We start from the raw sequence: 57,100 nt of genomic DNA, 5'->3' as shown, positions 1-57,100 counted from the left end.
TGTGGGCGCGGGGGCCGCGGTCACTGGTGGAGTGCACCGAGCGGGCGGTGGCGGTCGTGGGGGCGCGGTGCAGCACCGGGTACGGGAATCACGTGACGGCGGAGATCGCGGGAGATCTGGCGGGGCGGGGGTGGACGGTGGTGTCGGGAGCCGCGTTCGGGATCGACGGGATGGCGCACCGGGCGGCGCTGGCGGTCGGCGGGAGCACCGTGGCGGTCCTGGCGTGCGGGGTGGATCGGCCGTACCCGGTGCAGCATGATCGGCTGCTGGCCGAGATCGCCGATACCGGGTTGGTGGTCAGCGAGTATCCGCCGGGGACGACCGCCCGCAAGCATCATTTCCTGGCCCGGAACCGGATAATCGCGGCGCTCGCCGACGGGGTGGTCGTGGTCGAGGCCGGCGCCCGCAGCGGCGCACGCAACACGGTGAAATGGTCACGCCGCCTGGGCCGCCCGGCCCTCGCGGTCCCCGGCCCGATCACCTCCGCGGCCTCGGTCGGCTGTCACCGCATGATCCGCGCGGGCGAGGCCTTCCTGGTGACCGGCGCCGACGACATCCTCGACGAGGCCGGCCCCCTGCGCCTCACCCTGGCGGGCATCAACACTCAACCGCTGACGCCCCATCCCGCCGAAGACCCCCTCCGGCCCACCGCACCGCCCGGAGACCAAGCGCCGTCCGCAACCGCCCCTCCCCCCGGTGGCGAAACAGCCTCCGCGACTACCACTCTCACCACCGACGAGACCCTGCTGCTAGCGGCCCTCCCGACCATCGGCTCCCGCCTGCCCCGGGCACTGGCCACCGCGACCGGCCTGCCTCTTCCCGTGGTGCGAGCCACCCTCGCCGCACTCGAGCTCTCCGGACGTGCGGCCTGCGGCGACCAGGGCTGGCGGCGCGTCGATTCCGCGCTCGCCGGTCCGCGAGCGGGCGGGTCGAGAGAACCGCGTTCTGGATGAACGACGCAGGGAGGTCGGGGGTCGCGGCGCGGGAACTTGCGCCGGGGGCGGGAGGCGGTGACGGTGGGGGGATGAGCGAACTGCCGGAGGACCTCGAGGCGCTGCTGGTCGAGTACGGGCGGCATCTGCGGCTGGGGCGGAACCGGTCCGAGCACACCGTGCGGGCGTACGTGGGGGACGCGCGGGGGCTGCTCGGGCATCTGCTCGAGCGGGGAGCGGATTGCGGTGTGGGGGAGGTGGATCTGGCACTGCTGCGGTCGTGGCTCGCGGGGCTGGCGGCGGGCGGAGCGGCGCGTACCACCATGGCGCGGCGCACGTCCTCGGCGCGGACGTTCACGGCGTGGCTCACCTATACCGGGCGGCTCACCCTCGATCCGGGACCGCGCCTGCGGACCGCCCGTGCGCACCGCGTACTGCCCGCCGTGCTGGGCAAGGAACAGGCATCGGCGGTCATGGACGCCGCGGAATCGGGTGCGGCACAGCATGATCCCATGGCGCTGCGGGATCGGCTGATCGTGGAGATGCTGTACGCGACCGGGATTCGGGTCAGCGAACTGTGCGGGCTCGACATCGAGGACGTGGATCGGGAACGTCGCGTGGTGCGGGTCCTGGGCAAGGGCAACAGGGAACGATCGGTGCCGTTCGGCGGCCCCGCCGAGCAGGCCCTGGACACCTGGCTGCGGCACGGCCGCGCCGCCTTCGCCACCGAGGCGTCCGGTCGCGCCCTGCTGCTCGGCCGCCGCGGCCGGCGGCTGGATCAGCGACAGGCGAGAACCGTTGTGCACGAGGTCATCTCCGCCATCCCCGGCGCACCCGACATGGGCCCGCACGGCTTCCGCCACACCGCCGCCACCCACCTCCTCGAAGGCGGCGCCGACCTGCGCGTGGTGCAGGAAATCCTCGGCCACGCGAGCATGGCCACCACCCAGCTCTACACCCACGTCTCGATCGAGCGCCTCAAGAAGGTGCACGACCAAGCCCACCCCCGCGCCTGATCGCCGTGGCGATCCCACCCGATTCGGAACCGCGCCCGCCGCGGATCCCCGGCAACGTCTCGCTGTTTCCCGGCGCCCCGGAATCGCCTGTCATCCTGCATGTTCCGCATTCCGCGCGACACATCCCGCCGTCGGTGCGCGCCGGCATCGTGCTGGACGACCCCGCCCTCGAACTGGAACTCGACCACATCACCGACGCGCACACCGCCGAGTTGTCGGCGGCCGCGGCCGACCGCGCCCGGCTGCGGCCGTGGCGGTTCGTCAACGCGCTCTCGCGCCTGGTCGTCGACCCCGAACGCTTCCCGGACGAGCGCGAGCAGATGCGCGCGGTCGGTATGGGCGCGGTCTACACCCGCACCACCGACCGCGACGTGCTGCGCCCGGACTCCTTCGATCCCACCGGTCTGCTGGACCGCTACTTCCACCCCTACGCCCGCGCCATGACCGAACTGGTCGCCGATCGCCTGCGCGCGACCGGCCGCGCGATCATCGTCGACGTGCACTCGTATCCGACGAAACCGCTGGCCTACGAGCTATTTGCGGCCGAGAGCCGTCCGCCGATCTGTCTGGGAACGAATGACTTCCACACGCCGCCGGAGCTGACGGCGCTCGCTACCGCGCTGTTCGCGGGTTTCGGCGGCGTCGCGGTGGATACCCCGTTCGCGGGAACCTATGTACCCCTGGATCACTACCGCTCCGAACCGCGCGTCACCGCACTCATGGTGGAGATTCGCAGGGACGGCTATATGACCGAGCCGGGTGGTCCGGCCGGTCCCGGCCTCCCGCGACTGGCCACCGCGCTGGCGGCGCTGATCGACGCGGCGGGGTAACCGGCGCCATATCGAGACCATATCGACGAGCTATCGGGCGTCGTGTACGTTGACTTAGGTAACCCTAATTGTGGAGGTGTTCCGCTTGGCACGCAGCCGTACGACCCTGATTGTTCAGAACACCATCTGGCTTTCGGACCACCTGATCCGCGTACATCTGGGTGGCCCCGGATTCGCGGACTTCGAGGCCAACGATTTCACCGACGCCTACGTCAAGCTGGTGTTCCCGAACCCGGACGGGGAGATCATGCGCACCTACACCGTGCGCGCGATCGATCGTGCGACGCAGGAGATCGCCATCGACTTCGTGCACCACGGCACCGAGGGTGTGGCCGGGCCGTGGGCCGCGGCCGCCGAACCCGGCGACAGTATCGATCTGCTCGGCCCGGGCGGCGCGTACGCGCCCCGCGCCGACGCCGACTGGCATCTGCTCGCCGGTGACGAGTCGGCGCTGCCCGCCATCGCCGCCGCCTGCGCGGCGCTGCCGATCGACGCGACCGGCCGGGTGTTCATCGAGGTCGGAGGTCCGGCCGACGAACTCTCCTTCCCACTCCCCGAGGACGTCGAGCTCACCTGGGTGCACCGCGGCGACGCGGCCCCCGGCGAGCGTCTGGCCGCCGCCGTGCGCGCCGAACCGTGGCGAGACGGGCAGGCGCACGTGTTCATTCACGGCGAGGCCCAGGCCGTCATGCACGATCTGCGCCCGTACGTGCGCAAGGAGCGCGGCGTCACCGCCGAATGGGCGTCCATCTCCGGCTACTGGCGGCGCGGGCGCACCGAAGAGGGCTTCCGCACCTGGAAGTCCGAACTCGCCGAGAGCGAGAAGGCCGCACCGGCCGGGGTCTGACCTACGGTCGATCCATGCCCGCCGATTCGGACACAGTTCTGCCACCCCTGCGTGACCGGCTGCGGGCGGCTCTGCCCGCGGCTCTGAAGGCCCGCGATCGCACCGCGGTCGCGGCCCTGCGCTCGGCCCTGGCCGCCATCGACAATGCCGAGGCGGTCGACGCCTCCGACGTACGCGCGGGCGCGATCGAGGCCGCCGCGGGTCCGGGCGGCGCCGAACGCCCTCGCCGCGAACTCACCGAGTCCGACATCGACGACATCGTTCGAACCGAGATCGACGAACGTGACAGCGCCGCAACCGATTACGCCGCGGCCGCCGGTGGAGCCGCTCGCGCCGCCGCCCTGCGTGCCGAAGCCGCCGTCCTCACCCGTCACCTGTACGGGCGGTAGCGCGCCACCTTACGAGCGGCGGCCACCCGGATGGGAAGTCGCCCTCGACCTGCACAACGGTCTCCTGTCTCGTCACGGCGGTAGCCCACCTGCTTCCGGCGGGCGGATATCCGGCTGATCGGGATTCGCGTCACCGCGGCCCATCGCTGACCGCCTGTGCCGCAGCTCGATCAGGTCAGCGTGGCGATATAGCGCCCGGCGAACCAGTGCTGAATGACCCGCACGACCGGTCCGCCCATGCGGGTGTACCAGGTGCCGGGCCGCGCGAACGCCTCCACGATGCCGTACACCGCATCGTCGGCCGGGTCGTATTCGACGGCGAAGAGCTCCTCGCCGATCTCGGGGTGGTCGGGCAGCGTGCCGTAGGCGAAGCCGCGGCGATCCGGTTCGTCCAGCACGTAGACCACGCGGCAGTGGGCCCGGAACCCGAGCCTGCCGATGCCGAGGCGCATGGTCATTTCCGTGCCGGGCGCGGCCGTCGGCGTCGTGGCCGCCACGAGAATTCCGGTACCGCGCTGCATGCGGTACGCCAGGATCTGCGCCCCGGCCGCCTCGAACAGCGCACGCCCCGAACCGATTCGGCGGCGCAACCGGAAATGGTGGTAGCCGGGCGGGAATTCGCCGCGGGTCGCGCCGACCTCGGCGTAGGTGAATTCGACCGTGGCGGGCTCGTGCGTCATACCCCCATTCTGGTCTCGCGACGGTGATGCCTTCGAGGGTTCGCGAGTGGTTTCAGTCGCACCTGGACCGCGCGCAGCAGCCCGAGCGGATTCAGATACACGCGGTCCCGGCGCAGCCCCCAGTGCAGGCAGGCGGCCACCGGGCATCCGGGGTGACCGGCCTCCAGGGCTCCGATGGTCGATCCGCGAAAAACCCTGCGCCCCAAGGGAACACCCGGCTGAACCGGCTCGTAGGTGGTCCGCAGCCCGCCCGCGTGATCGATGGAGAGCACGGGTTTGCCCGCCACCGTCCCGGCGAAGGCGACCGTGCCGTCGCCGGCGGCGAGCACCGCCTGCCCGGCGCGGCCCGCCAGATCCACCCCGCGATGCCCGGGTAGCCAATCGCGCTCCGGCGCGTCGAAGGCCCGGACCACGGCGGGCCGCGGGCGCAGCGGCCAATCGAACTCGCCCGCGGGCGCCGCGCTGCCCGCCGGTGCGAACATCACCTGCCCGAGCAGCAGCCCCGGCAACCACCCGAGAGTTATCGACACGATCGCTCGCATACCACTCAGGGTGCGCTCCCGTTCGCTGCCCGGGACTACCGTGAACCTGGAATGTGGATAGTCCGCACGCGTGTGAACACCGTGCTGTTCAATCCCGAAAAATGCCGCCGACCAGCAGGAGAACGTCATGGGCTCCGTCGAGCCGCGCCCCGAGACACCGGTCGAGGCCGAGGCGCAGGAGAACGATCGCGAACTCGCCGCGGAACCCGCCGACATCGACTACCGCTTCACCCTCGCCAACGAGCGCACCTTCCTGGCCTGGATGCGCACCGGCTTGGGCCTGCTCGCGGGCGGTGTGGCCGTGCACGAACTGGTCCGGCCGTTCACGCACCACGGCGTGCGCAGCGCGGTGGCCCTGAGCTGCATCGTGCTGGCCACGGTCATCGCGGTCGGCGCCTACGGGCGCTGGAAGCACGTGCAGACCGCCATGGAACGCGGCGACCGGCTGCCGCGCACGATCATGGTCCCGATCCTGGCCTTCGGCATCGCCGTCATCGCGGTGCTCGCGGGGTACGGGTTGCTGCTGTCGTGAGCAGTCCCGAGGCCGGGCTGGCCGCCGAGCGCACCGCCCTGGCGTGGCGGCGCACGGCCATCGCGGCCATGGCCAACGCGGTGTTGTTCCTCAAGGTCACCTACAGCAGCGACTGGCCGCCGATGGCGGTGCTCGCGCTACTGGCGGCGATCGGCCTGGTCGTGGTGAGTGTCGTGTGCGTGGCCCGCAGCCGAATCCTGCACTCGCACAATCGGGGTAATTGGGACAGCGGCCGGCGCGGCATCACGGCGGTCGCCGTCGCGGTGACCGGCGTCGCGGGCGTGGCCGTCGTGTACGCGCTCTACTACGCTGTCGAACTGAGCTGAGCCCGCCGTCCCCGGCCTGGTCCGGCGCGTGCGGCCGCTCCGGCGAGGGGGCGATTTCATCTCTGCGGACCCGGCCCGTAAACTGATCCAGCGGTTTGCTTCAGCGCAGACCGACTTCGCGCGCCCAGATCGAGGCCGCCGGCTGGTCCCCTGATTTCGCATCACGGGTTCCGGTGGCCGTGGGCGCCAGGGCAGAGATCGCCGATTTCTGCGACAACCAGCAATGAAAGGGTTACGAGGCCATGCCCGTCGTAACAATGCGGCAGCTGCTCGACAGCGGCGCCCACTTCGGTCACCAGACCCGCCGGTGGAACCCGAAGATGAAGCGTTTCATCTTCACCGACCGCAACGGCATCTACATCATCGATCTTCAGCAGACGCTGACCTACATCGACAAGGCCTACGAGTTCGTCAAGGAGACCGTCGCCCACGGTGGCACCGTTCTCTTCGTCGGCACGAAGAAGCAGGCCCAGGAGTCGATCGCGGCCGAGGCCACTCGCGTCGGCATGCCCTACGTCAACCAGCGTTGGCTCGGCGGCATGCTCACCAACTTCGGCACCGTGCACAAGCGCCTTCAGCGTATGAAGGAGCTCGAGGCCATGGAGCAGACCGGTGGCTTCGAGGGTCGCACCAAGAAGGAAATCCTCATGCTCACGCGTGAGAAGAACAAGCTCGAGCGCACCCTCGGCGGCATCCGGGACATGGCCAAGGTTCCCTCGGCCATCTGGGTCGTCGACACCAACAAGGAGCACATCGCCGTCGGCGAGGCTCGCAAGCTGAACATCCCGGTCATCGCGATCCTGGACACCAACTGCGATCCCGACCTGGTCGACTACCCGATCCCGGGTAACGACGACGCGATCCGTTCGGCCGCGCTGCTGACCCGCGTGGTCGCGTCCGCCGTCGCCGAGGGCGTGCAGGCTCGTGCCTCGCGTGCCGCCGGCGATTCGAAGCCGGAAGCCGGCGCGGGCGAGCCCCTCGCCGAGTGGGAGCAGGAACTGCTGGCTTCGGCTGCCCCGGCCGCCGAGCCCGCCGCTGCCGAGCCGGCCGCCGAGGCCGAACCGGCCACCCCGGCCGACGTCTAAGCAGCCGTACCGGCATCTGTTCACCCTGCCGCCCCTTCCGGTTCGGAAGCGGGCGGCAAGGTGTGAACACCCCACAGACCACACAGAGGAGGCTCGCCCGACATGGCGAACTACACCGCCGCTGACGTGAAGAAGCTTCGCGACCTCACCGGCTCCGGCATGATGGACTGCAAGAAGGCGCTCGAAGAGAACGCCGGCGACTTCGACAAGGCCGTCGAGACCCTGCGTATCAAGGGCGCCAAGGACGTCGGCAAGCGCGCTGAGCGCGCCACCGCCGAGGGCCTGGTCGCCGCGCAGGACGGCGTCCTGATCGAGATCAACTCCGAGACCGACTTCGTCGCCAAGAACGCGGAGTTCCAGGAGCTGGCCAACAGCATCGTCGCCGCCGCGGCGAAGGCTCGCCCGGCTGACCTGGACGCGCTCAAGGCCGTCGACCTGGGCGGCAAGACCGCCGACCAGGCCGTGCAGGAGCTGGCCGCCCGTATCGGCGAGAAGCTCGAGCTGCGTCGCGTCGTGTCCTACGACGGCAACGTCGCGACCTACCTGCACAAGCGCGCCACCGACCTGCCCCCCGCCGTCGGCGTGCTGGTGCAGTTCACCGGTGAGGGCGACGCCGCCGCCGAGGCCGCTCGCGCAGCCGGCATGCAGGTCGCCGCGCTCAAGGCCAAGTACGTCACCCGCGACCAGGTCCCCGCCGACCTCGTCGAGAAGGAGCGTGCCATCGCCGAGGCGACCGCGCGCGAAGAGGGCAAGCCCGAGGCCGCCCTCCCGAAGATCGTCGAAGGCCGCGTCAACGGCTTCTACAAGGACGTCGTCCTGCTGGAGCAGTCGTCGGTGACCGACAGCAAGAAGACCGTCAAGGCGCTGCTGGACGAGGCCGGTGCCACCATCACCGCCTTCTCCCGCTTCGAGGTCGGCCAGGCGTAATCGCCCGCCAAGCCTGAAAAGGCCCTTCCCCCATCGTGATTCGATGGGAGAAGGGCCTTTTCGCTATGCATCGCAGGGCGACTACCCGACGGGGCCGTTGATGACGTCGCAGAAGAGTTCGGGGCCGATGGTGCAGACGAACACTTCGTAGGCGGACTGCAGCAGGTCTTTCGATCCGGTGCTGCTGCCCGAGCCGGGCGGGGATGCCGCCGTGGCGGGACCGGCGGCGGCGATCAGTCCCGCGGTGATGGCGACGACGGCGGCGCCGGTGCGCAAAGTCCGGCTGGTGAGAGTCATGGCGGAAGGGTACGGGGGTGCTGCTGAATCCGAATGCCCCCGAATCCTGGGGCGCGAGTGAGTGTTTCGGTACGCGGTCCGAGCCTGCCGCGCTATTTCGGGATGACGATCGGTCCGCAGTTGTTCGCGCCGACATAGCAGCCGATTGCGGTGAGCACGGACTGCACCAGGCCCGCGGATCCGGTGCCGAGGGAGCCGCTGCCCGAACCTGCCGGGGCTTCCGCCGTCGCGGGGCCGGCGGCGGCGATCAGTCCGGTGGTGATGGCCAGGGCGGCGATGCCGGTGCGGAGCGTCGTTCGGTGGGTGAGCATGGACCGGATCCTATGTGGGACATTTGCATTTCACTTTGGATCCGGTGCCCCCGGATTAGGGGGCATCGGGCGCGCCGGTGGGGTGCGCCGGCGATCGTCTACAGGGTCCAGCCGGTGGCGCGTACCCAGGTTTCCAGGCTCTGCAGGCCCGGGTGCGCGGCACGGAGGGTGGTGACGTCCGGGGCGGGGGAGGAGTCGACGTCGAAGAACTCGAACATCTTGGCCACCTGCTCGTCGAAGGCGCGCAGCCCGGCGATCGGGATGCGGACGGTTCGATAGGGCAAACCGGCTGTGCGGGAGAGGGTTTCGGCGATCTCGGTGGGGGTCAGGACGTCGCCGGCGATCTCCAGGGTGCGCCCCAGGAACTCCTCCGGGCGGTCGAAGGCCAGGGCGGCGAATTCGCCGATATCGCGGATGGAGATCAGGGCCATGGGCTTGCCGGGCGCCACGGCCAGGGACAGGATCAGCTCGTTCTCGACCAGCGCGGGCTTGTTGTAGGTGGCGAAGTTGTCCATGAACAGCACCGGCCGCAGTACGGTCGCGGGCAGCCCGAGCTCCCGGATGTGGTCCTCGATCTGCTCTTTCGCCGCGTAGTACTCCACGCCGGAGCCCTTGTGCGCCCCGCTCAGCGAGCTGTACACCAGGTGCGCGATCCCGGTTTTGGCGGCGAGGTCGGCCACCATCTTCCCGTGCACGATCTCCGCGGCCACCGCGTCCAGGCTGATGTTGACCCCGGACATCATGGTCAGCATCAGGAACACCCCGTGCGCGCCATCCATGGCCGCGCGCACCGACTCTTCGTCGTCCAGGTCGCCGGTCACCAGCCGCGCACCGGCCGCGGCGAGTGCCAGCGCCCGCTCCGACTCCGGGTCGCGGACGAAAGCCCGTGATTCCCAGCCTTTTTCGAGCAGTGCGTGGGTGGTCGCGGTGCCCTGCCGTCCGGTCGCTCCGATCACCAGGACCGGTCCGTTGTGGTTCGTCATGTCGTCCTCCGTGTGTTGTTCGCTGTGTTCCACGGTAGGAATTCGCGCATGATCCTGTCCTGATAGCGATACTGCTACCCGGGCGCTCTGTACGGGGGGATCGGCGAAATGGTAAGCGGCGAAGGTCATTCGGATATCCCGGCGTCCAGGTACGCGCAGCTGGGGGAGTTTCTGCGAGCGGCCCGGGCCCGATTGCGACCGGCCGACGTCGGACTGCTGCCGTACGGCGATCCGGCCCGCCGCCGCACGCCCGGCCTGCGCCGCGAGGAGGTCGCGGAACTGTCCGGGGTAAGCCTGACCTGGTACACCTGGCTCGAGCAGGGCCGTGCGGTGGAGACCAGCCGTCAGGTCGTCGACGCGCTGGCCCGGACCCTGCGCCTGGACCCCGATCAGCACCGTCACCTGCGCGCACTGGCCGGCCTCACCGATCCGGACGACGGCCGGATCGCCGCCGACAACGCCCGCCTGCAACGCCTGGTCGACGCCGTCCTGCCGAATCCGGCGTCGATCTTCGACCGCAACTTCGACTACGTCGTCTGGAACACCGCCTACGCGCGCGTCCGCCACGACCCGTTGGATCTGCCCTCGCGTCGTCGCAATCTGCTGTGGATGATGTTCACCGACAAGGAGAATCGCGCTCGCATGCCCCGCTGGGAGTTCGCTGCCCGCGCGGTGCTGAGCCAGTTGCGCGATGCCACCGGCAGCCGCCCCGGCGATCCGGAACTGTCCACCCTGGTGTCCGAGCTGAGCCGCGAGAGCCCGGAGTTCCGGCGCTGGTGGTCCGAGTACCCGGTGGGTCGTTTCCGCCCCGCCACGATCGTCGTGGCGCACCCGGACGCCGGGGACATCGAGCTGGAGCTGTTCCAGTTGCGCCCGGCCGAGGATCCCGGCCTGTTGCTGGTCGTGCAGGTCCCGGCCACGCCGCTGTCCGCCGCGCGGATGGCCACCGTGGCGGGCCCCGTCGCGCCGCCGCGCAATGTCACGAATTCGGGCACGGTATAGAGGGTCGCCTCACCCCCGTGACCGTCGGTGAGGCAGGATGGACGAAAGCTTGTTGCCGTCCCGTGCATTTCCGTGCGCCGGGATGGTCTTTTCATGTGCGTGGCTGTGTTCGAGAGCCCCCGAGAACAGGAGACCGATGACGGACCCGGATACGGCGCCCGACCGCAAGGGCTATCGCCGAGTGCTCCTCAAGCTCGGCGGCGAGATGTTCGGCGGCGGGCGGGTCGGCCTGGACCCCGATGTGGTGCAGACCGTGGCCGAGCAGATCGCGGAGGTCGTCGAGGACGGTGTCCAGGTCGCGGTCGTCATCGGCGGCGGCAACTTCTTCCGCGGCGCGGAACTCGAGGAGCGCGGTATGGAACGCGCCCGCTCGGATTACATGGGCATGCTCGGCACCGTGATGAACAGCCTTGCGCTGCAGGACTTCCTGCAGAAGCAGGGCATCGACACCCGCGTGCAGACCGCCATCACCATGGGGCAGGTCGCCGAGCCGTACCTGCCGCTACGCGCCAAGCGGCACCTGGAGAAGGGCCGCGTGGTCATCTTCGGCGCGGGCATGGGCATGCCGTACTTCTCGACCGACACCACCGCCGCCCAGCGCGCGCTGGAGATCGGCGCCGAGGTGGTGCTGATGGCCAAGGCCGTCGAGGGTGTCTACTCGGACGATCCGCGCGAGAACCCGGACGCGACCATGTTCGCCGAGATCACCCACAAAGAGGTGATCGAGCGCGGTCTCAAGGTCGCCGACGCCACCGCGTTCAGCCTGTGTATGGACAACCAGATGCCCATGCTGGTGTTCAATCTCTTGACTAAGGGCAATATTGCTCGCGCGGTCGCCGGTGAGAACATCGGCACGCTGGTTCGGTCGTGACCGACGAGAAGAACGATGACGCTGTGGAGGAAACGCCGTGATTGAAGAAGCGCTCTTCGAGGCCGAGGAAAAGATGGAGAAGGCCGTCTCGGTGGCGAAGGACGACCTGGGTTCCATTCGGACCGGTCGCGCGAACCCGGGTATGTTCTCCCGGATCGTGGTGGACTACTACGGGTCGCCCACTCCGATCACTCAGGTCTCCAGCATCACGGTGCCCGAGCCGCGCATGGTGGTCATCAAGCCGTACGAGCAGGCGCTGATGCAGGAGATCGAGAAGGCGATCCGCAATTCGGATCTGGGCGTGAACCCGACCAACAACGGCGACATCATCCGCGTGTCGATCCCGCAGCTGACCGAGGAACGGCGCCGCGAGATGGTCAAGCAGGCCAAGGCCAAGGGCGAGGACGCCAAGATCACCATCCGCAACGTGCGCCGCAAGGCCATGGACGAGCTGGGCCGGATCCAGAAGGACGGCGAGGCGGGCGAGGACGAGGTCGGCCGCGCGGAGAAGGATCTGGACAAGACGACCAGCCGCTATGTCGGACAGATCGACGAGCTGGTGAAGCACAAGGAAGCCGAGCTGCTCGAGGTGTGATCACCGCTGCTCGAGGTTCATCGGGACGGCCGGGTCGCGGCCGGGGGTAGGGACGAAACGACAAGTGAGCGACAGGACAATCGTGGCCGAAGAATCCACCGGTGCGATGACGCCGCCGGCCGAGGGCACCGCTCAGGCGCTGCCGCCGGCCGCGCCCGTCTCGGAGACCCCGGCGCCCGCGGCGGATGCCGCGGTGTCCGCCGGTAAGCCTCCCGCGTCCAAGGCCGGGCGTAATCTGCCCGCGGCGCTGGGGGTGGGGTTCGGGCTGGGTCTGTCGCTCATCGCGATTCTGCTGTTCGCGCCCGAGGTGCTGATCGGCGTGATCGCGGCGGCCATGGCGGTGGCGACCTGGGAGGTGGCCAAGCGCCTGCGCGAGGCCGATGTGCTGGTGCCGCGGGTGCCGTTGCTGCTGGGCGGGCAGGCGATCATCTGGCTGGCCTGGCCGTTCGGCACCGCCGGTGTGCTCGGCGCGTTCGGCGCGAGCGCGCTGACGCTCATGGTGTGGCGGCTGTTCGATCACGGGCTGCGCGCCACGCCGCGAAACTATCTGCGCGACACCGCGATCAGTGTGTTCACCCTGGCGTGGGTGCCGCTGCTCGCCTCGTTCGCGGTCCTCATGCTGCTCGAGGACGACGGCAATCTGCGCGTGCTGACCTTCATGATCCTCGTGGTCTGCTCGGACGTCGGCGGGTATGTCGCGGGTGTCCTGTTCGGCAAGCACCCCATGGTTCCGGCCATCAGCCCGAAGAAGTCGTGGGAGGGGTTCGGCGGCTCGCTGGTGTTCAGCGTGATCGGCGGTCTGCTCACGGTGACGCTGCTGCTGCAGGCCAACTCCATGATCGGCGTGCTGCTGGGCGTGGGCCTGGTGCTGATCGCGACCACCGGCGATCTGATCGAATCCCAGATCAAGCGTGAACTGGGCATCAAGGACATGGGGACCCTGCTGCCCGGACACGGCGGGATCATGGATCGCCTGGACTCGATGCTGCCGTCCGCTTTCGTCTCCTGGCTGGTGCTGACCGCACTGCTGTGACGGGCGGCCCCCGAACACCTCGCGACGTCCGGTTCCCGCTCGGGGACCGGACGTCGGCGTTCCGGCCTAGTGCGCCTTCTTCGCCGCGCGGCGCAGCTGCAGGATGCGGTAGCCGCCGACCAGCGCGGTGACCAGCGCGCCGACGATCACCGACAGCAGCACGAGCACGCCGATGGGCAGGTTCCAGTTCCAGGTGAACAGCTGTACGTGGGCCTGTTCGAGGTTCTGCAGGATGAAGATCAGCAGCACGATGCCGAGAATCGCGGCGATGACGAGGCCGATCCAGGCGTAACCCGCGCGGGTCTTGAGGACGCCCTGGCCTTTGTCGTCGCTCGTGGTCGGAGTCGGTTCCGGTCCAGGGTTGGGTACGGCGTCGGTGGTCATGATTCGATCATTGCCGATCGCTATGACCGGTGCACGTATTTCGTCCGGTATCTCGGATATGTCGCTTCAACTCGGGGTTTGCCGCGCGAGCTTTGCCGGATTCCGGTCGACTGTGATGAGCGCATCGCACCCCGACGGCCCGCGATGCGGTTTCGGATGGAACACTGGAGGGGTTATGACTGCCGCCCCCTTGCCCCTCGTGTTCGACGCCCCCCGCCGTGGCCTGCCGCCGCGGCACCTCGCCGATCTGGATTCGGCCGAACGCAAGGCGGCCGTGGAGGAGCTCGGGCTGCCCAAGTTCCGCGCCGATCAGATCGCGCGGCAGTACTACGGCCGGCTGGTCGCCGACCCGGCGCTGATGACGGATCTGCCCGAGGCGGTGCGCGCCAAGATCGGTGATGCGCTGTTCCCGCAGCTGCTGACCACCGTCCGGCACATCTCGTGCGACGACGGCACCACCCGCAAGACGCTGTGGAAGGCCGGTGACGGCACGCTGCTCGAGTCGGTGCTCATGCGCTATCCCGACCGCGCCACGCTGTGCATCTCCAGCCAGGCCGGCTGCGGTATGGCCTGCCCGTTCTGCGCGACCGGCCAGGCGGGCCTGACCCGCAACCTGTCCACGGCCGAGATCGTCGACCAGGTGCGCTCCGCGGCCGCCGCCCTGCGTGACGGCGAGGTCGCCGGTGGTCCCGGCCGCCTCTCGAACATCGTCTTCATGGGCATGGGCGAGCCCCTGGCCAACTACAAGCGCGTGGTGAACGCGGTCCGCCGGATCACCTCGCCCGCCCCTGACGGCCTGGGCATCTCCCAGCGCAACGTGGTGGTCTCGACGGTCGGCCTGGCCCCCGCGATCCGCAAACTCGCCGACGAGGATCTCTCGGTGACTCTGGCTGTGTCCCTGCACACTCCGGACGACGAGTTGCGAGACACGCTGGTGCCGGTCAACAATCGCTGGCCGGTCGCCGAAGTCCTCGACGCCGCACGGTATTACGCCGACAAGTCCGGCCGCCGGGTTTCGATCGAGTACGCCCTGATCCGCGACGTGAACGACCAGCCCTGGCGCGCGGACATGCTGGGCAAGAAGCTCCACAAGGCCCTCGGCTCCCGGGTCCACGTGAACGTGATCCCCCTGAACCCCACCCCCGGCTCGAAATGGGATGCCGCCCCCAAGCCGGTGGAACGCGAGTTCGTCCGCCGCGTGAACGAACAGGGCGTCCCCTGCACGGTCCGCGACACCCGCGGCCAGGAGATCGCCGCCGCCTGCGGCCAACTCGCCGCCGAAGGCTGAGTTCGGTTCGTTCACCGTTGGATTCGTGACCCGAGCGGTCCGAATCCAACGGCGATGCGTGCGAACGAATTACACCGGGACGATGGTGGCGACTATCTCGTGGATCGTGCCGTCGGGGATCCGGAACGTTTCGGTGATGTCGACCGTGGTCAGGGTTATGCCGGCTATGCCGGAATCCAGGAGGTAGCGGGCCGTTACCACGTCGCCGGACTCGGTCATGTGCAGGTCGCGGATCGTTTGGATGATTTTGTACTGGATGCCGTGTTCCAGGTCGTAGGCCAGTTGGGGGCCGGAGTAGCCGGTTTGCAGGCCCGCCTCTACGCGGGTTGCGTTGGGGGCGAAGGGGACATCGCGGGCGTCGTGGGAGACGAGGGCGTCGATGTAGGCGCGGCTGACCGCCTGGCGGGAAGTGTCGCCGGGGGTCGGGGCCGCGGTGGCGAGTCCCGGACCGAGGGCGAGGGTGGCTGCGGCCGTCACCGACATAACTGCAACCTGTTGTAATTTCATGCGCTGAATGCTGTCTCGAGACGCGCCCTCGTGCAATCGAAACGCGCGAAAAACCAAGCGGGTGGGTCGCCTTCGGCATCTGGCTGGGGAGGCTCGCTTCCGGCGTCGTGCGAAAACACCGGGCCGCCTTCGGCATCCAGCTCGGAAGACACTCCGCTTCGGCCCAGGGCTCGGCCGACCCCCGGCCCCGGCCATGGGCTCTGCGCCGGGCGCGGGGCGAGGTGCCGTACGCCCTGGAGCGCGCACGCACGGCACCCAGGTCACCGGCGGGCGCGTTCCAGGACCTCGTCTTCGGTCAGGGCGCTGGCGGGGTGGTGGCTCAGGCACATGGGGACCGTCAGTTTCGCGAAGCCCAGACCTTCGGTCGAGCCGTAGAAGCGGCCCGCGGACAGGCGTGAGATGTCCTCCACGTGACCGCCTTTGGCGCGGGCGAGCTCCTTGGCGGTCTGGATCTGGACCGAGGCGTTGAGGAGGCCGAAGAACTGGGTGGCCGCGTTGCCGGTGATCAGGTTGTGCAGGGCCTTGGGCGCCTGGGTCGCGAAGACCAGGCCGAGACCGTATTTGCGCGCCTGGGTGGCGAGCTTCAGGGTGCTCTCGGTGGAGGCCTTCGTCGCGTTCGAGGGCGCAAAGGTCTGGGCCTCGTCCAGTACGAGCAGGCCGCCGAGCGGGCGATCACCGGCGGGGTGGCGTTTGATCCAGGCGAACAGCGCCAATTCGAGTTGATTGACGAAGGTTTGGCGCTGTTCCTCGGTGGCCAGCCCGACACAGCTGATCACCGAGATCCGGGCTCGTTTCCCGGCGCTCGGGGTCAGCAGCACGCCCGGATCCAGGCGCTCCCCGGCCCCGCCGAAGACCGGATCGTTGACCATGGCCGCGTGCAGCTCATCGGCCATGCCCTCGGCCAGCTTCACCGCGTTGCGGATCGTGCTGATCCCCTCGGGCAGATTCGCGAGCAGAGCCACGAACTCGCTCAGATCGGATCCACCGCGCCGGGCGAAATAGGTGAGCGCCTCGGTCAGCACGGCCGTACCGGTGCGCAGCTTCTGCGCGGTGAGTCCGGCCCGGGTGAGCAGGCCCGCCACCGAAGCGTCTATGGCCGTGCGGAATTCGTCGGGATCGTCGAGCACGTCGCCGAACTCGGGCAGCGGATTCAGCGCGAGCGGCCGCCCGGCTTCCCGCCGCGGCGTCCACACGATCACCTCGGTGCCGTCGAAATAGTCCGCGGCGCGTTCGGGATCGCGCGCACCCCAGGTCGCGGGCGGCGTCGGCCACCGGTCGCCGAGCCGGGCCAGATCGTTGTTGGTGTCGACCAGAATCGAGGAAACACCGTGCAGCGCGGCCTCTTCGACGAGTCGGCGCAGCAGCACGGTCTTGCCGGACCCGCTGCCCGCGAAGACCGCCGTGTGTTTGCGCAATTGAACGAGCGGCACCCGGAACGCGGCCCCGGTGTCGACCCCGTGCCCGAGCAGAATCGACGGCGCGGCGTCCGCGTCCGTGGCCGCTCGCGCGCCTGCCGCAGCCGGCATTCGGGAATCACGCTCCGGCGCGAGGATTTCGATTCCCACCGCGCCGATTCCCACCGGCTCGCGAACCGTTGTACCGATACCGTTCACCGTGCCGGCCTCGGCGGCGCCCGCACCCCAACCGGCCCCGCCCGCACGTTCGCCCGCCATCACACCCGCGTCGCCCCCACCCGACGCCATTCGCGAGTCGGCGATCCCCGCCGACACCGCACCCAGCACCCGCCCCAGCAGCTGCGACCCGCTCGCGGGCCGCCGCGCCGCCAGCCACGCGAGAAATCCGGGCGTCGCGGCGGTGAGCATGGTCTCCAGCGCCGTGAACACGCGCAGGTCATCCTGCGACACCGGCAGCGCGAGCCCCTGCGCCGCTTCGAATTCCGCGACCGCGGCCCTGGTGGCCGGCCCCGGCGAGAACAAGGTGTTTCGCAGAATCACCAGGTGCCGCTTGGTGACCCCGGCCCCGATCCCGGCCTCCAGGCTCGCCGAGCGCAGGCGCGTCAGCACCGCGCGCGGATTGCTGTGCGCGATGGCCCGGAAGCTCCAGTGCTCCTCGTCCTCGGTGGCCTCGTCCAGGGTGCGCCGTAGTCGTGCGTGCAGCGCCTGCTGCACGATCGCGGGCGGGTCGACGGTGAACTGCTGCGCGGCGGCCCCCTGCTCGAGCACGAAGCAGCGCAGCGCGACGTTCAGCAGCGAGAACATCTGGCTGTCCTCGTATTTCGAGTCCAGCGGGCTGATCACGTCCGCTTCCGCGCGCAGTACGTCGAACCGCCGGTCCAGCGCGGCCAGATCCGCCGGATCCGCGACGATCGGCCCGGGTGGAGGCGGGCCGCCGTCCCCGAAATGTCGCAGCTCCCGGACCTCGTTCGCGGCCAGGCACTGTCGCACATGCTCCTCGACCTGCTGCAGCAGTCGCCGCGGGGTGTAGTCGGCGACCCCGCGGTCGTCGAACGCGCCCGGCAGCACCGGCCAGGTCGGATACGGCGGCTCGAAACCCGCTTCACCGTAGAGACTTCCGAGGTGCCGCTCCACGATCGCCGCCGCGACCCCGGCCGAGGGCATGGCGGTGGACAGTTCGAGCACGGTGAACCGATCGGCCGCCGAGTTCACGGCCCGGCCGGTGACGAGCTCCCACGACTTGGGAATGCAGGCGACCACGATGAGGGTGCGCGTGGTCTCCTCGCGCAGCTGCATGAGCCCGTCCGCGAGCCGGTTCGCGAGCGTATCGCCGGCGGCGGAGCCGGATTGCGCTATGACGCTGTCGATCTGGTCGACGGCGAGCACCACCGGACCGGCGAGCGCGAAGAGCCGGGACACGTCCCCGAATATCAACTGCGGCAGCCGGTTCGGCCGCCGGAACCCCCACTCGAGCCGATCTGCCTCCTCGATGCCGTCCTCCAGCGTCAGGAAGCTGAGCCCGATTTCCCGCGGGCTCCCTTTGGCTTTGAACAGCACCAGCGCCCGCAGGGTGTCCTGGCAGTGCAGCGCCACCTCCGGATGCGAGTCCGCCAGCCGCTCGACCAGTTCGTCGATATCGGCCCGGCTCACCTGCAGCATGCCGCGTAGCCGCATACTCGATTCCGGCCCGCATCCGGTGAGTTCGGCGAGCGCGCCCAGCATCCGTCCCAGCTGCCCGCCGTCCGAGCCCAGCAGCTGCGCGACGATCCCGTGCACGGCTCCCGTCCAGAACGATTGCCCGTCTATCAGTTTCGGCATGAAGAACGCACCCCCCGCAGCCTGCACGTGCTGGCGCAGCCAGCCGAGCATGTGCGTCTTGCCGACCCCGCGTTCGCCGCTGAGCACCAGCCCGACCGGGGTGCTGTTGGGCCGGTTCCGGGCGGCGTCCACGCGGCGCGCGATCTCCCGCACCGCGTGCGGATGCAACCCGTCCACGTGGTAGTTGAGCGGACTCCACACTTCGTCGGGGCCCAGCACGCTGCCGAACTGGACAGAGGCGAGCGCGTGCTGCTGTTCCTCGTTCAACGGGCGGCCTCGATGGCGAGCAGATGTCGTGGCGTCCCGCCGAGCACGATCGCGTCGAGGCGGTCCTGCTCGGTCAGCGTCTTCTGATCCGCCTCGGCGCGCACGTGCACGCCGTCCCGGCGGGCCAGGGTCTCGAGCGCCCGGTCGACCTCGCCGCGCGTGAGCGTCCCGAGCCGGCTGCGCAGGACCGTCAACCGGACCGGGGTGCCCTTACCCCGGCTGATGTCGGCGTACGCCGTGGCGACCTGCCCCGCCAGATCCGGGACGAAGATATCGGCGAGTGCCTGCCCGGTCTCGTCGAGATGCCTGCGCAGACCGGCCAGTACGGCGTACAGCGTGCCGCCCGCCGTGCCCGATCGCGCGGGCCGGACGGCGGAGAGTTCGCGCGCGCACCACACCGCGCCGGCGTCGGTGAGTTCATGACTGAACGCCCGATTCACCTTTGTACTGGTCACCAGGCCGAGTTCATTGAGCCGCACCCGGTTTCGGCCGTCCAGTTTGATTCCCGCGACAGCGAGGAGTTCGGCGTTGGTCAGCTCGCGCGCCTCGGCCAGCAATACGAGCAGGACGCATCGTTCGTTCAGCGTCAATCGCTCTTCGGACATATCAATCCCTGTCTGTGTCAACTTCTTCCGAGCCGCGTCGCGGGCGCTCACGCTGAATCCTCCTGCGCGCATCGCGATTCCGCGTCCGCATCCACGATATTTCCCGGCGCGGCACGCGGGCGGGCGGCATCGCCGTGCGCGGAATCGACCGCCCCAGGCAGCCCGGGGGCCACTCGCGCCCGCCGGCTGCCCGAACCGGGACCGACCGGCCGCTACGATCACACGAAGCGTTGACAGCAATCTCATGGCAACTCGAAGTGTTCGCGAATGACGACCGCCGACTCCGAAGGGAATCCGACGTGATGCTCGACGAGAACACCGCACCCGAGGTCCGCACCGCGAACGGGCGAGTGCGCGGCCGGGTGCGTGATCACGTCGCGACGTTCCGCGGCATTCCCTACGCCCAGCCACCCACGGGCAGGTTGCGTTTCGCCGCGCCCGCGCCCGCGTCGCCCTGGGACGGCGTGCGCGAGGCCGCCGAATTCGGTTCCCCCGCACCGCAGGCCCAGATCATGAGCCCGGGTCCGGCGGGCAACCCGGAGACCACCGGCGACGACTGGCTCACCGTGAATGTATGGACTCCGCAACCGGATTCGGCGGCCCGGCTGCCGGTCATGGTCTGGATTCACGGCGGCGGCTGGATGTTCGGGCACGGCGGTGATCCCGCCTACGACGGCACGCTGCTCGCCCGGGAGGGCGGGGTGGTGCTGGTGACATGCAACTACCGCCTCGGCATGGAGGGCTGGGCGCTGCTCGAGGGTGCTCCGGCCAATCGCGGGCTACTCGATCAGATCGCGGCCCTGGAATGGGTGCGCGAGAACATCTCCGGGTTCGGCGGCGACCCGCACAAGGTCACCGTCTTCGGGCAGTCGGCGGGTGCGGGGTCGGTCGCCGCCCTGCTGGCCGCCCCGCGTGCCCGCGGCCTGTTCCGCCGGGCGATCGCGGAAAGTGTGACGGGCAGCCTGCTGTCGCCGGAACTGGCCGCCGACATCAGCGGCGCCGTCGCCGCGGAACTGGGGCTGCGGCCCATCGTCACCGATCTCGCCGCGGTCGATCCGGAGTTTCTGGCCCGCACCGGCGACCTGGTCGCGGCGAGCCTGCCCGAGCGCGCCGAGCGCTGGGGCGCGTTCGCCTACAGTCCGTCGCCGTACTCGCCGGTCGTGGACGGTGCGGTGCTGCCGCGCTCGCCCTGGGAGGCCCTGGCCGCGGGCGCGGGCCGCGACATCGAACTGCTGACCGGCCACACCCGCGACGAGTTCCGCACCTTCGCCGCCGCCCGCCTGGGCAGCATCGGTGACGGCGAGGCGGACGCCGCGCTGTCCGCGCTGGCCCCGGAACCCGGTGGCGCACCGGCCTTTCGCGCCGCCTATCCCGGCGCGACCGCCGAGGAGCTCTATCTGACCGTCACCTCCGACTGGCTCTTCCGCATGCCGAGCCTGCACCTGGCCGAATGTCAGAGCGCCGGCGGCGGCGCGGCCTACGTTTACGAGTTGACCTGGCGATCCCCGGGTATGGGCGGGGCGCTCGGGGCGCCCCATATTCTCGACACCCCGCTGGTCTTCGGCACGTTCACCGCGGACCCGGCCCCCTTCCTGTTCGGTGACCCCCCGTCCCCGCGGGCTCGGGCGCTGTCCGAGCTGGTCCGGGCGCGGTGGGCGGCGTTCGCCCGGGGCGGCGATCCGGGCTGGCCCGAATACGTGCCCCCGCGGCGGGTCACCCAGATCCTGGACAACGACCCGGTGGTGGTGGCCTACCCGGAGGACGCCTCGCGGCGCCTGTGGGAGCGGCATCGCTTCGATCAACTACCGCTGGCTTCCATCTGGCAACAGGTGAGTGACTGAGAGCGGTCGAATCTCACTGTTGCTCGTGTGACTCGTGAGGCTGGGGTTCTCACATCGACGCGGAGTCGAGCCGTAAAGGAAGCGTAAGGGTGACCTCGGATGATGTTGATTTCGCTGTTTTATGACGCAAGTCACACGGCTGATTCGGAGAGAAAAAGAGACTGAAAGTTTGCTTTGGCGTGCGGGTTTCGGAACGAGTTACGTAGATCACTGTCCGTTTTGTACTCTTACGCAACTTTAAGTTACCTCTCAGCAACAAACGGTTGGAGACTTGTCCGTGGGTGCTCGAACGAGGACCTGCGCCCCACCGAGACGGGGGCGGCACCCGCGGGAGAAAGCACGAAGTCATATGAAGTTCAGCAAAGTCGCCGCCACGTCGGCCCTGGTCATCGCGGCCCTGGGTATTGCGAGTGGCACCTCTTACGCCGATACGGCTCCTGCCCCCTCGCCGGTCATCAACTCGCTGCTGGACGGCGTGAACCAGGGCATCAACCAGTCCGTCCCGGCCATCGGCTGGAACGTCGCCCGTGAAGGCGATTCCATCGTGGTCACCACCACCGCCGGTTCGCTCAGCACCGCCGACGGCCAGTTCCAGGTGCTGGACAACCAGGGCAACCTGGTCACCGCCCTGCCGCTGAGCTACACCCTCGCCGACGCCGAGTACCCGATCGACGCCGCCGTCGACGGCCTCCGCGCCACCCTGACCCCGCGCACCGACGCCGCCCGCCCGGTGGCCGACGGCGGCCTGCGTCACGAGGTCGCCAACCAGGAAGCGTTCGACGACGCCATCTCCGCCGCCGCCACCCAGTTCGGCCTGGCCACCGCGGTCGGCACCCTGGTCGGCACCATCGTCGGCGCGGCCGCCGGTTGCGTCCTCGGCGGCGTCAGCGGCGCCGTGCTGGGCATCCCGATCCTGGATGCCGGCGGCCTGGCCCCGCTCGGCGGCTGCCTCGCCGGCGCCATCATCGGCATCCCGCTGGGCGCTGCCGCCGGCCTGGTCCTGACCGGCGTGCCGGCCGCGATCATCATCGGCATCGGCCTGGTGAACCGCCTGAACGATCCCGCGAACCAGTAGTCGCGGGTAGTACAACCCACAATCGGGCCGGGTCGCAGACAGCGACCCGGCCCGAAGTGCGTGTGGGTCCCGCGCGGTGAAACCGCCTGCGGGACCTGTGAATTCGTACTACCTAGCGCGGCTTGCGCTGCAGGAACGAGTCGCGGATCATGATGCCGGCCAGCAGCGCGGCGAACCCGACGAGGTAGATGTCCTCGACCTTGCCCTTGTGGTTGCCGATGATCATCGCGAGCAGGATGAACACGACGACCCACCCGGCGACGCGGAAGGTACGGCGCGATTCGCCGCTCCAGCCCCACGCGGCGGACGGAACCTCGGCGGTGTCGACCTTGGTGACGACTCCTGCGCTGTGGGTGGGTTCCAGTTCCGTGGCGGCCACTTTCGCTCCTAAGGGCTCGAATCCGATGCTGGCCCATATCGTGGCATACGACCCTGCGTCGTAGCCAGCAGGGTGGCGGCACGGCACGCCGTCTCCGGGGTGCGCGCCGAGCCGGGGTGGGGGACAGCGCCGATCGGGACAGGGGACAATGGGCGCGTGTCCGACGTTGTGAAGGTTCTGCTGCTGGGCAGCACGGGTTCGATCGGTACCCAGGCGCTGGAGGTGATCGCCGCCAACCCCGACCGTTTCGAGGTGGTCGGCCTGGCCGCGCGCGGGGGCAATGCCGAACTGCTGGCGCAGCAGATAGCCGCCACGGGCACCACCAATGTGGCGGTCGCGGACGAAGCCGCCGCCGCGAAGCTCGGTGTGCCGCTGGCCGGTCCGGACGCCGCCACCGAACTGGTCCGCCGCACCGACGCCGACGTGGTGCTCAACGCGCTGGTCGGCTCGCTCGGGCTCGAACCCACCCTGGCCACCCTGGAATCCGGGCGGCGACTGGCGCTGGCCAACAAGGAATCCCTGGTCGCGGGCGGCTCGCTGGTGACCCGTGCGGCGCGGCCCGGTCAGATCGTGCCGGTCGACTCCGAGCATTCGGCGCTCGCGCAGTGCCTGCGCGGCGGCCGCGCCGACGAGGTCGCCAAACTGGTGCTCACCGCCTCGGGCGGCCCGTTCCGGGGCTGGACCGCCGAGATGCTGGAATCGGTGAATCCCGATGAGGCCAAGGCGCATCCGACCTGGTCGATGGGGTTGATGAACACCCTGAACTCGGCGTCCCTGGTGAACAAGGGCCTCGAACTCATCGAGACCCACCTGCTGTTCGGCGTCGCCTACGACGACATCGACGTGACCGTGCACCCGCAGTCGATCGTGCACTCCATGGTCACCTTCCGCGACGGCTCGACCCTGGCCCAGGCCAGCCCGCCGGATATGAAGCTGCCCATCGCGCTTGCGCTGGGCTGGCCGGACCGGGTGCCCGGCGCGGCCGCCGCCTGCGATTTCTCCACCGCGTCGACCTGGACCTTCGAACCGGTCGACAACGAGGTGTTCCCCGCCGTCGAGCTGGCCCGGCAGGCCGGCAAGGCCGGCGGCTGCGTGACCGCGGTCTACAACGCCGCCAACGAGATCGCGGTGCAGGCCTTCCTCGACGGGCTCATCCGCTTCCCGGACATCGTGCGAACCGTACAGCGGGTCGTGGAGTCCGCCGACCGCTGGAGCTCGGAACCCAGTACTTTGGACGAGGTGCTCGCGGCTGACTCGTGGGCGCGAGAGACCGCGCGCACGCTCGTGCGCGGCTGACTGCAGAAGGGTTCGACTACCGCATGGTCTACGCGATCGGCTTCGCACTGTTCGCCCTCGGTATCACCGTGTCGGTCGCGCTGCACGAATGCGGCCACATGTGGGCGGCACAGGCCACCGGTATGAAGGTGCGCCGCTACTTCATCGGCTTCGGCCCGAAGGTGTTCTCGTTTCAGCGCGGTGAGACCGAATACGGCCTGAAAGCGCTGCCGCTGGGCGGTTTCTGCGATATCGCGGGCATGACCGCCCTGGACGAGCTCGAACCCGAGGAACTCGACCGGGCCATGTACCGGCAGAAGACGTGGAAGCGGCTGCTCGTGATGTTCGGCGGCATCCTGATGAACTTCCTGCTCGGCTTCCTGCTGATCATGCTGCTGGCCGTGGTGTGGGGGCTGCCGCGTTTCGATCAGCCCCCGGCCACCCAGCTCGGCGCGCTCAGCTGCGTCTCGAGTCAGGGCCCGGACCAGAAGGTCATCCCGTGCAGCGGCGAGGGCCCGGCGCAGAAGGCCGGACTCCAGCGCGGCGACATCGTGACCGCGGTCAACGGCACCTCGATCAAGACCTGGCAGGAGTTCCGCGACCAGACCGAGAAGCAGACCGGCCCCTTCACCTACACCGTCGAACGCGACGACGAAAAGCTCACCGTCACCGTCACCCCGGAACAGGCCGCGACCTATCCGGTCAAGGACGGGCCGGTCAAGATGGTCTCCAAAGTCGGTGTCGGCCAGGACTTCTACGGCCCGGTGAAGTACAACTTCTTCGCCGCCATCCCGGCCTCGGCCGCCTTCACCGGCGAGATCGGGCTGCGTACGCTGCAGTCACTGGCGCAGATGCCCGCCAAGGTCGCCGACCTCTGGGAGGCCGTCACCGGCGGTGAGCGCGACCCCGAGACCCCGGTCTCGGTGTACGGCGCCTCCAAGATCGGCGGCGAGACCGCCGAACGCGGTATCTGGAGCCTGTTCGTGCTGACCCTGGCCAGCCTGAACTTCTTCCTGGGCGTGTTCAACCTGCTGCCGCTGCTGCCGCTGGACGGCGGGCACATCGCGGTCGTGATCTACGAGAAGCTGCGCAACCTGTTCCGCAATCGCAAGGGTCTGCCCGACGGCCCGCCGGTCGACTACATGAAGCTGTTGCCGGCGACCTACGTGGTCGTCGTGCTCGGCGGCGCGTACATGATCCTGACCCTGGCCGCGGACATCATGAACCCCATCAAGCTCTTCCCCTGACCCCGCCCGGCCGCCGACATTTCGATCTTGTCGGCGGCTGTCGGTAGATTCGAACCGGGGCTGCCATGGCCCGGGTACGGGGCGGGCTGGCCCGAAGTTCCTGGCGCGATGCGTGTCTCGACCGATATCGCGCGATGAAGGAACGGGTGTTGCGTCGTGGAGTTGACGCGTGGGGCGAATGCGGCCGTCGCCGCGCCCGCGGTATCGCTGGTGCTGGAATGGAATTCGGATCGGGGACTCGATCCGCAGGCGCTGCTGCTGGCCGATACCGGCAAGATCAGGTCCAATGCCGACTTCGTCTTCTTCAACGCCCCCGCGCACCCCTCGGGAACCGTTGCGCTGTCCGAGGTTACGGCGCGCCGGGCCACCCTGCGCCTGACGCTGGCGGACATCGAGGCGACGGTGGATCGGGTTGTCATCGCGGGCTCGGTCGACGAGGGTTCGTTCGGTGACATCGAGGGCTTGACCCTCACCGTGCGCCATCCCGGCGGCCGGCTGCTGCGCTACGCGGTGCGCGGCACCGGCCGGGAGACCGCCATGGTGCTCGGAGAGTTCTACCGCCGCAACGGCGAATGGAAGTTCCGGGCCGTGGGGCAGGGCTGGGACAGCGGATTGCGCGGACTGGCGGAACAATTCGGTGTCGAGGTCGACGACGAACCGGAGTCGACGCCCGAGCCCGAGCCCACCCCGCCCCTGCTCACCCGCTCGGCGCCACCCGCCGCATCCGCCCGATCTGCGTCGCCCACACCCGCGCCCACCCCGCAGGCGTCGCCCACACCCGCGCCCACACCCGCGCCCACACCCGCGCCCACACGGTCGGCCGCATCGGCACCCGCCGCGCCGGAGCCCGCCCCGACACAACCCGCCCCGGTCCCGGCATCCGAGCCCGCCGCCGCACGGCGCCTGGCTCCCACGCTCCCCGCGCAACCGCGCGTCCCCGTGCCCGACATGCCGGCCGCCTGGTACGCCGTCCCCGCCGATCCGAGCCGCCTGCGCTGGTGGAACGGCAGCGGCTGGACCGGGGAGTACCGCCCCGCCCACCCCGCGAACGATCCCGCGACCTGCCCGCGCTGCGGCCGCCCCCGGCACGTGCAGCGCTTCGGCCCGCCGAGCGCGTGCCGCTGGTGCGAGAGCGAGGTCGGCAGGATCCTGGAGTCCTGGCGCGAACGGGTCTGGCAGGTGCTGGCCACCACCGGCCCGAGCGGACCGGCGTGGGACGAACTCTGGATCCTGTTGCGCCACGATCTGATCAGCGAGGGCACCGGCCGCGAAGCCCTGCGCCCGCTCGCCCTCGCGCACCTGGAGCGGGTGGTGGCCTTCGCCTTCGCCGACGGGGAGATCGAACAGGACGAGCTCGCCGATTTCGAGCGCACGATCGAGATCCTGCGCGCGAGCACCGATCTGAGCGCCGCGCACCGCCACATCGAGGGCCTGCGCCGGCGCATGCTGCGCGGTCGCGGGCTGACCCAGGTGAAAGTCGGCGACCTGCCCCACATCGAGCGCCCCGACCTGCATCTGGAATCGGACGAGCTGCTCTATCTCGACGTCAACGGCACCCGCATCAAGTATCTGGCCAACGGCCCCAAGCACTTTCCGGGCCGTCTGATCGGCAGCAGCAAGAAGCTGCGCTTCGTCGGCCAGGGCGCGGGCGCCGAATTGTCCTGGGCCAAAATCGTTTCCGTCCGCCACGAGTACGACACCGTCGTCATCGAGGCCACCACCACGCGCGGCGGCGGCACCTACCACGTGCCCGACGCCGAGTACGTCGCCGCGGTCCTGGAGGGCGCGTTGCGGGTGGCCAAGCGCCTGGTCCTGGCTCCCGGCCGGCGCGATACGCGCGCCGTCCCGCAGGACGTGAAATCCCGGGTCTGGCAGCGCGACGGCGGCAAGTGCGTCCAGTGCGGCGACAAGCAGTACCTCGAGTTCGACCACATCATCCCGTGGAGCCAGGGCGGGGCCACCAGCGTCGACAACCTTCAGATCCTGTGCCGCGGGTGCAACGGGCGCAAGGGCGCCCGCATCTGAGTTCGGCCGCGACTCGGCCGGGCGGTGCTTCGGTGCGCGGCCCTAGCGTTGTTCGGCCGACGCCGCGTTCAGCAGTTGTCTGCACAGCCGGTCGGCCTGCCGGGTGGTCTCGGGCTGGCGGAACTCGGGGGTCAGGGCGAGAACCTGGTCACACGCGGTGTCCAGGTCCACCAGGTGCCCGATCGAGACGAACACCGGTTTGACCCCCGTCCGGGTGCGCAGCGCGCGGCCCACGGGGTCGCCGTCGATGGTGATCTCGGAGTACGACCCGCGCTCGGCCCCCGGTTCCGCGTACTCGCCCCACGCGTTCTTGGCCACCCCCAGCGTGGGTATGCCGGTGAGCAGTCCGATGTGGCAGGCGAAGCCGAAGCGCCGGGGGTGGGCCAGCCCCTGGCTATCGCAGACGATGAGATCCGGTGCGGCGGAGAGGTTCTCGAACGCGGCCAGGGTGGTCGGCAGCTCCCGGAAGGCCAGCAGGCCCGGTACGTAGGGGAAATCGGTGGTCCCCCGGGCGGTGGCGGTCTCGAGCGTCGTCAGCGATCCGGCCGCGAGCACCACGATGGCGGCGGCGACGTTGCCCGCGTCGTCGTACGCCGAGTCAAGCCCCGCTATCGTCTCGAATTTCGGCGGTCGCGGGTTCTCGGCGATCACCAGCGTGCGCAGCCGATCTTGAAGGGCGATGGCCTCGGCCGGTGTCGCAGGCCAGGGATCAATGTTCGCTACCTTCACATTTCGCACCGTATACCTTCGCGCCATCTGCAACGAATAAGAAGGGTAGGCCCCGGGCCGACTCCGAGCGGGCCGTCCGGCGCAGGTAGCCTTGTCGCCGCCGTCACAGGGCGACCGGTATCCGCGCGTCGGTAAGCTCGGGATCGGAACGGGTGAGCACAAGACGAAAGTAGGCAGCTGATCGTGAGCAGTGCCATCACACTGGGGATGCCGTCCGCACCGGCGGCCGTCCTCGCCCCCCGGCGCAAGACCCGCCAGTTGATGGTGGGCAAGGTCGGCGTCGGCAGTGATTCCCCGATCTCGGTGCAGTCGATGACCACCACCAAGACCCATGACATCAACGCGACGCTGCAGCAGATCGCCGAGCTGACCGCCTCGGGCTGTGACATCGTGCGCGTGGCCTGCCCGCGTCAGGAGGACGCGGACGCCCTGCCGATGATCGCCAAGAAGTCCGGCATCCCGGTCATCGCCGACATCCACTTCCAGCCCAAGTACATCTTCGCCGCCATCGACGCAGGCTGCGCCGCGGTGCGCGTGAACCCGGGCAACATCAAGGAGTTCGACGGCCGCGTCAAGGAGGTCGCCAAGGCCGCCGGCGCCGCGGGCATCCCCATTCGCATCGGTGTGAACGCCGGATCGCTCGACAAGCGCATGCTCGAGAAGTACGGCAAGGCCACCCCCGAGGCGCTGGTGGAATCCGCGCTGTGGGAGGCGGGTCTGTTCGAGGAGCACGGCTTCGGCGACATCAAGATCTCGGTCAAGCACAACGACCCCGTGGTCATGGTGGAGGCGTACCGCCAGCTCGCCGCGGCCTGCGATTACCCGCTGCACCTGGGCGTCACCGAGGCCGGTCCCGCGTTCCAGGGCACCATCAAGTCCGCGGTGGCCTTCGGCGCGCTGCTATCGGAGGGCATCGGCGACACCATCCGCGTCTCGCTCTCGGCTCCGCCGGCCGAGGAGATCAAGGTCGGCGACCGCATCCTGCAGTCGCTGAATCTGCGCCCGCGCAAGCTCGAGATCGTCTCGTGCCCGTCCTGCGGTCGCGCGCAGGTCGACGTCTACACCCTGGCCGAGCAGGTCACCGCCGGGCTGGACGGCTTGGAAGTGCCGCTGCGCGTGGCCGTCATGGGCTGCGTGGTGAACGGTCCCGGCGAGGCCCGCGAGGCCGACCTGGGTGTGGCCTCGGGCAACGGCCGCGGTCAGATCTTCGTCAAGGGCGAGGTCATCAAGACCGTGCCCGAGCATCTCATCGTCGAGACCCTCATCGAAGAGGCCATGCGCATCGCGGAGGAGATGGGTGACAGCGAAGGCACCGGCTCCCCGGTGGTCACCGCCGGGTAAAACGCAGGTCAACTGGCGGGCGCGGCCAATAGTCGGGCACATCGCCGCAAGTTCTGGCAGGCTGTGAACGTGCGGAGTGTGCTGGAGCCGACGCGCCGGCCCAAATCGTCCGGTGCCCGTCAGCTCGCGAACCGCGATCTGACGCAAGTTCTACGTGTCCTGGATACCGATCCGGTCGCCAGCTGTATGGTGGCCGCCCGGTTGCAGGAGTGTGGCCTCGATACCCGGGGCGTGTACGGCGAGCTGTGGAGCCGTGGCGGCCCCGGGGATTCGCTGTGCTTCTCCGGGGCCAATCTGGTGCCGTTGCGCGGTACCAGGGCCGATCTGCGGGCTTTCGCCGAGCGGGCGGTCCGGGGTCCGCGGGTGTGTTCCTCGGTGGTGGGCCGGCGTGAGCTGGCCCTGCCGCTGTGGGAGCTGCTGGCCGATCACTGGGGTCCCGCCCGCGAGTTACGCGCGGACCAGCCGCTGCTGGCGCTCGAGCGCACGGCGGGTGTCGCCCCGGATCTGCGGGTGCGCCGCGTGCGGCCCGAGGAGATCGATCGCTACCTGGTGGCCGCGGTCGCGATGTTCACCGAGGAGATCGGGGTGGATCCGCGCGCCGGTGACGGCGGCCGGGGTTATCGCCGCCGGGTGGCCGGTCTCATCGAATCCGGGCGCGCCTGGGCGCGTTTCGAGGACGGCGAGGTGGTGTTCAAGGCCGAGGTGGGCGCGCTCTCGCGGCGCACCGGCCAGATCCAGGGCGTCTGGGTGCATCCGGATCGGCGCGGCACCGGGGTCGGCACCGCGGGCACCGCGGCGGTCGCCAATGTGGTGGTGGCCTCGGGCCGGACCGCCAGCCTGTACGTGAACTGCTACAACGAGGGCGCGCGTGCGGCCTACAAGAAGGTCGGCTTCCGCCAGATCGCAACTTTCGCCACGGTGCTGCTGGACTAGTCGCTTTCCTGTGAGTACGGCGTGAAATCCGTTCTCGCTCAGTGTGTCGCGCCGGTTTGCCAATAGTTGGCTCTACGATCTGTGCCGATGTCAACTCGGTTCTCTTCGTCGCGGCGGTTCCCCCTGCTGACCACCCTGCTGACCGTCACCGCCGTGACGGTGGCCGCGGTCGGCTGCGCCTCCGGGCCGCAGGGCCCGGCCCAGACCGCCGACGCCTTCCTGTCCGCGTTCGCGGACAAGGATGTGCAGGCCGCCGCCGATCTCACCAACCTGCCCGAAAAAGCCGCTCCCGCACTGTCTTCCGCGTGGGATCAGCTGCAGGCAGAAGAGTTGATCGCGCATTCGGAGCCGCCGCGCGTCACCGGCGACACCGCGACCGTGGACTACACCTACGAATGGCATCTGCCCAAGAACCGCGTCTGGACCTACAGCGGGCAATTGCAGATGGGCCGCAGCGAAGGCGCCTGGGCGGTGCGCTGGAACTCGGCCAATATCCATCCGCAACTGGGCAATACCCAGACCCTCCAGCTGCGCGGCCTGCCCGCGCCCAAGGCCAGGGTGAACGAGCGCTCGGGCTCGGACGTGCTGGTGCCCGGCCCGATCTACCGGATCTTCTTCGACCGCAAGGGCACCGCCGATCCGGTGGGGGTCGCCAATTCGCTCGCCATCGCGCTGCGGCAGTTCGACGAGCGCCTCACCCCGCTCTCGGTGCTCACCGCCGCCCGCAGGGCCGAGGGCAAGTTCACCGTGATCACGCTCTCAGAGTGGGAGTACAACGAGGTCAGCGGCGATCTGGCGAACCTGCGCGGTGTCAGCTACGACAAGCAGTGGGACATGGTCCCCACCGATCGGCGCTTCGCGCCCGATCTGCTGACCCAGATCCGCAAGACCGTGATCGACGAGGTGGACGGCAAGGCCGGGTGGGCGGTGCTCACGGTCAACGCCAACGGCGCCGACGTGGATGTGCTGACCGAGGTGGAACCGCAGGCGTCGCCGTCGTTCTCGCTCAGCGTCGACCGCTACATCCAGAACGCCGCACAGCGCGCGGTGGACCTGCGCCAGGAGCAGGCCATGATGGTCGTGATGCAGCCCTCCACGGGCGCGATTCTGGCCATCGCACAGAACGCGGCCGCCGATGCCGACGGTCCGGTCGCGGCGTCGGGCCTGTACCCGCCGGGCTCGACCTTCAAGACGGTGACCGCGGCGGCCGCCATGTCCGCGGGCCTGGCCGATCCGGAGACCGTGGTCCCGTGCCCGAGCACGATCATCGTGGGGGACCGGACGATTCCGAACTACAACCTCTTCACGGTCGGCGACGTGCCCATGTGGCAGGCGTACGAACGGTCCTGCAACACCGCGTTCGCCAAGATCGCCTCCGAGCTCGGCGGGCAGGATCTGCGCACGGCGGCGGCCGCGCTGGGGGTGGGACCGGACTACGCGGTGGTCGGCCTGCCCACGGTGTCGGGCTCGGTGCCCGAGTCCGATGAGCTGGTGCAGCGCGCGGAGGACGGCATCGGGCAGGGCAAGGTGCTGATGAGCCCGTTCGGGCTGGCCCTGGTGGCCGCGACCATCGCGCACGGCACGACCCCGGTGCCCTATCTGATTTCGGGGCATCCCACGCAGATCACCGGCGACCGCACGCAGCTGGCCCCCGAGGTGGTGGACGGGTTGCGCCTGATGATGCGCCGGGTGGTGCTCGGCGGCACCGCCGAACGCATTCGCGATCAGGGCGAGGTGTACGGCAAGACCGGTGAGGCCGAGGTGGACGGCGGATCGCACGCCTGGTTCGTGGGCTATCGCGGCGATATGGCCTTCGCCACGCTGGTGGTGCGCGGCGGCAGTTCGGACAACGCGGTGGCGGTGACCCGGGACATGCTCACGGCGTTGCCGGCGGGATATTGAGGGACTCGGATTCGACGCGGATGATCAGCGGTCGGCGGGCACGGTACGAGCGGTGAGCTTGCAGGCGTCGGGTTCGATGTTGCCGTTGACGGTGTCGGAGACGAAACGCTGCTGTGCCAGGGTTCTCGCGGGCGGGCCGACGGTGGAGGCATCGCCCAGGATTTCGGTGACGCCGGCGCCGGCGAGGATCATGCCCGCGGTGGTGAGTAGTAGAAGAGCCGAACGCTTCATAGCCCACTCCCTATGTTTTGGGGATGAGTCGGGAGACCCGGAACGGTCTGTCTCGGATTACCTGTGCTCATGAGTGTTGGCTGATTGTTTGCCAACGCAAGGAACGGTAATCGGGCAGACATATGCGGGGCAACCCATTGGTGTGATCCCGCACACTTGTGAACGAATCGTGGTGCGGGTCACCAGGGCGAACGCGTTCGGCCACGCCGGACCGTTATCGAATTGTCGCGATGCACCGACCGGTTGCCCGGGATCGATGCGCGACGGGTGGGGCGGGTGTGGTCAGCTCGGGCGGTGCATCCTCAGTTCTGGCGGTGCATCGTCGCGGCGAGGTGATGCTGCAGCGGCTGTTCCACCGCGGCCATGCGCAGGGTGTAGCTGAGGGTGTCGCCGGTCAGGGTGATGGTGCGGCCCAGTGCCGTCACCGATTTGGCGCTGCTGCTGCGCCCGATGGAGGTGGAGTCCAGCTCGATGCGCATGCCCGAGTCGTCGGTGACGAGCTTGCCTTCGCAGATCTCGGTGATGCCGGTGGGGTGCGCCAGGATCAGTTCGACCCGGTCGCCGCCGATGGCCCGCAGGTACCCCGTCTCGCTGTGCATGGGCCGCCCGTCGTCCGCGGCGCGGGTGCGCTGCCGGTAGGTCAGGAACGGCCGGCCGACATGACCGAAATGCACCTCCTCGAGGTATTCGAAGGAGGAGATGGTCGGATACTCGCCCTGGCCGCGGCCGCGCCAGCTGCCCAGCAGCGGGGCCAGATGCGCGATGGCGGGATGGGGTTCGACGGGGGTCTGGGGTTCGAGCACGGCGGCCAGCATAGTGGGCCGGTAATCGGCGTAAGGGGACTGAATCCGGGATGTCCGGGGACGCGGGGGTGAGTGTCAGCGGCGGCTGGCCCTGCGGTAGCCGTACGCCGCCGGAAGCGCGAAGACCGCGATCGCGCCGACCGACCACAGGATGGTCTGGGTCAGCGGCCAGGCCACCGGCCCGCCCGCGGCCAATCCGCGCATGGTGTCCACGGCGACGGACATGGGCTGATGCTTGACGACCGGAGCGATCCAGCTGGGATAGGCGGCCAGCGGGACGAATCCGGTGCTGAAGAACATGAGCAGCGAGGACAGGATCGCCACCCCTTCGACCAGGGTGGATTTGGCGGTGAACACCGCGATGGCGGTGACCATGGTGGCGAAGGCCAGGCCGAACAGCACCGGGATCCACAGGAAGGCGAAGGCCGCCGCCGGTCCCTGCTGGAAGCGGAAGCCCAGCAGATGGGCGAAGCAGATGATGACGACGGTGCCCGCGAAGATGCGGATGCCCTCGGCCAGAATGCGCGCGGCCAGCCCGGAGCCGCGGTGCACCGGCAGCACCCAGAAGCGGGCGAGCAGCCCGGCGTCGCGTTCGCGCCCGAGCATGACGCCGCTGGCGACGGTGCCCGAGAGCGCGCCGACCAGGGTCACCATGGGGGTGGAGCCGTAGAGGGCGTCGCTGCCGGAGAACTTCTCGATCTGGCCGCCGACCACGATGTCCAGCATGAGCAGCAGCAGGCACGGGACGATGAGCGTCTCGAGCAGGGTGATGGGGTCGCGGGCCCAGCGCAGCAGCAGCCGGTGGGTCTGAATCCAGGTGTGCCGCACCAGCGCCGGGACCGAGGTCTCGGTGGTGCGCAGGAAGTCGGCGGCGGCGGGGGCGGCCAGGGTCGCCATGTCAGGACCTCTTCGTATTGAGCCGGACGGTGAAGTAGGCGGACACCACGATGATCGCGGCGGCCCACAGCAGCGGCGGCAGCATGAGCGACCAGGTGACCTCGCCCGCGTTGCCGAGGGTGTCCCCGCCGAGCGCGCGCAGTCCGTACGCGAATTGCGAGACCGGCTGATTGCGGACGAAAGGTTCGACCCAGTCCGGGAATTGGGCGGCCGGCGCGAGTCCGGTGGAGAGCATGCCCAGGATCAGCGGCGGCAGCACGAGCATCTGGGTGGTGGCCTCCGGACTCTTGGTCACGGTGCCGATGACGTCCGCGCCCAGGCAGAAGGCGAGCCCGATGAGCATGGCCAGGCCGATGAAGCCCAGGGTGTGCAGGGCCGGGCCCTGGAAGCGGAAGCCGATGAAGTACACGCTCGCCAGCGCGGACACCAGGGCCACCGCCATGCGGAACATGTTGGCGGACATGCGCGCCGCGGTGGGCACCAGCGGATGCATGGGCATGGCGTCGAAGCGCCGGTCGAGTCCGGAGACCATGTCGGTGGCGGCGCGGAAGGCGGCGGAGATGGCGGTGAAGGCCGCCGCCTGCAGGATGACGATGGGCGCCATGAACTGCGCGTAGCTGCTGAATCCCGTGCCGGAGAACGTCATCACGCGGTTGAGCGGGATGTAGAAGCTGGCCGCGAAGGTGATGGGCGCGAGGATGGCGGTGGCGATCTCCCCGGTCTTGACGGCCGGTGCGATGAGCCGCCAGGTCAGCACCCACCACTGCTGGATGGTGACCGGGGTGGCCCGGGCGGCGGTGAGCCACCCGGCCGGGGCGGCGGTCGCGGTGGTCATACCCGCGCCCCTTCGTCCTCGAGGGCGGGCTCCTCGGCGAGATGTCCGGTGAGCTGGAGGAAGACGTCGTCGAGTGAGGGTCGCCGCAGCGCGATGTCCACCAGTTCCACGTCGGCGCCGTCGAGTCGGCGCAGGGCTTCGGCGAGGGTCTTGGCGCCCGCGGGCGCGGGCACGGCGATGCGATCCGATTCCGCGGTCAGCGCTTCGCGAGTGGCGGCGGGCAGCAGATCGCCGAGCGCGGCGGCGATGGCGGGCAGATCCTCGAGGTGCTGCGGCACGATCTCGCAGTAGCTGCCGCCGGTGCGGGACTTGAGTTCGTCGGCGGTGCCGCTGGCGATGACGACGCCGTGATCGATGACGATGATCCGATCACACAGCGCGTCGGCCTCCTCCAGGTACTGGGTGGTGAGCAGGGTGGTGATGCCGTGCTTGCGGAATCCGCCCACCAGGTCCCAGACCCCTTGGCGGCTGCGGGGATCCAGGCCGGTGGTGGGTTCGTCCAGGAACACCACCTCGGGCCGCACGACCAGGCCGCAGGCGATGTCGATGCGCCGGCGCATGCCGCCGGAGTAGGTGCCCACGCGCCGGCCCTGCGCCGCGCCCAGGTCGAATTCGGCGATGAGTTCGTCGGCTCGGGCCTTGGCCGCGCGTTTGCGCAGGCCCATGAGCCGCCCGAACATGACCAGGTTCTCGTAGCCGCTGAGCGCGTCGTCCAGGGCGGCGAACTGCCCGGTCAGCATGATGCTGCGCCGGACGGCAGCGGCCTCGGTCACCACGTCGTGCCCGGCGACCGCCGCGCGCCCGGCGTCCGGTGCGATGAGCGTGGACAGGATGTTGACCATGGTGGTCTTGCCCGCGCCGTTGGGTCCGAGAATGCCGAGCACCTCGCCCTGCGCGGCGGTGAAACTGATGCCGCGCAAGGCATGTACCGTGCCGAAGGATTTCTCCACGTTCTCGACGAATACTCCGTCGCCCATTGTCACTGTCCCTTCCAGGGTTGTCATCGCGCCCGTCCAAGTTGGTCGTCGAGGACGCGGGCGATGATCGCGAGCGCGTGCGGTGCGGTCAGCTCGTCATGGCTGACCGCGATGTCGTGATTGCCGATGGCGCCGGTGATCCAGGGCCGCCAGCCGTCGGGTCCGAAGATCTCCGAGGTGTCCACGGTGGCGCTGAAATACAGTGCGTCGCCGTGGAATACGGGGCGTTGATAGCCGGTGCGGGTGCGGGCCGAGGCGTTGTAGGAGGCTGCCATGCGCTCGAGGGTGGCGGCGTCGACCAGCGACACCCCGCCCATCCGCTCGCTGATGAGGTCGGCGGCCTGCTGCGCGGTGGAGTCGGCCGGGATGTCCCCGATGCCGAAGACCGCGCCGAAGGTGGCGATGAACGAACCGGCGGTGAGCTTGTCGATGCTGTCGCCGTCGATGTCGGTGCTGTCGGCGTCGAGCAGGGCGAGGGTGCCCACCTCGGCTCCGGCGGCGGTGAGCCGGGTGGCGACGGCGTGGGCGATGAGCCCGCCGAAGGACCAGCCGAGCAGGTGGTACGGCCCGTCGGGTTGCAGGGCGCGGATCTCGGCGACGTAGCGTTCGGCGAAGTCGTCGATGCTGCGGGCGTGTGCGCCCCCGGACAGGTCCGGGGCCTGCAGCCCGTAGATGGGCCGTCCGGGCCGCAGGTGCTCGGCCAGGCCCAGGTAGGTCCAGGCGATGCCGGAGGACGGGTGGATGCAGAACAGGGCCGGTTCGTCGCCGCCGGGCCGGATCGGCAGCACGACGTCGAGTCCCAAGGCGGAACCCGGTGCGTCCGAACCGGATTCGGCCTGTATCCGGGCCGCGGCCTGCTCGGCGAGGTAGGCCGCCTCGGCGTCGGCGGCCGCGCGGGCGGCCGGGCCGGCCGCGAAGTCCGCCGCCGCGCCGAGCGCCCGGAGCCACAGTTCGGCCAGCTCGCCCACCTCGTCGGCGTCGAACAGGGTGCCGGGGAAGCCGAAGGAGGCCTCCAGCCGGTCGCTCACCACCACGGCGTTGATCTCGATCTCGGCGTTCACCGGCACCTCGCGGTGTTCGGTGGCGTGCAGGTCGCCGAATTCGTCGGTGGGCAGCCAGCCGAGTCCTTCCAGCCCGGCCGGGATGTCGGCGGTCGCGTAGCGGCCGAGGTAGTTGAAGCCGATGCGCCCGGGGAGACGGGCCGGGAACCGGCCCGCGGTCTCGGCGTTGAGGTAGCGCAGCAGCCCGAAGCCGATGCCCTTGTCCGGGACCGCGAGCAACTGGTGTTTGACCGCGCGAATGGCCGCGCCCATGGCCGGGCCGCCGGCCAGCGCCTGCCCGGTGTCGATGCCGGGCAGTTCCAGGCGGACCGGGTACAGGGTGGTGAACCACCCCAGCGTCCGGGACAGATCCGCCCCGGGCACGATCTCCTGTTGCCGCCCATGTCCTTCCATACGCAGCAGCACCGGATCCTGTTCATCGGCGTTGCCGCGGGCGGCCCGCCACCGGCCGACGGCCAGGGACAGGGTGGCCAGCAATGCGTCTTCGACGGTGCCGTCGAAGAGCGCGGGCAGGGTGGTGAGCAGGGCGGTGGTGACCGCGGCGTCGGCCCGGATCTCCACGGTGCGCACGGCGCCGACCCGGTCGATCGCCGGATCGAGCTCGCGGTCGGCGAGCAGGGGGTCGGGCCCGGTCGCCAGCGCGTGCCAGTAGTCGAGCTCGGCGGTGCGCGCCGGGGAGTGCGCCTCGTCGGTGAGCGCGTGCGCCCACCGTCGCAGCGAGGTGCCGGTCTCGGTCAGGATCGGCTGGGCGCCGCCCCGGATCTGGGCCCACGCGGCGATGAGGTCGGGGACCAGTACGCGCCAGGACACCCCGTCGATGACCAGGTGGTGGGCCACCACGATCAGGCGGCCGGTGCGGCCGGGCCCGGCCGGGTCGAGCCACACCAGCTGCAGGACCGTCCCGCGCGCCGGGTCGAGCCGGTTCAGCGCCGAATCCAGTTCCGTGACAGCGTATTCGCGCAGTTCCGCCGGTGAGGCGGCGTCGAACTCGATGCGGTGCAGCAGGGTGTCCACCGCGACGCTGCCGGGTGCGCCGGTGGTCAGTCGCCAGTCGTCGCCGTCGCGAATCAGCCTGGCGCGCAACATGTCGTGCTGATCGACGACCGCGGTGACGGTGGCCACGACCTGCTCCCGGGTGATGCCCGCGGGCATCTCCAGCACCGCGGTCTGCGCGAAGCGGCCGAAATCCCCGCCGCGTTCGGTCATCCAGCGCACGATCGGGGTGAGCGGGATGTCGCCGACGCCGCCGCCGGGCAGCTCGTCCAGGATCACGGCCGCGCCCGCGGCGTCGGCCAGCGCGGCCAGCGCCGCGACGGTGCGGTGTTCGAAGATCTGCATCGGGCTCAGTTCGAGCCCGCGCAAGCGCGCCCGCGACACGAGCTGAATGGCGAGGATGCTGTCTCCGCCGAGGGCGAAGAACGAGTCGTGCGCTCCGACCCGGTCCCGGCCCAGCAGCTCGGCCACGATCTCCGCCAGCGCCGCCTCGGTCGGCGTGCTGGGCGCTCGATACTCGGATTCGGCTTCGAAGACCGGTTCCGGCAGCGCTTTTCGATCCAGCTTGCCCACCGCGTTGAGCGGGATGGCGTCCAGCACCACGAAGGCCGAGGGCACCATGTAGCCCGGCAGCGCCTCGGTGGCGTGCGCGCGCAGCGCGGCGAGATCGATCTCGGTCCCGGTCTCGGGCAGCAGGTACGCGGCCAGCGCGGTCGCGCCGCCCGGCCCCTTCACCCCCAGCGTCACGGCGAATTCGACGTGCTCGGCGCGGCTCAGCACCGCGTCGATCTCCCCGAGTTCGATGCGCTGCCCGCGCACCTTGACCTGGAAGTCGGTGCGGCCCAGGTATTCCAGCCGCGGCGCGGCGAGTGAGCCGGTCCAGCGCACCAGGTCGCCGGTGCGGTACATGCGTTCCCCGGGCGCGCCGTACGGGTCGGCGACGAAGCGGCTCGCGGTCAGTCCGGGCCGGGCGTGATAGCCCCGGGCCAGGGCATCGCCGGCGAGGTACAGCTCGCCGGCCACGCCCATGGGCACCGGCCGCAGCCGGTCGTCGAGCACCAGGGTGGCCGCGCCGTGGATGGGCCGGCCGATGGTGACCGGCCGATCCGGGCGCAGTACGTCGGACGTCGTCGCCCAGATGGTGAACTCGGTGGGCCCGTACAGGTTCACGAGCATGCGCCCGGTGGCCCAGCGCGCGACGAGTTCGGGTCCGATGGCCTCACCGGCCACCGCGAGCACCCGCACGCTGGGCACGGTCGCCGGGTCCATGGTCGCCAGCGCCGACGGCGTGATGACCAGGTGGGTCACCCGGTGGGCGGCGATGAGTTCGGCCAGCGCGTCACCGCCGAACACGTCGGGCGGCGCGACCACCGCGGTGCCGCCCGCGCCGAAGGCCATCAGCGCCTCGAAGGCCGAGGCGTCGAAACTCGGTGAGGCGACCTGCAATACGCGCGAGTTCGCGTTCAGCCCGAGCATGTGGTGCTGGGCCCGGACGAGATCGGCGAGGCCGCGGTGCGAGACCGCGACGCCCTTGGGCGTGCCGGTCGAGCCCGAGGTGTAGATGAGCCAGGCCGGATGGTTCGGATCGACCGCGCCGAAAGGCTCGCTCCAGGGCGATATCTCGTCCCAGGGCTGCCGTGCCGGTGCACCGGGACCGTCCAGGTGCAGCCACAGGATGCTGTCCGGCAGCAGCGGCCGGTGCGCGTCCACGGTCAGGCCGAGCACCGCGCCGGAGTCGGTGAGCATGTGGTCGATGCGCTCGAGCGGGTGGCGCGGGTCGATGGGCAGGAAGGCCGCGCCGGTCTTGGCGGTGGCCAGCAGTGCGATGAGCAGTTCGGCGCTGCGCGAGAGAGCGAGCGCCACCACGGTTTCCACGCCCGCGCCGGCGTTGGCGAGGCGGTCGGCCAGGCGGTCGGCGGCGGCCTCGAGCTCGCCGTAGGTCAGGGTCCGGCCGTCGGCGATGATGGCCGGTCGTTCGGGATGGAACGCCGAGGCGGTGGTGAGCACCTCGGCCAGGGTGCTGCGCTCGCCGGTGCCGCGCGGTCCGCGCAGCGGGACCAGGGCGGTCCGTTCGGCGGCGCGCAGCAGGTCGATGTCGGAGATGCGGATGTCCGGGTCGGCCAAGACGGCGGTGAGCAGCCGCTGCCAGCGTTCGACCAGCTGTGCCGCGGTGGCCGCGTCGAAGAGGTCGGTGGCGTAGGTCAGGGTGCCGCGCAGCCCGTCGGGTTCCGCGCCCGGTGCGGGATCGCGCAGGTCGAAGGTGAGGTCGAATTGCGAGGCGTCCCGGTCGAACGGCTCGACGCTCACCCGCAGGCCCGGGAACTCCAGTTCGGGCAGCGCGAAGTTCTGCAGCGACAGCGAGACCTGGAACAGCGGGTGGTGCGCGGTCGAACGCGGCGGATCGAGCACCTGCACCAGGCGTTCGAAGGGCACCTCCGCGTTGGCGAAGGCGTCGAGGTCCGAAGTTCGCACGGTGGCGAGGAATTCGCGGAACCCGCGGCCCGGATCGACCGGGGTGCGCAGTGCCAGGGTGTTGACGAACATGCCGACCAACTCGTCCAGGGCGGCATCGCCGCGTCCGGCCACGGCCGTGCCGATCACCACGTCGGGGGTGCCGGCGAGGCGGGCGAGCAGGACCGCCACCGTGGCGTGCACGACCATGAACAGGCTGGTCTCGGTGGTGGCGGCCAGGGCCGCGAGCGCGCGGTGCGTGTCCGCGTCGATGGTGAAGGGCAGGTCGGCGCTGCGCATGGACTGCACCGCGGGACGGGGCCGGTCGGCGGGCAGCTCCAGCACGTCCGCGACGCCGCTCAGCCGCTGCGACCAGTACGTGATCTGCCGCGCGGCAGCCGATTCCGGATCCTGCTCGTCGCCGAGTAGTTCGCGCTGCCACAGCGCGTAGTCCGCGTATTGCACGCGCAGCGGCGGCCGGGCGGCCGCGGGCTCGGCCCCGGACGTGCGGGCCAGGTACGCGCCGATGAGATCGGTGGCGAGCGGGGCCATGGACGTGCCGTCGGCGCTGACGTGGTGCACCACCAGCACGATCACGTGGGTGTCGGGCACATCGGTGAGCCGGTACAGCCCGACCCGCAGCGGCGCCTCCCGGGTCAGGTCGAAACCCGATCCGGTGAGTTCGGCGATCCGTTGTTCCAGTGCCGCACCGTCTTCGGTGTCCAGCGCGGTCACATGCGGCGCGGCGGCCTCCACGCTCACCACCACCTGGCGTGGGCCCTGGGCGTCGGCGGGGTAGATGGTGCGCAGGGTTTCGTGCCGGGTCACCACGTCGACGACGGCCTGCCGCAGCGCGCCGGCGTCCAGCGCGCCGGTGAGCCGCAGCGCCGCGGTGATGTTGTACGCGCCGGAGGCGGGATCCATCCGGTTCATGACCCACATGCGCTGCTGTGCGGGGGAGAGCGGAATCCGGTCGGGGCGGATGCGCGGGGCGAGCGCCGCCCGTCCGGGCGCGTCCCCGGCGGGCACGACGCGGGCGGACAGCTGCGCCACGGTCGGGGCGTCGAACAGGTCCCGCAGCGCGACGGTCGCGCCCAGGGCGGCGTTCACGCGCGCGATGACCTTGGTGGCGCTGAGCGAATTGCCGCCGAGTTCGAAGAAGGACCGGTCGATGGAGACCTTCTCCACCTCGAGCACCTCGGCGAACACCTCCGCGACGGCGGTCTCCACCGGGGTGCGCGGGGCGAGATAGCGCTCCTGCAGGCTGGTGAAATCCGGTGTGGGCAGGGCGGTCCGGTCGAGTTTGCCGACCGGGGTGAGCGGAACGTCGTCGAGTTCGATGATGTAGCTGGGCACCATGTAGCCCGGCAGCGAGGACGCCACCCGGGTGCGCAGCAGCTCGGTGTCCAGCGCGCCGGGCGCGCCCGTGCCGACCACGTAGGAGACCAGCACGGTCTGCCCGCCCGGGCCCGGGGTGCCCACGGTGGCGGCGTACTCGATCTCCTCGTCGGCGTTGAGCACCGCGTCGATCTCGCCGAGTTCGATGCGCAGGCCGCGGATCTTCACCTGGAAGTCGCTGCGCCCCTGGTATTCCAGTTCCAGCCGGGATCCCTCGGGACCCTTGGTCTCGATCCAGCGCACCATGTCGCCGGTGCGGTACATGCGCGAGCCCGGCGGGCCGTACGGATTGGTGACGAAACGTGTTGCGGTGAGGGCGAATCGGTTGAAGTACCCGCGCGCCAGCGCCGGCCCGGTGAGGTACAGCTCGCCGGTGACACCGACCGGCACCGGCCGCAGCCAGGTGTCCAGCACCATGGCCGCCGCACCGCGAATGGGGGAGCCGATGGTGATCTGCTCACCGGGCAGCAGTTCACCCGGGCCGGTGGCCCAGACGCTGAATTCCGTTGGGCCGTACAGGTTCACCATGCGCCGTCCGGGGGCCCAGGCGGCCACCAGCTCGGGTCCGGCGGCCTCGCCCGCCACGGCCAGGTTCACCAGATCGGTGAGCCCGGCGGGGTTCATGGTGGCCAGCACCGAGGGGGTGATGACCGCGTGGGTGACGCGTTCGGTGCGCAGCAGCTCCTCGAGTTCGCTGCCGCCGTACACGTCCGGCGGCGAGATCACCAGCTGCCCGCCCATGGCGTGCGCCATGAGCATCTCGTGCACCGAGGCGTCGAAGCTGGGCGAGGCCACCTGCAGCGGCCGGGAGGTCTCGTTGAGATCGAGCCCGGTCTCCTGGGAGGCGGCGAGATTGGCCAGGCCGCGGTGGCTCAGCAGCACGGCCTTGGGTTTGCCGGTCGAGCCAGAGGTGTAGATCAGGTAGGCGACCTGCCCGAGGGTGATGGGCCCGCCGCGTTCGGCGTCGGTGATCGGCGCGTCCGAGACGGTCATGACGCGGCGGATGGTGGCCAGGTCGTCCAGCAGCAGCCAGTCGATGGTGCCGGGCAGGGTGTCGCCGACCGCGGTCACGGTGACGCCGATGGGCGCACGCGAGTCGCTCAGGATGTGTTCGATGCGCTCGACCGGGTAGTTGGGGTCCAGCGGCAGGAAGGCCGCGCCGGTCTTGGCCAGCGCCCACACCGCCACGATGGATTCCACCGACCGGGTCAGTGCCAGCACCACGAACACCTCGCGGCCGACCCCGCGCCGCAGCAGCACCCGCGCGAAGCGATTGGACCAGGCGTCCAGGTCGCGGTAGGTCATGGTCAGGGCACCGGAGCTGACCGCGATGCCGTCCGGGTTCACCCGCGCGCCCGCACCCAGGATCTCGGGCAGCGTGCGCATGGGCACGGGTTCGCCGCCGCGCACCGGCAGCAGCGCCCGCCGTTCGGCCGGGTCGCAGTGCTGCAGTTGCGCGACGCGGCGGCCCGGCTGCCGGGCGATCTGCTGGAGCAGGTGCGTGAACCGCTCGAGGAGTCGCCGCGCCGCCGCCTCGGGCAGCTGGTCGGCCATGAATTTGATGGTGAGCTGCAGACTTTCGGCGCCGTCGGCCGCGCGCTGCGGAATCACCATGAGGTTCAGCGGATACGGGGTGGCATCGGTGCCGGCCACGTCCAGGATCCGCATGCCCGCGATATCGAGTGCCTGCGACAGGGTTTCGCGGTCGATCGGGTACGACTCGAAGACGGTGAGGGTGTCGAAGAGCTCGGGCAGCCCGACCGCCTGGTGGATGGCGGCCAGTCCGACGTGCTGGTGATCGAGCAGCCGGGCCTGTTCGGCCTGCACCCGAGCCAGCAGATCGCCGACCTGTTCGCCCGGATCCAGGCGCACGCGCACCGGAAGCGTGTTGATGAAGAGCCCGACCATCTCCTCGACTCCGGCCAGCTGCGGCGGCCGCCCGGAGACGGTGCCGCCGAAGACGACGTCGGTGCGGCCGGTGAGCATGGCCAGCAGCAGCCCCCACGCGGCCTGCACGGCGGTGTTGACCGTCGCGCCCACCCCGCGCACGGTGCCTTCGAGCCGGGCCAGTGACTCGGGGCCGAAATCCAGTGACACCATGCCGGATTCGGTGTGCGAGATGCCCGCCAGGGTCGGCACCGACCGGGTCGGCGAATCCACCCCGGCCAGGGCCTCGCGCCAGGCGTCCATGGAGGCGGTGTCGTCCTGTTCGCCCAGCCAGGCCAGGAATTCGCGATACGAGTGCGCGTGCGCGCCCTGGAAATCCTGGCCGGTGCTGGCCGCGAGGTAGCCCGCGAGCAGCTCGCGCACCAGCAGCGGCGTGGACCAGCCGTCCAGCACCAGGTGGTGATTGGTCATGAGCAGCGTGCACGTCTCGGGGCCGGTACGGATCAGGCTGAAGCGCAGCAGCGGCGGCCGAGCCAGATCGAACCGGGTGCCGGCGTCCACGGCGATGAGCCGTTCCAGTTCGCGGGTGCGCTCGGCGTCGTCCGCGAGCACGGTGAGATCGATTTCCTGCCACGGGAGTTCGGTGACGCCGGTGAGCAGCTGGCGCGGTCCGTCCGGGGTTTCGACGAACGCGACCCGCAGTACGTCGTGCCGGTCGAGCAGGGCGCGCGCGGCGGCGTGCAGGCGCGCGGAATCCACCCGGCCCGCGAGCGAGAGCTGGGTCTGCACGGTGTAGCCGTCGGCGGTGTCGGTGTCGTAGCGGGCGTGGAAGAGCAGTCCGTACTGCAGCGGCGAGAGCGGCCAGACGTCGGCCAGGTCGGCGTACCGCGTCTCCCAGTCCTCGATGTGCCGCTGCGACACCGGCACCAGCGGGAAGTCCGACGGGGTGTGCCCGCCGGCGTCCGCGCCGCGGGCGTGCTCGGCCAGTGCGGTCAGCGCTCGCGCCCACAGCCCCGCGAATTCCCGGACCTGCGCCTCGGTCAGCACCTGCGCGGCGTACGCCCAGGTGATCTCGAGTCCGGCGTCGGTGCGGAAGGCGTTGATGTCCAGGACCGCTTCGAGTGGTGCGTCGTCGTGCTGGGTGGCGGCGAAACGGCGGGGCAGCCAAGGGGTTTCGTCCCCGGTGCCCTCGGCGCCGCCGGTCCGGCCCAGGTAGTTGAAGCTGAGCTGGGGCACGGGGGCGTTCGCGAAGTCGGCGGCCACCTCGGGCACGAGGTAGCGCAGCATGCCGTAGCCCACGCCCTTGTCCGGAATGGCGCGCAGTTGTTCCTTGACGGTCTTGAGCGCGGTGCCCGCCGCGGGCCCGCCGCGCCACGCCTCGTCGAGGTCGACCTCGCTCAGATCCAGCGCCACCGGGTACACGCTGGTGAACCAGCCGACGGTGCGGGAGATGTCGGCGCCGGGCAGGATCGCCTCTTCGCGACCGTGTCCCTCGAGGGTGAGCAGGGTGTGCGGGGTGTCGCGCCACCTGCTCGCCGCCATCGCCAGCGCGGTCAGCAGTGCGTCGTCCACGCCGCAGTGGAAGCGTTCGGGCACCGATTCCAGTGCCGCAGAGGCGATGTCGAGGTCGATGGTGGTGCGGACCTGCCCCATGGTGGCGGCGGTGTCGAGCGTGCGATCGAGCGCGCGCTCGCCGAACGGCGGATCCGGGGTCTCCATGATCCACTGCCACAGCGGCATTTCCGGCAGCCGCCGCGCGGCCTGCTCGCGCTGGCCGTGCGCCCAGCGCCGGAACGACGTGCCGACCGGGGCGAGTTCGCCGCCCAACCACGCGGTCGCCAGATCCGGCAGCAGGATGCGCCAGCTCACCCCGTCGGTGACCAGGTGGTGCAGCACCAGCCACAGCAGCGGCGGATTCTGTTCGCGTTCGATGAGGACGAAGCGCGCCATCACGCCCGCGGCGGGGTCGAGCAGGTCTGCCGCCCACTGCAATTCGGCTTCGCCGTCGCCGCCGTTGAGTGCGGGCACCACCTCGATGAGATCCTCGGCGCGCACCGAACCCGGTGCGCCGACCACCCAGACCGGATGCTGGGAATCGCGCGGCAGATCGGTGCTGCGCGTCAGGGTGCTGCGCAGCAGATCGTGCCGGTCCAGCAGCGCCTGTACGGCGGTGGCCAGCCGGGACCTGTCCACGTCGGCGGGCAGGCCGACGAGCACGGCCTGGGCGAAGCGCGGCCAGGTCTCGCCCTGGTCGAGCATGGCGTGCACGATCGGGGTGAGCGGCACCTCGCCGGTCCCGCCGCCGGCCAGCTCGTGCACCACCTGCGCGCTGACCTCGGTCGCGACCGCGGCCAGGGCCGCGACGGTCTTGTGCTCGAACACGTCGCGCGCTCGCAGCGACAGCCCGGCGGTCTTGGCCCGCGCCACCAGCTGGATGGCGACGATGCTGTCGCCGCCCAGGGCGAAGAAGTTGTCGTCCGCGCCCACGTCCTCGATGCCGAGCACCTCGGACACGATGGCGGCCAGGGTGACCTCGCGCGCGGTTCCCGGGGTCCGGCCGGTGCGCGCGCCGGAGCCGAATTCGGGCGCGGGCAATGCGCGCCGGTCCACCTTCCCGGCGGGGGTGAGGGGCAGGGTGTCCAGCACCATCACCGCCGCGGGCACCATGTGCGCCGGAAGCTGCTGGGCCACGGTGGCTTTCACGGCCTCGGGATCGATCTCGGCGTCCGCGAGCCCGAGCACGTAGGTCGCGAGCGCGGTCGCGCCGCCGGGGGTGGTGGCGCCCACGGTGATGGCGGTGTCCACGCCCGGATGCCGTTCGACCGCCGCGTCCACCTCGCCGAGCTCGATGCGGAAGCCGCGCACCTTCACCTGGGTGTCGGAGCGGCCGCCGAACTCGAGCTCGTAGCCGTCCCCACGCATCCGCCAGCGCACCAGATCGCCGGTGCGGTACATCCGCTCGCCGGCCGCGAAGGGATCGGCGACGAAGCGCTCGGCGGTGAAGCCGATCCGCTGGTGATAGCCGCGGGCCAGGCCCGGGCCGCTCAGATACAGCTCACCGGTGACCCCCGGCGGTACGGGCCGCAGCCAGGCGTCCAGCACCACCGCGCGCATGCCGCGGGTGGGCGCGCCGATGGTGATGGGCTCGCCCGGGGTCAGCGGCGCGCTCAGGGTGGCGGTGACGGTGGCCTCGGTCGGGCCGTAGCCGTTGATCACCCTGCGCCCGGCCCAGCGCGCGGTCAGCTCCGGCGGGCAGGCGTCGCCGCCGACCACCACGGTCCGCACCCGCGGCAGGGTGGCCGGATCGAGCGAACCCGCCACGGCCGGAGTCACATTCAGGTGGGTGACCTCGAGGGTGCGCAGCACGCGCGCCAGGTCTTCGCCCGCGTAGGCGGCCGGGGGCACCACCGCGACGGTCGCGCCGACCGCGAACGCCACCAGCAGCTCCTCCACCGAGATGTCGAAGCTGGGGGAGACCGCGTGCGCCATGACCGCGTCCGAGGCGACGCCGAACGCCGACCCGGAACCCGACACGAGGTTCGCCAGGCCGCGGTGGGTCACGCCCACACCCTTGGGCAGGCCGGTCGACCCGGAGGTGTAGATGAGGTAGGCCAGTTGATCCGGGCGCACCGGGCGCACCCGGTCGGCATCGGTCACGGGCGTGGAATCGGCTGCGGCGAGCTCCTTTTCGGTCTCCGGGTCGTCCAGGACCAGCCAGCGCACCCGATCGGGCAGCGCCGCGCGCGCGTCCGCGACGGTCACCCCGGCGACCACGCCGCTGTCGGTGATCATGTGCTCGATGCGATCGAGCGGGTATTTCGGGTCGACGGGCACGAAGGCCGCGCCGGTGAGGGCCACCGCGCACATGGCGAGCACCGACTCCGCCGAACGCGGGATCGAGATCGCCACCGCCCGTTCGGGTCCCGCGCCCGCGGCGATCAGCACGCGGGCGAGCCGGGTGCTGTGGTCCAGGAGTTCGCGGTAGGTGTACGCGCTGCCGTCCACGCGCAGGGCGATGGCGGCCGGGTCGATGGTCGCGCCGGTGGTGAGGATCTCCGGCAGCGTGCGCGGGCGCGCGGGCGCGCGGCCGGCGGCGGGGACCAGCCGGTCGCGTTCGCCGGCGGACAGCGCGGTCACCGTCGCGAGCGGCGCGCTCTGCCCGCCCTCGAGGAAACGGTGCAGGAAGGCCAGGAAGCGCGCGTGCAGGGTGGCCAGTTCGCCCTCGCCGTAGCGGTTGGGGTTGGCCTGGAAGTCGATGTGGGTGCGCTCCCCGCCGATGCCGGGATAGACGTTGACGAACAGATCGTCGATCAGGCCCGAGGTGAGCACGTGCAGCTGACCGGTCACCCCGCCGAGGCGGATGCGGGTGTCGGCGAGCATGAGGTTGACGGTCGGGCCGAAGCTGGCCACCTCGTCCATGGCCCAGCCCAGGTCGCGCAGGATGTCCTCCTGGCGGTAGCGCTGGCGGCGCAGGGCCGCGGTCAGTTCACCCTGGGTGGCGCGCACCAGTTCGCCGACCGTGGCCAGCGGGGTGGGGTGCAGGCGCAGCGGCACCACGTTGGCGACCATGCCGCCCGAGCGGCGCAGGGTGGCGGTGGTGCGGCCCGAGACCGGCAGGCTGAGCACGATCTCGCCGGTGCCGGTCATGGCGCCCACGAACGCGGCGAAGGCCGCGACCACGACGGGTGCGGCGCTGGTGGAGAGTTCGGCGGTCACGGCGTCGAGCAGCGCCGCCGTCTCCGCCGGCAGCGCGCCGCTCAGCAATCTCGGATGGGCGTCCACCGCCCCCGCGCGCCGGCCCAGGTGCGCCGGTTCGGCCATTCCGGCCAGATGATCGCGCCAGTATTCGCGGTCGGCCTGCAGCCGGTCCGAAGCCCGGTAGGCCACGTCGGCTTCCACGATCTTCTGCAGCGGCTCGGCTCGGCCGGGCGGCACGTCGAGCCCGGCCGCGGCGGTGTTGTAGATCTCCGAGGTGCGCTGCAGCATGGTGAGCGCGCCGACCCCGTCGAGCAGGATGTGGTGCAGGCGGGAGTACCAGTACCAGCGGTCGTCGGCCAGGCGCAGCATGGCCACGGTGCAGAGCCGGTCGCGGGTCATGTCCAGCGGCGCGGTGTACTCCGCGCGCATCCACGCCTGCGCGGCGGCCTCCGGATCGGGGGCCGCGCTCAGGTCGATGGTGAGAATGCTGTCGTCGAGGGTGGTGTCCACGACCTGCCAGGGCAGTTCGTCGATCTCGAGCAGGCGCAGGTAGCCGGTGCCGAACTCGCGGCCCGCGCGGCGGGCCGCGTCCGCCAGCAACTCGATGTCGACCGCCCCGTCGAACTCGACGTACTGGGCGATCGAGATGGGCGTGTCACCGGCCAGGTGCTGGGCGAACCAGATGCCGCGCTGGGCCGCTGACAGTGCGAATGCCGCGTGGTCGGAGCTGCGGGCAGAGCTGGAATCCATGAAACATCCTGCGTGTCAAAGAAAATGGAACCGAGAGCGCGGAGTACCCGGACGGGTCAGGAGGCCCGGCGGGCGCGGTGCAGTTCCGCGTCGGTCAGCGGGGCGTCCGAGCCGGTGAGGTACTGCAGCAGCGTGGAGCGCTCGTCCAGCACCAGGACGCGGCGGGGATCGGCGAAGCGATCCAGGCCCTCCTTGGTGGTGATGCCGAAATCCACACGGGCCGAGGTCTTCTCGGTGGTGTAGGGCACCGCGGTCGCGCCGGTCTTGGCGATGGCCAGGCGGGCGACGATCGATTCCAGCTGCGGGGTGGCGGCAATGGCGACCCGGGTGCCGGGGCGGGCCCCGAGGACCAGCAGCATGCGGGCCATCCGGTTGGACCACCGATCGAGTTCGGCGTAGGTCAGGGCGCAGTCGGCCGCGCTGTAGGCGATCGCCGCCGAATCGGGGCGAGAGATGGTCGCGGTGGCAGCGTGGTGCTCGCTCGCTCGCTGGGGAACGAGGGTGATTGCGGGCGATTCGACCGACTTGCACATCGTTATCATCCTCTCGGAAATGCGACTTTGTGGTGCTGTTGGGGATGTATCCAACTGTCGTCGCATCCGGTTCGATCCGACAGCAACCTCAGTACTGCCGATCACCGCTCCGAGGGTGATGCTTCCCCACCCCCAGGGTGGGTGGAAGCCGCGCTACTCGCGTCTGCCCAGCTCGTCCCTGCTCTCCTCGATCATCGCGATGGAGTCGCGCGGGCTCAGCGCCATGGCCCGCAGCTGGTCGAACATGACCCCGTACCGGCGGACCTCGGGGTGGCCCTCGATCAGTTCGTCGCTGGCGATGCCCTCGACGTAGACCAGCTCCGGATCGGCGGGGTCCGGGAAGTCCAGCAGGGTGAAGGAGCCGAGCATGCCGGGGTGCGCGCCGGCGTCGAAGGGCAGGATCTGCAGGATCACGTTGCGCTTGTTGGTGTGGTCGAGCAGGAGATCGAACTGCTCGCGCATGACCTCCGGCCCGCCGACCAGACGCCGGACCACGGCCTCGTCCAGCACCACCCAGAGTTCGAGCGGGTCGTGTTTGGTCAGCACGTTCGCGCGCTCCTGGCGGGCCTGGATGCGCTGGTTCATGACCTGGTCGGAGATCTTGGGCATGGTGGTCTGGTAGACGGCGTTGGCGTACGACGAGGTCTGCAGCAGGCCGGGCACGTAGCTGGCCTGGAAGAACCGCGCCGAGAGCGCCTCGGCCTCGAAGTTGATGTACGCGCCGTAGACCTCGGAGACCGCGTCCTCGAAGGACCGGGCCATACCGGGTTTGAGCGCATCGACCAGCAACTGCAAGGCATCTGAACGTTGTGGCTCGCCGATTCGGTACAGATCCAGCATCGCGGTCAGGGTGCGGCGCTGTGGCCTGGCCTGTGCCGTTTCGATGCGGTAGAGCGTGGTGACGTTGATACCGGTTTTGCTGCTCACCACCTCTTTGCTGAGGCCGGCTGTCTCCCGCATCTCGTGCAGCATGGCCGCGAGGCGGCGCAGACGGACGGTGAGCACGGTGCGCTTGCCTGCCATGACAAACCCTTTCGCTTCGCGCACTACTTAGAACGCACTGTTGCGTTCTTGCATTTGTAAGAGCATGATTCGGCTAGCCTATTCGTGAACAGCCGATCCGATGACCGGTATAGCTGAAATCCGGAGACCAATCATGTTGGTGCGATTAGTGATCCAAGCGGGCACGTACGGGGAGTTCCGATGACCATGTCCATAGCCGGCGTTCTGCCGACCGCTCCGCAATTGCTCTGTGCATTCCAGGGCAGGCGATTTCAAGATCGAGTTCTGTTGCGTTCGGCGCATGCCCTCGCCGAGCTGCACGAACGCCGCGGACAAGTACGAGATCCGATGTTGGTCACCGAGATCGATTGTCGCCGCGGCGAACTCGTTGACGATATCAACGATTGGGTGGAACAGGAACTGCCGCAGCACCGTAACGGCGCCGCGCTGCACACCGAAAGCCTGGGTGCGGTCGTGGATCGAATGGCCCGGAGCTGGGTCGAAGCGAATCAGGTCATCGATCATGAGGGCGCGGGCAGCGACAATACCCATAAACACTGGTACCACCTGGCCGAGCTGGTGGACGGTTACACTGATCTCGTAATCGACGTGGCCGGTGGCCGGCGTCGTTTGCCGGAACAGTGATTCCGAGCGCACCGCGTCCAATGCACTGACCCGCAACCGTATTGGCGCACACGCAGCAGTGCGATCGGGTCGCTGAGCCAGTGGTGACGTCAACCGGGTCGCGCTATCGGGCCAGTAGCTCACCTGGCTCGCGGACGTCGCCCGCCTCCAGACGGCGGGCGCAACGGGGCGCCCCGCCCGGCGTGCCGCGTGGTCGACTGGCGCGGCACGCCCGTCCGGGATTTCTCTCAGCCTGACACACCCGGCGGAATCGTGGGCGGTAAAAGGCATTTCACATTTGGGTCGATCGAGCTCGGCAGGGGATGACGAGTTCGGTAAGGGGAGCGATGCCGTGCTGTACACCGGACGAACCGCTGGTGATCAGTTGTACGCGCGGGCGGCGGAGGGGTCCTTTCGCATGGATGAGGCGCTGGCCCGGCGCTGTGCCGCCAACTTCCTGCGCTTCGCCGACTCGCTCGATCCGCAGGTCGAGCGGGCTCGGCGATTACAGGGCGCCGGCGGCTTCGGCGGGTTCGACTCCGCGCGGCAATTGCGGCGCGGATTCGACGCCAAGGCCGGTGACTTCGCCGAAACCATCACCGGTCTCCAGGATTCCGCGTTGCGCATGGCGGCGGCGTATCTCCTGGCGGCCGGTCTGATCCGCGACGCGGACGATGCCCACTCCCGCGCGCTGCTGGTGGCGGCCGCGGACCTGGATTTCCCGGGCTGATCCCTCCCCGGGGAAATGGTTGGGCCTAATACCGACCATTCGGTATTAGGCCCAACTTCCATTTTCCCGGAATTGTGTTTCAGTTCGACTGAACGCGACTATTCGCGGGACTCGAAACGAGTCTTTCACTCGCGCGCGGATAGTCACTGTATCCGCGTGCGTCGCGGCCGTAAAGAAACTCGTCGCGCAGTGCCGCCAGCGGTAGTTCGTGCGCGATGCGATGGACCAGATCCGGGTTGGGGATGAAAGCGCGCCCGAAGGAGACGGCGTCGGCGACCCTGCTCTCGAGCACCCGTTCCGCGTCCGCGGCGGTGGTGGGCGTGCGGTTCTCGCCGACGTTGGCGATGAGCGTGCCCCGCCACAGTCCGCGCAGGTCCGCCAGGGCGGCGTAGTCGTCGGCATCAGTCAGATGCAGATAGGCCAGGCCGCGAGTATCCAGCTGGGCCACCAGGTTTCGGTACAGCGGGCCGGGATCGCGCTCGATCATGTCGAACTGCGGGTTGCCGGGGGAGAGGCGGATCGCGGTGCGGTGCGCGCCGATGGCCGCGGTCACCGCGTCCACGACGCGCAACGGCAGCCGTACGCGGTTCTCGATGGACCCGCCGTACTCGTCGGTGCGCAGGTTGGTGTTGTCGGCCAGGAACTGGTGCAGCAGATAGCTGTTCGCGCCGTGCAGCTCCACCCCGTCGAACCCGGCGGCGATGGCGTTGCGGGCCGCGTCGGCGAAATACGTTACCGTGGCGTCGATCTCGGCCGTGGTCAGCGCTTCCGGCACGATGGGGTCCGCCTTGCCTCCGGCGATGAGGTGCACCCGCTCCGGGTCCACGACCGCGGACGCCCCCGCCGGGACGCTCCCGTCGATCCGCGCCAGCGGATGCCCCTTGCGCCCGCCGTGCATGAGCTGGGCGAAGATTCGCCCGCCCGCCGTGTGCACGGCCTCGGTCACCGCCCGCCACGCGCGCACGTGGTCGACGGTCTGCAAACCCGGCACCCACGCCTCGCTCTGCCCGCTGCTGTGCGGCCAGATGCCCTCGCTGACGATCAGTCCCGCGGTGGCGCGCTGGGCGTAGTAGTCGGCGACGTCGGCGGTGGGCGAGCCGTCCGGGTGCGAGCGCAGCCGGGTCATGGGCGACATGATCACCCGGTTGGGCAGGGTCAGGTGTGGTCCGCGGTAGTCGGTCAGCAGCATCATGCCGGTACCGTAGAACCTGACATCAATGTCAGGTGCAAGGAGAACATCGTGCGCATCGGTGAACTGGCGGACCGAACCGGCGTCAGCGTCCGCTCCCTGCGCTACTACGAGTCCCAGGACCTACTGACCTCGACCCGCACCCCCGGCGGTCAGCGCGACTACCTGGATTCGGCCGTGGACCGGGTCCTGCGCATCCAGGAGATGTACGCCGCGGGCCTGCACAGCCGCACGATAGTCAACCTCCTACCCTGCATCCACGACGAGGACGGCACCCCGAACGCGGTGGCCACCCCCTACCTCCTGCACACCCTCACCGAGGAACGCGCCCGCATAGACGCCACGATCAAGGACCTCCACCGCGCCCGCGAGGTCCTGGACGGCGTGATCAACGCCGCCACGGACCCCGGTGATCCGGCCGGCTGAACGGGGTCGTAATCGAAACCGACGAACCCGGCTCCAGTGACTCGGACCCGCGTTGTGCGTGAGCGGGATTCGTGTCGTGACCGCTGGATAGGGTCTGGCGGTGGGCAGATTCTTGAGGGTCTACGTCGTCGATCTGGCGAAGCCGTTGGAGGCTGTCGGACTGGGAGACGGCAAACTGCGGCGGATGACCGAGACGCGATTCGCGAAGGAGTTCGAGCGCGTGGACGGCGACCCGTGCCGCGACGAGGGGGCTCCGACGATGGGCGAGGCAGTGCATGCGGTTATCAACGGTGGTCCCTTCCTCGAGAGGTATTCGTATTGCTACGCGGACGCCTTCGAGAAGATCTGCGCGTTCTTCGCGGAGTTCTCGGACAGTAAGGGCCCGTACCACGGTGCTTGGCTCGCGATGGTGGACGAGCGGCTCGGACAGCTCGGCGTCGATCTGGGTCTGACCGTGTTCGAGTGGATGTATCCCGCGCCGCTGTCGAACGATGAAGGCGGCTATGGCGAATGGAGCCACAGCTATTGCGTCCAGATGTGTGAGCAGTGGGACGCCCTCACCCGGGACCAATTGGCCGTCCTCGATAGCAACACCCGGGAGTGGGCCGAGGCGGCGATCACCTGGGCCAGGGAGGCCGCGGAGTCGCCCGGACGCGGTGTAGCGGGCTTCTTCAGCATCTGAGCCGGCTACCCGGCCAGCAGCTCGGTGAGGTCGGGGACCAGGCGAGTTCCTACAGTCCACGCTTCCACCCGCAGTCGTGTCGGATCCGAGATGTGCATGACCTCGCGGAGTGTGGTGACTGCGCGTCGGGCCGACGCCTCGAAGTCCGGCTTGCGACCGGGGAATGCGACGTCGCAGTACCAGTTGGGGCAGCCCTGTTCGCTGTAGGGCGACCACCCCAGCTCGGCCATGCGGATCTCCTCCGGGGCCGTCATGCGGAACTCCTGATCCAGCCAGGTATTGCTGGAGATCTCGGCGGACAGTTCGTCGTGGGCCACCGCGAACTGCGCGAAGCGATTGCCGGGGGCGTCCATGATGAGGTAGGTCGGCGCGGGCAGACGCCACAGCGTCTGCCCCAGCGCGTCCGCGAGAGCCGCCCAATCCCGGTGCCGGATGGGCCCGGCCACCACGTGGCTCGGCTTCGGCCCGGGGTCCGTGCGGTCGAAGTATCGCGGATTGACGACATCGAGTGCGATGGAACGGGAATCGGCGTGCAGGGATACCAGCGCCCGGGGTGATCGCCAGGTGGTGGCGGCGTCCGGAGCTTGCCCGGACGCCGCGGGCGGGCCGAGCACGTTTCCTATCGCGGCTTGCAACGCCGCGTGCGTCGCCGTGACATCTTCTGCGGCAGCAGCTTCCGCCTCGGCGACGGTGATCGACAGGTATTCCAGCCACAGCCCCGCATCGGACCGGTCGCCGGCGGGGTACGCGCCGTACGACGCCGTGGCCGTGGGCCGGCCCGTGGCCGGATCGGCGATCAGCCGCGCCGACCTGGCGTTCTCCTGGGCGATGGCCCACCCTGTCGCCGCGCACCAGCGCGCCAGGTCTGCGGGCCGCCAGGTCCAGTCGAATTCCGCTGCCGCGGCGGCGATTCGGGCGGCATGGTCGACATCGATCCTCACGCCCGGCATGCTAACCGGACCCACCGTCAGCGCAGGGCCGCGCGGCCTTTCAGGCGGCCCAGGACCACCAGGGCGGCCAGGGTCACCAGGACCAGCAGGGTCGTGCTGGCGGCGGCGTCGAAGACCTCGCCGCGGTCGGTGGCGGCGAAGATGGTGACGGGCAGGGTTTTCCAGGTCGCGGGGTAGACCATGATCGTCGCACCGAGTTCGCCCATCGACAGGGCTATCGCCAGGCCGGCGGCCGCGCCGAGGGCGGGGAGCAGCAGGGGGAGGGTGATGCGGAACAGGACCCGGGCGGGGCCCGCGCCGAGGGACTCGGCGGCCTGGCGGTAGCCGGGGTCCAGGCGGTCCAGGGCGGCGGAGACGCCGCTGAAGGCGTAGGCCAGGACCAGGACCGTATGGGCCACGATCACGATCCATTTGGTGCCGCCGAGCAGCAGCGGGCGCTCGTTGAAGGCGATCAGGACGCCGAGGCCGATCGCCACCGAGGGGATGGCGACGGGCAGGTGGAAGACCGCGTCGGTGACGCGGCGCAGCCACCGCGGGGCCTCGCGGGCGGCCAGGGCCGCCCAGGTCCCGAGGATCAGGGAGATGCCGCCGGCCAGCAGCGCGGTCTGCAGGCTGACCGAAAGGCTCGCCGCCTGTTCACCTTCCAGCGCGCGGCCGAAGTTCGCGAAGCCGAGATCCGAGGGCAGCGGGCCGGTCCAGTGCCCGGCCAGGGCGGCCGCCACCACGGTGGCGATGGGCGCCACGAAGACGACGGCGACCACCAGGGCGAAGAACGCGAGTACCGCGAGTCGCCCGGAACGTGTCCACACCAGCATGATTCAGCTCTCTCCGCGGGTTCCGGTCAGGCGGGCGAACAGCAGCCGGTACCCGAGGTACAGGCTCAGCGACAGCAGCACCTGCACCGAGGCCAGCACCGCCGCGCCCGGCAGATCGAAGGTGACGATGCCGCGCGTGTAGATCAGCGCGGGCAGCGTGATGACCCCCTTGGCGCCGGTGAACAGCACGATCCCGAATTCGTTGAGGGTCAGCAGCAATACGAGACTGCCGCCCGCCGCGAGGGCGGGCCACGCCTCGGGCATGACCACCGAGCGCAGCACGCGCCACGGCGAGGCTCCCAGACTCGCCGCCACGTCGAGCTGTTCCCGCGACAGCTGCGCGAACCCGGCCAGCAGCGGCCGCACCACGAACGGGGTGAAGAAGGTGATCTCGGCCAGGATGATGCCCCACGGCGTGCTCAGGAAGTTCAGCGCCGGTTCCGAACTCCCGGTCAGCTCGCCGATGAGCGCGTTCACCGCGCCCGCCGTGCCGTACAGGAACGTGAACGCCAGCGTCACCAGGAACGAGGGCAGCGTCAGCACGGTGTCGATGAGCCGGCCCACCAGCTGCGATCCCGGAAAAGGAACGAACGCCAGCACGATCGCGAGGAACGTGCCCAGGATCAGGCATCCGATGGTCGAGCAGACCGCGATGGACACGGTGCGCCACAGCGCGTTCCGGAACGAGGACTCGGCCAGCACGCCGGTCCACGTTCCGATCCCGCGCCCGCCGTCCTTCGTCGTCGTCGATTCCCACAGCACCCGGCAGATCGGGTAGGCCGCGATGAGCAGCACCACCAGCACGGGCGGCAGCGTCCAGGCGACCGCGCGCAGCGAGCCCCTGCGCTCTGGGCGCTCCGGAGTCGCAGGAGCGGAGGGTGTTTCGAGTAGCGCGGTCATTCCCGCCTCCTGTCGCGCACGGCCGCCACGGTCGAGAAG

Annotated in this window: 50 protein-coding genes (2 of these 50 running past the window's edge); 26 read left to right on the top strand and 24 right to left on the bottom strand. The window is 69.9% G+C overall.

Going from position 1 to position 57,100, the window contains the following annotated elements:
• The 5 genes from dprA to ACFVBH_RS09300 form a co-directional block, all read left to right on the top strand.
• On the top strand, positions 1-953 hold the 3' portion of the coding sequence (gene dprA, locus ACFVBH_RS09320; protein ID WP_379001006.1) for a DNA-processing protein DprA. It extends 100 nt beyond the left edge of the window; the window shows 953 of its 1,053 coding nt (coding positions 101-1,053); the start codon falls outside the window, past its left edge; it ends in the stop codon at positions 951-953.
• A 71-nt stretch (positions 954-1,024) separates the two neighbouring features.
• The gene (locus ACFVBH_RS09315) at positions 1,025-1,948 is read left to right on the top strand and encodes a tyrosine-type recombinase/integrase (protein ID WP_379001005.1); all 924 of its coding nucleotides are present in this window, start codon (positions 1,025-1,027) and stop codon (positions 1,946-1,948) included.
• Positions 1,949-1,953: 5 nt separating this feature from the next.
• Entirely contained in the window at positions 1,954-2,778 is an 825-nt protein-coding gene (locus tag ACFVBH_RS09310) for an N-formylglutamate amidohydrolase (protein ID WP_379001004.1), read from the top strand.
• A gap of 85 nt (positions 2,779-2,863) precedes the next feature.
• Positions 2,864-3,625 carry a siderophore-interacting protein gene (locus tag ACFVBH_RS09305; RefSeq protein WP_379001003.1) on the top strand — a complete coding sequence of 254 codons (762 nt, stop codon included), beginning with the start codon at positions 2,864-2,866 and terminating at the stop codon, positions 3,623-3,625.
• Positions 3,626-3,639: 14 nt separating this feature from the next.
• Entirely contained in the window at positions 3,640-4,014 is a 375-nt protein-coding gene (locus ACFVBH_RS09300; RefSeq protein ID WP_379001002.1) for a hypothetical protein, read from the top strand.
• Between the two features lie 170 nt (positions 4,015-4,184).
• On the opposite strand, the gene ACFVBH_RS09295 is transcribed toward ACFVBH_RS09300, so the two are convergent.
• Complete coding sequence (locus tag ACFVBH_RS09295; protein WP_379001001.1) at positions 4,185-4,694, bottom strand: DUF1990 family protein; 510 nt, start codon at positions 4,692-4,694, stop codon at positions 4,185-4,187.
• A complete protein-coding gene (locus ACFVBH_RS09290) occupies positions 4,691-5,176 on the bottom strand; it encodes a M23 family metallopeptidase (RefSeq protein ID WP_379001671.1) in 486 nt (161 codons plus the stop codon). The genes ACFVBH_RS09295 and ACFVBH_RS09290 overlap by 4 nt, the downstream gene beginning before the upstream one ends.
• A gap of 187 nt (positions 5,177-5,363) precedes the next feature.
• Here ACFVBH_RS09290 and ACFVBH_RS09285 point away from each other — a divergent pair, with 187 nt between their 5' ends.
• From ACFVBH_RS09285 to tsf, 4 genes are all read left to right on the top strand, one after another.
• Positions 5,364-5,768, top strand: coding sequence for a DUF202 domain-containing protein (locus ACFVBH_RS09285; protein ID WP_354987418.1), 405 nt, complete (start codon positions 5,364-5,366; stop codon positions 5,766-5,768).
• Positions 5,765-6,094 carry a DUF202 domain-containing protein gene (locus ACFVBH_RS09280; protein WP_354987419.1) on the top strand — a complete coding sequence of 110 codons (330 nt, stop codon included), beginning with the start codon at positions 5,765-5,767 and terminating at the stop codon, positions 6,092-6,094. Before ACFVBH_RS09285 ends, ACFVBH_RS09280 begins: the two co-directional genes overlap by 4 nt.
• 242 nt (positions 6,095-6,336) lie before the next feature.
• Complete coding sequence (gene rpsB / locus ACFVBH_RS09275; protein WP_354987420.1) at positions 6,337-7,179, top strand: 30S ribosomal protein S2; 843 nt, start codon at positions 6,337-6,339, stop codon at positions 7,177-7,179.
• 102 nt (positions 7,180-7,281) lie between these two features.
• Positions 7,282-8,106: a translation elongation factor Ts gene (gene tsf, locus ACFVBH_RS09270; RefSeq protein ID WP_354987421.1), complete on the top strand. Its 825-nt coding sequence runs from the start codon at positions 7,282-7,284 to the stop codon at positions 8,104-8,106.
• A gap of 81 nt (positions 8,107-8,187) precedes the next feature.
• Here the strand turns inward: tsf and ACFVBH_RS09265 are convergent, their stop codons facing one another.
• The 3 genes from ACFVBH_RS09265 to ACFVBH_RS09255 form a co-directional block, all read right to left on the bottom strand.
• Complete coding sequence (locus ACFVBH_RS09265; RefSeq protein WP_379000999.1) at positions 8,188-8,403, bottom strand: hypothetical protein; 216 nt, start codon at positions 8,401-8,403, stop codon at positions 8,188-8,190.
• A 92-nt stretch (positions 8,404-8,495) separates the two neighbouring features.
• Positions 8,496-8,714, bottom strand: a complete 219-nt coding sequence (locus ACFVBH_RS09260) for a hypothetical protein (protein ID WP_379000998.1) — start codon at positions 8,712-8,714, stop codon at positions 8,496-8,498.
• A gap of 98 nt (positions 8,715-8,812) precedes the next feature.
• A complete protein-coding gene (locus ACFVBH_RS09255) occupies positions 8,813-9,697 on the bottom strand; it encodes an NmrA/HSCARG family protein (RefSeq protein WP_379000997.1) in 885 nt (294 codons plus the stop codon).
• A 108-nt stretch (positions 9,698-9,805) separates the two neighbouring features.
• On the opposite strand from ACFVBH_RS09255, the gene ACFVBH_RS09250 reads away from it, so the two are divergent.
• From ACFVBH_RS09250 to ACFVBH_RS09235, 4 genes are all read left to right on the top strand, one after another.
• A complete protein-coding gene (locus ACFVBH_RS09250) occupies positions 9,806-10,699 on the top strand; it encodes a helix-turn-helix transcriptional regulator (protein WP_379000996.1) in 894 nt (297 codons plus the stop codon).
• Positions 10,700-10,835: 136 nt separating this feature from the next.
• A complete protein-coding gene (pyrH, locus tag ACFVBH_RS09245) occupies positions 10,836-11,570 on the top strand; it encodes a UMP kinase (RefSeq protein ID WP_354987427.1) in 735 nt (244 codons plus the stop codon).
• Positions 11,571-11,607: 37 nt separating this feature from the next.
• On the top strand, positions 11,608-12,165 hold the full coding sequence (frr, locus tag ACFVBH_RS09240) for a ribosome recycling factor (protein ID WP_354987428.1): 558 nt from the start codon (positions 11,608-11,610) through the stop codon (positions 12,163-12,165).
• A 106-nt stretch (positions 12,166-12,271) separates the two neighbouring features.
• Positions 12,272-13,198 (top strand): phosphatidate cytidylyltransferase, encoded by a 927-nt coding sequence (locus ACFVBH_RS09235; RefSeq protein ID WP_354987448.1) that lies wholly within the window; start codon positions 12,272-12,274, stop codon positions 13,196-13,198.
• Positions 13,199-13,264: 66 nt separating this feature from the next.
• Here ACFVBH_RS09235 and ACFVBH_RS09230 read toward each other — a convergent pair whose 3' ends face one another.
• On the bottom strand, positions 13,265-13,582 hold the full coding sequence (locus ACFVBH_RS09230) for a lipopolysaccharide assembly protein LapA domain-containing protein (RefSeq protein ID WP_354987429.1): 318 nt from the start codon (positions 13,580-13,582) through the stop codon (positions 13,265-13,267).
• Positions 13,583-13,757: 175 nt separating this feature from the next.
• Between ACFVBH_RS09230 and rlmN the strand changes: the two genes are divergently transcribed.
• The gene (rlmN, locus tag ACFVBH_RS09225; RefSeq protein WP_354987430.1) at positions 13,758-14,870 is read left to right on the top strand and encodes a 23S rRNA (adenine(2503)-C(2))-methyltransferase RlmN; all 1,113 of its coding nucleotides are present in this window, start codon (positions 13,758-13,760) and stop codon (positions 14,868-14,870) included.
• 69 nt (positions 14,871-14,939) lie between these two features.
• On the opposite strand, the gene ACFVBH_RS09220 is transcribed toward rlmN, so the two are convergent.
• The 3 genes from ACFVBH_RS09220 to ACFVBH_RS09210 all read right to left on the bottom strand — a co-directional run bounded on the left by ACFVBH_RS09220 (position 14,940) and on the right by ACFVBH_RS09210 (position 19,482).
• A complete protein-coding gene (locus ACFVBH_RS09220; RefSeq protein ID WP_354987431.1) occupies positions 14,940-15,353 on the bottom strand; it encodes a hypothetical protein in 414 nt (137 codons plus the stop codon).
• Positions 15,354-15,637: 284 nt separating this feature from the next.
• Complete coding sequence (locus tag ACFVBH_RS09215) at positions 15,638-18,877, bottom strand: ATP-binding protein (protein WP_379000995.1); 3,240 nt, start codon at positions 18,875-18,877, stop codon at positions 15,638-15,640.
• The gene (locus tag ACFVBH_RS09210; protein WP_354987433.1) at positions 18,874-19,482 is read right to left on the bottom strand and encodes a hypothetical protein; all 609 of its coding nucleotides are present in this window, start codon (positions 19,480-19,482) and stop codon (positions 18,874-18,876) included. The genes ACFVBH_RS09215 and ACFVBH_RS09210 overlap by 4 nt, the downstream gene beginning before the upstream one ends.
• Before the next feature lie 302 nt (positions 19,483-19,784).
• Here ACFVBH_RS09210 and ACFVBH_RS09205 point away from each other — a divergent pair, with 302 nt between their 5' ends.
• The gene (locus ACFVBH_RS09205) at positions 19,785-21,323 is read left to right on the top strand and encodes a carboxylesterase/lipase family protein (protein WP_379001669.1); all 1,539 of its coding nucleotides are present in this window, start codon (positions 19,785-19,787) and stop codon (positions 21,321-21,323) included.
• A 349-nt stretch (positions 21,324-21,672) separates the two neighbouring features.
• On the top strand, positions 21,673-22,398 hold the full coding sequence (locus ACFVBH_RS09200; RefSeq protein ID WP_379000994.1) for a hypothetical protein: 726 nt from the start codon (positions 21,673-21,675) through the stop codon (positions 22,396-22,398).
• Positions 22,399-22,510: 112 nt separating this feature from the next.
• Here the strand turns inward: ACFVBH_RS09200 and ACFVBH_RS09195 are convergent, their stop codons facing one another.
• Complete coding sequence (locus ACFVBH_RS09195) at positions 22,511-22,777, bottom strand: DUF2631 domain-containing protein (protein WP_354987435.1); 267 nt, start codon at positions 22,775-22,777, stop codon at positions 22,511-22,513.
• A gap of 156 nt (positions 22,778-22,933) precedes the next feature.
• On the opposite strand from ACFVBH_RS09195, the gene dxr reads away from it, so the two are divergent.
• The 3 genes from dxr to ACFVBH_RS09180 all read left to right on the top strand — a co-directional run bounded on the left by dxr (position 22,934) and on the right by ACFVBH_RS09180 (position 27,324).
• Positions 22,934-24,073 (top strand): 1-deoxy-D-xylulose-5-phosphate reductoisomerase, encoded by a 1,140-nt coding sequence (gene dxr / locus ACFVBH_RS09190; RefSeq protein ID WP_354987436.1) that lies wholly within the window; start codon positions 22,934-22,936, stop codon positions 24,071-24,073.
• A 23-nt stretch (positions 24,074-24,096) separates the two neighbouring features.
• Entirely contained in the window at positions 24,097-25,299 is a 1,203-nt protein-coding gene (locus ACFVBH_RS09185; RefSeq protein ID WP_354987437.1) for a M50 family metallopeptidase, read from the top strand.
• A gap of 156 nt (positions 25,300-25,455) precedes the next feature.
• A complete protein-coding gene (locus tag ACFVBH_RS09180) occupies positions 25,456-27,324 on the top strand; it encodes a TerD family protein (RefSeq protein WP_379000993.1) in 1,869 nt (622 codons plus the stop codon).
• A gap of 42 nt (positions 27,325-27,366) precedes the next feature.
• On the opposite strand, the gene ACFVBH_RS09175 is transcribed toward ACFVBH_RS09180, so the two are convergent.
• Positions 27,367-28,053 carry an endonuclease V gene (locus ACFVBH_RS09175; protein WP_379000992.1) on the bottom strand — a complete coding sequence of 229 codons (687 nt, stop codon included), beginning with the start codon at positions 28,051-28,053 and terminating at the stop codon, positions 27,367-27,369.
• Between the two features lie 207 nt (positions 28,054-28,260).
• Here ACFVBH_RS09175 and ispG point away from each other — a divergent pair, with 207 nt between their 5' ends.
• From ispG to ACFVBH_RS09160, 3 genes are all read left to right on the top strand, one after another.
• On the top strand, positions 28,261-29,394 hold the full coding sequence (ispG, locus tag ACFVBH_RS09170) for a flavodoxin-dependent (E)-4-hydroxy-3-methylbut-2-enyl-diphosphate synthase (protein WP_354987450.1): 1,134 nt from the start codon (positions 28,261-28,263) through the stop codon (positions 29,392-29,394).
• Between the two features lie 69 nt (positions 29,395-29,463).
• Positions 29,464-30,327, top strand: a complete 864-nt coding sequence (locus ACFVBH_RS09165; RefSeq protein WP_354987440.1) for a GNAT family N-acetyltransferase — start codon at positions 29,464-29,466, stop codon at positions 30,325-30,327.
• 87 nt (positions 30,328-30,414) lie between these two features.
• Positions 30,415-32,229, top strand: a complete 1,815-nt coding sequence (locus ACFVBH_RS09160; protein ID WP_379000991.1) for a penicillin-binding transpeptidase domain-containing protein — start codon at positions 30,415-30,417, stop codon at positions 32,227-32,229.
• A gap of 24 nt (positions 32,230-32,253) precedes the next feature.
• On the opposite strand, the gene ACFVBH_RS09155 is transcribed toward ACFVBH_RS09160, so the two are convergent.
• The 8 genes from ACFVBH_RS09155 to ACFVBH_RS09120 form a co-directional block, all read right to left on the bottom strand.
• The gene (locus tag ACFVBH_RS09155; protein ID WP_354987442.1) at positions 32,254-32,460 is read right to left on the bottom strand and encodes a hypothetical protein; all 207 of its coding nucleotides are present in this window, start codon (positions 32,458-32,460) and stop codon (positions 32,254-32,256) included.
• Between the two features lie 302 nt (positions 32,461-32,762).
• Complete coding sequence (locus tag ACFVBH_RS09150) at positions 32,763-33,275, bottom strand: peroxynitrite isomerase (protein ID WP_354987443.1); 513 nt, start codon at positions 33,273-33,275, stop codon at positions 32,763-32,765.
• Between the two features lie 63 nt (positions 33,276-33,338).
• Positions 33,339-34,160 carry an ABC transporter permease gene (locus tag ACFVBH_RS09145; protein ID WP_354991782.1) on the bottom strand — a complete coding sequence of 274 codons (822 nt, stop codon included), beginning with the start codon at positions 34,158-34,160 and terminating at the stop codon, positions 33,339-33,341.
• Between the two features lies 1 nt (position 34,161).
• Complete coding sequence (locus ACFVBH_RS09140) at positions 34,162-34,995, bottom strand: ABC transporter permease (protein ID WP_379000990.1); 834 nt, start codon at positions 34,993-34,995, stop codon at positions 34,162-34,164.
• Positions 34,992-35,972: an ATP-binding cassette domain-containing protein gene (locus ACFVBH_RS09135; RefSeq protein ID WP_379000989.1), complete on the bottom strand. Its 981-nt coding sequence runs from the start codon at positions 35,970-35,972 to the stop codon at positions 34,992-34,994. The genes ACFVBH_RS09140 and ACFVBH_RS09135 overlap by 4 nt, the downstream gene beginning before the upstream one ends.
• Before the next feature lie 23 nt (positions 35,973-35,995).
• Positions 35,996-49,210 carry an amino acid adenylation domain-containing protein gene (locus ACFVBH_RS09130; protein ID WP_379000987.1) on the bottom strand — a complete coding sequence of 4,405 codons (13,215 nt, stop codon included), beginning with the start codon at positions 49,208-49,210 and terminating at the stop codon, positions 35,996-35,998.
• 56 nt (positions 49,211-49,266) lie between these two features.
• Positions 49,267-49,743, bottom strand: coding sequence for an AMP-binding protein (locus ACFVBH_RS09125; RefSeq protein ID WP_354989965.1), 477 nt, complete (start codon positions 49,741-49,743; stop codon positions 49,267-49,269).
• 153 nt (positions 49,744-49,896) lie between these two features.
• Positions 49,897-50,766, bottom strand: coding sequence for a helix-turn-helix transcriptional regulator (locus tag ACFVBH_RS09120; RefSeq protein ID WP_354989966.1), 870 nt, complete (start codon positions 50,764-50,766; stop codon positions 49,897-49,899).
• Positions 50,767-51,030: 264 nt separating this feature from the next.
• Between ACFVBH_RS09120 and ACFVBH_RS09115 the strand changes: the two genes are divergently transcribed.
• Complete coding sequence (locus ACFVBH_RS09115) at positions 51,031-51,390, top strand: DUF4254 domain-containing protein (protein WP_354989989.1); 360 nt, start codon at positions 51,031-51,033, stop codon at positions 51,388-51,390.
• 397 nt (positions 51,391-51,787) lie between these two features.
• Positions 51,788-52,099: a hypothetical protein gene (locus tag ACFVBH_RS09110; RefSeq protein ID WP_354989967.1), complete on the top strand. Its 312-nt coding sequence runs from the start codon at positions 51,788-51,790 to the stop codon at positions 52,097-52,099.
• A 79-nt stretch (positions 52,100-52,178) separates the two neighbouring features.
• Here the strand turns inward: ACFVBH_RS09110 and ACFVBH_RS09105 are convergent, their stop codons facing one another.
• Positions 52,179-53,291: an alkene reductase gene (locus ACFVBH_RS09105; protein WP_379000986.1), complete on the bottom strand. Its 1,113-nt coding sequence runs from the start codon at positions 53,289-53,291 to the stop codon at positions 52,179-52,181.
• Between the two features lie 48 nt (positions 53,292-53,339).
• Between ACFVBH_RS09105 and ACFVBH_RS09100 the strand changes: the two genes are divergently transcribed.
• Both ACFVBH_RS09100 and ACFVBH_RS09095 read left to right on the top strand, forming a co-directional pair.
• Positions 53,340-53,714, top strand: a complete 375-nt coding sequence (locus ACFVBH_RS09100) for a MerR family transcriptional regulator (protein ID WP_379000985.1) — start codon at positions 53,340-53,342, stop codon at positions 53,712-53,714.
• Between the two features lie 100 nt (positions 53,715-53,814).
• The gene (locus ACFVBH_RS09095; protein ID WP_379000984.1) at positions 53,815-54,396 is read left to right on the top strand and encodes a hypothetical protein; all 582 of its coding nucleotides are present in this window, start codon (positions 53,815-53,817) and stop codon (positions 54,394-54,396) included.
• 5 nt (positions 54,397-54,401) lie between these two features.
• On the opposite strand, the gene ACFVBH_RS09090 is transcribed toward ACFVBH_RS09095, so the two are convergent.
• The 4 genes in view from ACFVBH_RS09090 to ACFVBH_RS09075 are tightly spaced (at most 26 nt apart) and all read right to left on the bottom strand, a layout consistent with a single transcriptional unit that may run on beyond the window.
• Entirely contained in the window at positions 54,402-55,337 is a 936-nt protein-coding gene (locus tag ACFVBH_RS09090) for a DUF6301 family protein (RefSeq protein ID WP_379000983.1), read from the bottom strand.
• A 26-nt stretch (positions 55,338-55,363) separates the two neighbouring features.
• On the bottom strand, positions 55,364-56,161 hold the full coding sequence (locus tag ACFVBH_RS09085; protein ID WP_379000982.1) for an ABC transporter permease: 798 nt from the start codon (positions 56,159-56,161) through the stop codon (positions 55,364-55,366).
• 3 nt (positions 56,162-56,164) lie between these two features.
• Positions 56,165-57,061, bottom strand: coding sequence for a 2-aminoethylphosphonate ABC transporter permease subunit (locus ACFVBH_RS09080; protein WP_379000980.1), 897 nt, complete (start codon positions 57,059-57,061; stop codon positions 56,165-56,167).
• Positions 57,058-57,100 carry the final stretch of a hypothetical protein gene (locus tag ACFVBH_RS09075; protein WP_379000979.1) on the bottom strand. The gene runs 227 nt beyond the window's last position, so the window shows 43 of its 270 coding nt (coding positions 228-270); the start codon falls outside the window, past its right edge; it ends in the stop codon at positions 57,058-57,060. The genes ACFVBH_RS09080 and ACFVBH_RS09075 overlap by 4 nt, the downstream gene beginning before the upstream one ends.

The organism is Nocardia sp. NPDC057668 (genome assembly GCF_042799795.1).
In the GTDB taxonomy this organism is placed as follows: Bacteria; Actinomycetota; Actinomycetes; order Mycobacteriales; family Mycobacteriaceae; genus Nocardia.
The sequence above is the reverse complement of the archived record's forward strand: the minus strand, read 5'-3'. Positions and strand labels throughout refer to the sequence as shown.

Coding starts and splice junctions, on each gene's coding strand:
- ACFVBH_RS09185 (WP_354987437.1), top strand. CDS start 24,097: ATGGTCTACGCGATCGGCTTCGCACTGTTCGCCCTCGGTATCACCGTG.
- tsf (WP_354987421.1), top strand. CDS start 7,282: ATGGCGAACTACACCGCCGCTGACGTGAAGAAGCTTCGCGACCTCACC.
- ACFVBH_RS09155 (WP_354987442.1), bottom strand. CDS start 32,460: ATGAAGCGTTCGGCTCTTCTACTACTCACCACCGCGGGCATGATCCTC.
- ACFVBH_RS09220 (WP_354987431.1), bottom strand. CDS start 15,353: ATGTCGGTGACGGCCGCAGCCACCCTCGCCCTCGGTCCGGGACTCGCC.
- ACFVBH_RS09300 (WP_379001002.1), top strand. CDS start 3,640: ATGCCCGCCGATTCGGACACAGTTCTGCCACCCCTGCGTGACCGGCTG.
- ACFVBH_RS09205 (WP_379001669.1), top strand. CDS start 19,785: ATGCTCGACGAGAACACCGCACCCGAGGTCCGCACCGCGAACGGGCGA.
- ispG (WP_354987450.1), top strand. CDS start 28,261: ATGCCGTCCGCACCGGCGGCCGTCCTCGCCCCCCGGCGCAAGACCCGC.
- ACFVBH_RS09315 (WP_379001005.1), top strand. CDS start 1,025: ATGAGCGAACTGCCGGAGGACCTCGAGGCGCTGCTGGTCGAGTACGGG.
- ACFVBH_RS09120 (WP_354989966.1), bottom strand. CDS start 50,766: ATGGCAGGCAAGCGCACCGTGCTCACCGTCCGTCTGCGCCGCCTCGCG.
- ACFVBH_RS09105 (WP_379000986.1), bottom strand. CDS start 53,291: ATGATGCTGCTGACCGACTACCGCGGACCACACCTGACCCTGCCCAAC.
- ACFVBH_RS09085 (WP_379000982.1), bottom strand. CDS start 56,161: ATGCTGGTGTGGACACGTTCCGGGCGACTCGCGGTACTCGCGTTCTTC.
- ACFVBH_RS09230 (WP_354987429.1), bottom strand. CDS start 13,582: ATGACCACCGACGCCGTACCCAACCCTGGACCGGAACCGACTCCGACC.
- ACFVBH_RS09260 (WP_379000998.1), bottom strand. CDS start 8,714: ATGCTCACCCACCGAACGACGCTCCGCACCGGCATCGCCGCCCTGGCC.
- ACFVBH_RS09145 (WP_354991782.1), bottom strand. CDS start 34,160: ATGGCGACCCTGGCCGCCCCCGCCGCCGCCGACTTCCTGCGCACCACC.
- ACFVBH_RS09250 (WP_379000996.1), top strand. CDS start 9,806: ATGGTAAGCGGCGAAGGTCATTCGGATATCCCGGCGTCCAGGTACGCG.
- pyrH (WP_354987427.1), top strand. CDS start 10,836: ATGACGGACCCGGATACGGCGCCCGACCGCAAGGGCTATCGCCGAGTG.
- ACFVBH_RS09150 (WP_354987443.1), bottom strand. CDS start 33,275: ATGCTGGCCGCCGTGCTCGAACCCCAGACCCCCGTCGAACCCCATCCC.
- ACFVBH_RS09160 (WP_379000991.1), top strand. CDS start 30,415: ATGTCAACTCGGTTCTCTTCGTCGCGGCGGTTCCCCCTGCTGACCACC.
- ACFVBH_RS09135 (WP_379000989.1), bottom strand. CDS start 35,972: ATGGGCGACGGAGTATTCGTCGAGAACGTGGAGAAATCCTTCGGCACG.
- ACFVBH_RS09295 (WP_379001001.1), bottom strand. CDS start 4,694: ATGACGCACGAGCCCGCCACGGTCGAATTCACCTACGCCGAGGTCGGC.
- ACFVBH_RS09285 (WP_354987418.1), top strand. CDS start 5,364: ATGGGCTCCGTCGAGCCGCGCCCCGAGACACCGGTCGAGGCCGAGGCG.
- rlmN (WP_354987430.1), top strand. CDS start 13,758: ATGACTGCCGCCCCCTTGCCCCTCGTGTTCGACGCCCCCCGCCGTGGC.
- ACFVBH_RS09265 (WP_379000999.1), bottom strand. CDS start 8,403: ATGACTCTCACCAGCCGGACTTTGCGCACCGGCGCCGCCGTCGTCGCC.
- ACFVBH_RS09210 (WP_354987433.1), bottom strand. CDS start 19,482: ATGTCCGAAGAGCGATTGACGCTGAACGAACGATGCGTCCTGCTCGTA.
- rpsB (WP_354987420.1), top strand. CDS start 6,337: ATGCCCGTCGTAACAATGCGGCAGCTGCTCGACAGCGGCGCCCACTTC.
- ACFVBH_RS09290 (WP_379001671.1), bottom strand. CDS start 5,176: ATGTTCGCACCGGCGGGCAGCGCGGCGCCCGCGGGCGAGTTCGATTGG.
- ACFVBH_RS09125 (WP_354989965.1), bottom strand. CDS start 49,743: ATGTGCAAGTCGGTCGAATCGCCCGCAATCACCCTCGTTCCCCAGCGA.
- ACFVBH_RS09200 (WP_379000994.1), top strand. CDS start 21,673: ATGAAGTTCAGCAAAGTCGCCGCCACGTCGGCCCTGGTCATCGCGGCC.
- ACFVBH_RS09255 (WP_379000997.1), bottom strand. CDS start 9,697: ATGACGAACCACAACGGACCGGTCCTGGTGATCGGAGCGACCGGACGG.
- ACFVBH_RS09110 (WP_354989967.1), top strand. CDS start 51,788: ATGGATGAGGCGCTGGCCCGGCGCTGTGCCGCCAACTTCCTGCGCTTC.
- ACFVBH_RS09080 (WP_379000980.1), bottom strand. CDS start 57,061: ATGACCGCGCTACTCGAAACACCCTCCGCTCCTGCGACTCCGGAGCGC.
- ACFVBH_RS09235 (WP_354987448.1), top strand. CDS start 12,272: ATGACGCCGCCGGCCGAGGGCACCGCTCAGGCGCTGCCGCCGGCCGCG.
- ACFVBH_RS09140 (WP_379000990.1), bottom strand. CDS start 34,995: ATGACCACCGCGACCGCCGCCCCGGCCGGGTGGCTCACCGCCGCCCGG.
- ACFVBH_RS09130 (WP_379000987.1), bottom strand. CDS start 49,210: ATGGATTCCAGCTCTGCCCGCAGCTCCGACCACGCGGCATTCGCACTG.